Source organism: Reinekea sp., from assembly GCF_982785585.1.
Map to the genome: position 1 here is coordinate 123,154 of NZ_CEYAVF010000002.1, position 56,487 is coordinate 179,640.

The following is a 56,487-nucleotide window of genomic DNA, read 5'->3' on the forward strand; positions in this document are numbered from 1 at the left end:
ACCTCAACGGCGGCGTCAACAATCTCATCCGTGCGCAGATGTTCTGGCAGCATTTCGACATCGATTTTAGCCTTGACGTACTCTTCGATGGCTGGAATCAGAAACGAATCGTCTTCACAGGCAAAGCTGATCGATACGCCCTTCTTACCGGCACGACCGGTGCGGCCAATGCGGTGTACATAGTCTTCGGCGTCTTCCGGCAGAGTGTAGTTAATCACGTGTGACACGCCGTCGATATGAATGCCACGACCAGCAACATCGGTTGCGACCAGGACTTCGAACTTACCTTCTTTAAAGCCGTCCAGGGTGCGTATCCGCTTATTCTGCGGGACATCACCGGACAATACTTCACACTCGATACCGTCTTTCTTAAGATTTTCAGACAGATCGCGCACTATATCTTTGCGATTGGCGAAGACCAACACTCGGTCGGCTTCCGGGCGGCGTAAAATGCGCCGTAACACCTGGTATTTCTCATCGGCGGAAATGATATAGACATGCTGCTCTACATCATCAGAGGTCTTGGTTAAGGGTTCAACTTCAACCTGCACTGGCTCATTAGTCCAACGCTCAGCCAGGTTCAAAATATCCTGGGAGAAGGTCGCCGAAAACATCAGCGTCTGACGATTCTCAGTGCGCGGTGTGGCCCGTACAATGGTCTTAATATCGGGGATAAAGCCCATATCCAGCATGCGATCGGCTTCATCGATCACCAGCAACTCGATCTGATCTAAGAACACCAGCTTTCGGTTCATGAAATCGATCAACCGACCGGGCGTGGCTACCATGATATCGACACGCTGTTCAGCCAACTGCTTCTGCTGCTTCTCGAAATCCATTCCACCGACCACAGCAACAACTTTCAGTCGGCTGTATTTGGTCAGCTGCTGGGCGTCTTCTGCTATTTGCAGGGCCAGCTCGCGGGTTGGCGCTAAAATCAAGGCACGGGGCTCACCCAGATATTGCTCTTCCAGACGGTGCTCCAATAAGTCAGTAATGGCCGTGATCAGGAAGGCGGCGGTCTTGCCCGTTCCCGTCTGGGCTTTACCGATGCAATCAAAACCGGCCAAAGCGTAAGGCAGGGTCATGGCTTGGATTGGACTACAGTATTGGTAACCCACTTCTTGGATTGCCCGCATCAGGGCGATGGGTAAAAAGAGGTCATGAAATCTTACTTTTCCGGCAGCTTCTTCAACTTTAAATTGAGCAATGTGCCATCTTGGACGACGGTAACGTTTATTTTGGTTTGTCACAGAATCACATATTCTCTATTACGGGTTAAGGCACGCGGCCTCCAAACCCTGGTTTCATTATGTAACCAGACACGTCTGGTACTTTTCTGGGGCTCTGGCTTAAAGAACTTCAGAGCAATGGTCGGCTGCCGGATGTCGGTTTGATTCGGACACCTCGGCTGCCGAGCCATGATCAGGGGATTGTAGCTCATTTTTTAACGTATCACGACAGCAGATTTTGGCCGACCACAAACACTCCTAATGAGTGTCCGCTTGAGCACCGGGGCGGCACGCCAACTATAATCCCGAGCCGGTGCATGACTATCGCCACACATCATCCCAACGAGCGATCGCATACCGTCCAATGGCGCTTATTGCTTAGCTTTCGGACGGTTTAACCAGTCGACTCAACAGGGCTGAGGTATCACAGCGATTCTGGCCATCAGCCTGCAGCTCTTGGTAAAAGCCCTGAACCTGAGCGGCCACGGGTAAGGCCAAACCTTTACTACCAGCCTCATCGAGACAGTACCCTAAGTCCTTGACCATCCAATCAATGGCAAAGCCAAAATCATACTCGCCGCGCGCCATCGTTAGGGCCCGATTTTCCAGCTGCCAACTTTGCGCGGCACCACCGGCCAAGACCTTTTGCACCGTGCCGATATCGAGGCCGGATGCTAGGGCCAAGGCCAGACCTTCGGACAGACCTTGCAGAATCCCGGCGATGCAGAGCTGATTGACCATCTTGCACAGCTGTCCGCTCCCGGCCGGACCGAGTAACTGCCAACCCTTACCGTAGGTGCCAAAGATCGGAAGCGCAGCCGCAAAAGCACTCTCTGTGCCACCGGCCATAATCGACAGCTGGCCATTGACGGCACCGGCTTGCCCCCCGGACACGGGCGCATCTAGGAACTGGCCACCCAGTTCGGCCACCGCCTGACTCAATTCGCGCGCCAAATCCGCCGAGGTGGTGGTGTGGTCGATAACCAGGGTCCCCGGCTGGATAACCGCTAAGATTCCCTCTTCACCATAGAAAACAGACCGGACATCCTCATCATTGCCAACGCATACCAGCACAATGTCGGCGCCTGCGGCGGCCAAACCGGGTGTGCTCTGGCGCTCGCCACGATAGGTCTGCTGCCAGAGTTCGGCTTTGGCAGGGCTGCGGTTATAAACCGTTACCGAAAATTCAGCCTTAGACAGGTGACCGGCCATGGGAAAGCCCATAACGCCCAGGCCAATAAAGGCGATTTTTGTGTGCTTTGGCATATTGTTTATTCCTCGATTCGACCCATACAAGATACATCAGCCTAGGGTCGTTGTAAGCCGTCGGATAGTTTTAAGACCCGCATTATTTTGCCAATCGATCTAATTGGCTAAGTGTTTTGGTTTTATTGCTCAATCAACCCGAACCACCGCATGTCCTCGGCGGTTTGGGGCCAGGCACGGATAATGCTTAGACTGATAAGTGGCAGTCAACTGCTAGGCATAACCAAAATGGAGATCAAAATGAAAGACAGGTTAAACGAGGAAAATATCAAAGCCCAATTCGATAAAGTCAAACACAAGGCGGAGGCCATGATGGACAATCCGGAGCAACTCAAAAAAGTCGCCGAAAGCGCATGGGAAAAAACCTTAGGCCTCAAAGGGCCCTTAGAGGAGGTTTGGGAACAGTTAAAGCTGATGATTAGCCTGGTAAAAGAATGGCTCGCCGGCAACTACAAAGAGGTACCGACCGCCAGCATCGTCGCAATTATTGCAGGCTTAATTTACTTGCTGTCGCCAATCGACCTTATTCCAGACTTCATCCCAGTGCTGGGCTATCTGGACGATATCTTTGTGCTTGGTGTGGTCTTTACCCAGGTCGCCAAAGATCTCCAGGCCTTTGCTCGCTGGCAGGCCACCGAGTCGGAATCGGCACAAAACACGCCGACCGACAGCCCGATCGAGCCCCCCGCTGACGCCCAACCGGATGCCAGCGAAGCGTCCGACATTAAGCCGGACCCCATGCCAGACGAAGCCAAGGACCGTTAAGGGCATGCCCAGGAGGTCGGAGTCGTTCGGGCTTTGGCTTCCAAAGGCCAATTAAAAACAGTCTTTGTACCCGATTTCGCAAAGTCATGACTCATTAATGAAAGCCCCGACGCGTTTATTTGCTAAGATGCCTCTCCCTCTATGGTTGGCGCCAAGCCAATAGGCCTATGAACCTGGATATTATCGATGAAAACCATCAGCCCATAGGCAAGGCGAATGAACCGCTCGGGGTTCGGATAAAACGCGAATGGCTCACCCTGACGATACTGGGCGCGCCGATCCTAATTGGCCAGTTAGCGCAGATCAGCAACGGCGTGGTCGATACCATCATGGCGGGACATGCCAGTGCCGATGACCTGACCGGCGTGGCCATTGGCAACAGCCTGTGGCTGCCGATCATGCTCTTCATGATCGGTTTACTAAATGCCACTCAGCCGATTATTTCAGGCTATCGGGGCGCCAACCAACCCCATAAAATCATGCCGGTGACCTGGAACGCGGCCTATATTTCGCTCGGCGCGGCCCTGATTGCCATACTACTACTGACCAATGTCGAGCCGGTGCTGGCGCTGATCCAGATGGGCGATAACTCAGCCCGGATCACCACCGGCTATTTAAAGGCCTTCGCCCTTGGCATTCCGGCCATCTTGCTGTTGCTGTCGCTGCGCGGCTTGACCGATGGCCTTGGACACACCAAAATATTCATGGCGTTTTCGATCCTAACCGTGTTGATAAACGCGCCACTGAATTATGTGCTTATTTACGGCAAACTGGGCATGCCGGCCCTGGGCGGCATCGGGTGCGGGTGGGCGACGGCCATCGCCCAGTGGGCCAGCCTGTTGCTGCTGCTAGCGTATCTTAACGTCGCGCCGGCCTTTGAGAATTTTCACCTCTGGCAAGCCCGAATGGCACCAAGCCTGGCCATTATCCGACAAATACTCGGCCTAGGCATACCGATCGGCTTCACGATATTTGTCGAAGCCACCATGTTTTCGTTGGTTGCACTATTGCTGGCCCCCCTGGGCACGGATGTCGTAGCAGGCCATCAAATTGCGCTCAATGTCGTGAGCATCTTTTTTATGGTGCCGATGAGTATCGGACTGGCAATCACCCTACGCATTTCTTTTTTGATCGGTGCCGAACAGCCCAAGACCGCTCGTTTGGTCGCGCGCAGTACAATCATCATGGTTACGGCAATTTCTTTTTGCTTTGCGGCCCTGATGTACAGCTTCGCCAGGCCGATCGCGAGCCTTTACAGCACGGAGGTCGACGTGCTGTTGATGGCCGAACTGTTGCTAGGCTATGGCGCAATGTTCCAGATCGCCGATGTCTTACAGGTGGTATGCATCAGTGGCTTGCGCGGCTATAAGGACACCCGTATCCCGATGTACATTATGCTGTCATCGTTTTGGGGTATCGGTATCCCCTTGGGCTATATTTTGGCATTTCGCGATTGGCTGGTACCCGCTATGGGCGCGCCTGGCTTTTGGATAGGGCTAATAGCGGGGCTATCTCATGCGGCGTTTTGGTTATTGATCCGACTTTTCTTGATCAGCCGTCACCCGCCAACCCCTATTACCGACCGGCTCAAGGCCTAGACTGGAGACTTGTCTGCTCGGCTGACTGGCGGCGCCTAAGGGCGTTCGCCCTTCTCAATCCAAAACCGATAGTCATCGTCCTGATTGAGCGAGGCAATTAGGCGATGTGGCAGGAATTCACAAAATTGCGGTACATCCCGCAAGGTGGCTGGGTCGGTGGCCAATAAAGCCACCACCTCCCCTACCTGCATCTTGCGCAGCTGCCGATGCAGCATCATCACCGGCTCGGGGCAACGTAAACCGCGGGTGTCGAGTTCACAATCGGCATGCTGTTCGGTCATCCGTTTTGATTCCTTAGATCCAACATAACGGTAATTTCCTCTCGGTCATGATACAGCTGGCGCGCTTTAAAAACCGCTTTAGGGTGATTTTCGGCGATCAGGCTGTCGAGCTGAGCCTTAATTTCCTGCCACTCATGAAAGCGTTTTTTCATCGGTAATTTAAGATTAAAGATGGCATATTTGGCATGCCGTCCATCCAACCAATCGTACATCAGCCGAGCCACTCGGGCCGGCTTTTCGACCATATCACAGACCAACCAGTCGACCATCTTAAACGGCTTCCACGTAAAGCCGTCGGCCAGCACATGCTCAACCAGGCCTGAGGCCATTAGGGTTTTGTCCATCGAGCCGTTATCGACGGCGTAGACATAGAGCTCCTGCTTAACCAATTGCCAGGTCCAGCCGCCCGGCGCAGCGCCCAGATCGACCCCGGTACGGCAATCAGCCAAGAGCGCTCGCCATTCCGGGCCGAGAAAGGCCGCAAAGGCCTCCTCAAGCTTGAGGGTGCTGCGACTCGGAGCGGCACTGGGGAATCTGAGTCGGGCGATGCCCATGGGCCAGGGTGCGCGCAAACGCGGCTCATCGAGACCAACCAGGACCTGGGCAGAATCTTTAAAGAATAGCCGTAGTGTCGGCAAGCTCGGGTCTTCTTTTTTGCTCAACAGCCCCTGGTTGCGCAAGGCCTGGCGAACCGGGTGGACAAACTTGCCGGCAAAGCGGGAGGTCGAGTGAAAATCGTCACCCTCAGCGTATTCACACGATACATTGCCAAACAGGCGCACACCCGTCTCGCTGACCAGACTGGTGACCGCTTGCTGAATCGGCCCCAAGCGATCGCTCGGATCCAGATCCTCTAAACGATGATGGATGGGCCAGGCTTCACGACAAAAGACCGACTTCTGCCAGAGCGGGTAAACCTCTGCGGCGTTTTCAGTTTCGAAGATTACAAAGCCGGAATTAATCAGCAGATTAGACCAGCCGAAATAACCCTTTTCGCCGGCCATGTAGGTGATTTCCGCCAGACATTCTTTTTCGAAACCCGGTCGGCAATAAAGCAGTAATGCAGTCATGATCAAGTTCGCTCCAAAAGATAGTTGGCAAATACCAGGGCCCGTTTTTCAGACCACAGCTCGCTATTAAGTTTCCACCGTACAAAACCGACGTGGCCACCACTGGTCGGAATTTCCATAAACAACTGACTCGACCGGACACCTAAATGACAGTCAAAACAGTTGCGGCCTAAAAAGGGATCATCGGCCGCATTGATGATCAGGGTCGGCCGCCGTAGGTCGGGCAAGGCGTTGCGACTGGAGCACTGCGCCCAATAATCCTGCGCGCCGGTGAAACCATGCAAGGGGCCGGTATAACGGTCGTCAAAATCACGGAAGTTTTTAATGTCGGCAAAATTGGCACTGGATATTTGTTCGGGGAAGCGTTCCGCCTTGGCACTGATTTTGACCTTGAGATCGCGCAGGAATCGTTGCATGTAGAGGCGTTGCGCCGGTTGCGCCAGTCGCCCGGCGCAGCTGGCCAAATCAAGCGGCACGCTGAAACCGACACCCCCGATCACCTCATCCGGCAGATCCGGCTCAGCAAGAGCCAGTACCGTCTGGTTACCACCCATACTAAAGCCGGTTAAAAATATTTTCTCAGCCTGTTGATGATTCAGCAGTTCCATCATAACAGCCTTTAGATCATCGATGGCGCCGCTGTGATAGAAGCGCGGTAACCGGTTCGGCTCGCCGCCACAACCGCGGAAATTCCAGGCCAGCACCTGCCAGCCCGCGGCGTGAAAGGCGCGTGCCATGCCCTGCATATAGGGCCGACGACTGGACCCTTCCAAACCGTGACTGAGAATGACCCAAGGGGCCGACGAGGCCGGTTGCCGGAGCATATCTAACAAGAGAAAATCGCCATCGGCCAATTCCAAGCGACTGCGCTCAAAAGGCACCGTTACCTGACGCAAGAGGGTTGGCAGGATAGATTGAACATGTCCATTGGACAACCCAAAGCTGGGTGAATAGGAGGGGAAGTCGTATAACGCCTGTGTCATTGCTGCGAGCCCAAACCTGATAAAACGGCGGGCATAATAACGGTTTGGGTCGGAAAATACAGGTCAAAGCTGATATTTAACTGCACCGGCAGCCATTCTTAGGCCGAGGATTTAAGCAGACCATAGCCAATTAAGACAAAAACCATCAACACTAGGGTGCCCATACGCACCTGCTGGCACCTTCTACAGGGTTTTCGGGCCATTAGTGGGAAGCCTTCTTAGGCATATAGCGCACACTCAGTGCGTCAAAGAAACTTTCTTTCAATTGCGATATTTCTTTTTTTACGTCATCAAGCAGATGGATTTCTTCACCACTAAGCTGTTGCTTTTCGGCGTAGATTTGACGCCGAAGCATGACTATTTTCGCCCCATAGATGCGTAATGACCGTTCGAGCCGTTTCTCACCGAGCAATAACAGCGTGCTTTCGGCTTCGGTTAAGGCATGAAACACCGACGCCAATTCGTCACCAACGCGGGCCAGCTCATCACGGCGCGGCTTCGGCCAATGTTGACCGTAGCGCGTAAATTCGGTCGCTAGGGCCAAATACTGTTGATAGACGTAGTGCACCCGACCAACATTGCCGGCCACTAATTCGAACAGTTCTCGACGCCGACGGATTTCGGCTTCAGCACGACTGTCCAAAGACTGATGACGGCGCAAATAATAAAGAAAGGCCAGGCCACTGAGCAACATGCCCGCCGCAATCTTCACACCCGCATCGATTATTTCTAGGGTGACCATACTGTACTCCTTCGGATTTTTGACGCTTTAGGTCGATTCAGAGACTATCAGCAATAATGATGCCTGATTCGGCAATAATGATGCCTAATTAGGCGAAAGCCAAATTAAAGCTTTACGGCGCGCCTGCTAAAGCCGGCCTTAAAGCCAGCCGAAGAAAAATGCATCAGACCCACCTGGTGACAGAATAACCAGCACGGAGTGCTTTGTGTGCAAATGGCGCCAAAACCGGATCTAATTTATCTAAATCGGGAAAAACCTAAAAAAAACAATCCCTTAGCTATTGACTCCTACTGCGCTGACATTAGAATACGTCCCCGTTGTTCCTCGATAGCTCAGTTGGTAGAGCAGTAGACTGTTAATCTATTGGTCGCTGGTTCGAGTCCAGCTCGAGGAGCCAACCTAATTTTGTCATCGCGTCCAACAACGTGATTATACCGACTTTTCCTCGATAGCTCAGTTGGTAGAGCAGTAGACTGTTAATCTATTGGTCGCTGGTTCGAGTCCAGCTCGAGGAGCCATATAGTAAGGCGTACCCTAGGGTACGCCTTTTTTTTTGCCGTCAGAACGCCGAGCTCACCCGTGTCGGGCCAGCCCGTCGATCCTCAGAGGGGCCGATATGTTTGGATTAGGGCGCAACAGCTGGTTATTGGTATTGGTTCAACCGTTCGCGCTGGCCATCTCATCGGCCATTGTTCTCAGCAGTGGTTTTGTCGGCAAGGCTCTCGCGCCATCGCCGCAATGGGCGACTCTGCCGATCAGCCTAATGGTTGTCGGTCTCACCATCGGCGCTATACCGGCGGCATTGTTGATGCAGCGCTTTGGCCGTAAGCCGGTTTTTCTCGCGGCGATGTTACTCTCCAGCCTGTGCTCTGTACTGGCAGCTTGGGCCATCAGCCACAGTCAGTTTGCGGTGTTCTTGCTGGCCATCACCGGCATTGGCTCGACACTCGCGGTGGTCCAGCAGTTCCGTTTCGCCGCCATCGAAGGCGCCAGCCACCCCAGCCTGGCTGGCCGCGCGGTATCGATTCTGATGCTCGGTAGCGTGTTTGCCGCGCTGATCGGCACTGAGACCGTCACCCTGGGCCAGACACTATTGCCCGCCGACTATGCCGGCTCCTATGCCCTGTTGTCCGTCTCGACCCTGATTGCCTTTGCCCTCTTACTCTTTTTTAAGGCGGATCCAAAAATTGCCCCAGCGCAATCCAGCGCAACCGAAGGGCCAATCCGTAACATCCTCAACCGGCCAACCCTGATGATCGCAATTTCGGCCGCGTGCGTTGGCTACAGCGTCATGGCCTTTGTCATGACCGCGACCCCATTGGCCATGCACGAGGTGCACCTGCACAGCTTAGCAAGCACCAAGTGGGTGATCCAGAGCCATATAATGGCCATGTATCTGCCATCGCTGATCACCGGTGAACTGATTCGCCGCTTTGGCAGCCTTAAGATTATCTATGCCGGGCTGTTAGCCTTTCTCTTGACCACCGTGGTCGCCTTTGCCGGCGCCGATGTCCTGCACTATTGGTGGGCTCTCGTGCTCCTGGGTTTGGGCTGGAACTTCCTGTTTATCGGCGGCACCACCCTGCTAGCGCAAAGTTATCTGGCGCATGAGAAATTCAAGATCCAGGCGATCAATGATTTTTCAATCTTTGTGTTGCAAGCAACCGCTTCGCTTGCTGCCGGAGCCATCCTGTTCGCTCAGGGCTGGAGCGCGATCATCATCATCGCTCTGGTCCCGACGGTTCTGATGATGCTGGCTCTCGGCGTTTATCTAGTGCGCAGAAAATATCACCCAGCGCTTGACTAAGCGCCTTGTCAGAGCAATGCAGAGACCGCTATAGATACCGTCAGACTGGCGCTTATATGGGCCGTTCAGACGAACGCGGGGCAAAAAAAAACCCCGCAAGCGGGGTTTCTTTCAGTTGGGTGCAGCCGAACAGACCTACACCCGGCGCAACTTAAGCAAACGCCTTAGGCTGTGACACTAGATGATCTCAAGCAGTTCAACTTCGAAGATCAGGGTAGAACCCGGTGGAATCTGCGGGCTCGCCTGTGAATCGCCGTAGGCCAAGGCCGCTGGGATGAAGAGTCGATACTTTTCGCCCTTCGCCATCAATTGAACGCCTTCGGTCCAACCGGTAATTACTTGATTGAGTGGGAACTCGACCGGCTCGCCGCGCTCAACCGAGCTATCAAAGACGGTGCCATTAATCAGCGTGCCGTGATAATGAACGCGTACGGTGTTTTCCGCCGTCGGCCGCTCTTCGCTATCATTGGCTTCGATTATTTCGTATTGCAGACCAGACTCGGTGGTCATAACCCCATCACGCTGACCGTTTTCAGCTAAAAAGGCTTCGCCTTCAGCGCGGGCAGCACTTGACAAGGCTTCCGATTCAGCGGCCTTGCTGGCCATCTGCTTTTGTTGCAAGGCGCTGATTGCGGCCTGAACCGCTTCTTCAGTCACGGCCATGTCGGCTGCCGTCATAGCGTCAGAGACACCGCGCATCAGCGCTTCAGCACTCAGTTCAATGCCTGCGGTTTGCTGCTTCAGGTTGGCCGCAAAACCAAAGCCGATGCCGTAAGAGGCTATCTGTTCATCGCTATCCAAGCTAACGACTTCAGCGTCGACTGCCTGCGCACAACCGGCAATAGCAAGAGACAAGCCAGCGACATAGGCCAGACTTTTTAGTTTATTCAATTTCATGCGATATCCTTTAATCAATCACTCATCTATAACGACTGGACCAGGCCCAAAATATCCGGAACCTAAAATTCGCGAGTAGTCTACCGTCAGTCCGATCTCGGCTCCAGAGCTTTTACCGGACCCTGACGCTCAGTCGAGCGCCAAGGCGTCGATCCGATCCAGATCATTGACCACCTGCCATTGCCCGCCGCCCTGCTCTACCTTAGCTTGCCAATCGGTGAGTCGGCTGAGGTATTCAGAGGGGTCTATATTATCTTCGCGCAGCTTGGTGACATTGAGAGCGAAAACCTGAAAGCCGTCAAGCTCATAACTGAAATTTCGGTTATAGCCTTCGGGCAACTCTTCACGCAAATCGGAATAGATCAGGATGGACTTCTGCCCAGCATTGGTTTCATTTAAAAACTCCACCGCCTGCAGCAAACCCCCGGAGATATCGGTGTATTGAGCGCTTTCCACCGAACCGATAAAGAGATTGATCACCTTGGCGAACTCCCGCTTCTGGGCATTCATCTGACTCGGTCGGCCGTCAAAGGTGACCTTGGCAATAATATCCTTTTCGCTGAAGCTGCCGCTGTCGATACGGGCCACGGCGAAGGAATCGCCGGCGCCGAGCGAACCGAGGTAGTAGTTGATGACCCGCTGAGCCTTTTCTAACTCCTCGGTATAGGTGCCAGAGGTGTCCAGTAAGAGATAGACGCCTCGGTAAGGGTTCTGCGTTTGCCGCATGCAACCGGCCAACATCACCAGTACCAAGAGGGTGACCAGAGTCATTCTCATAGCAGCTCCTCGACCAGCGCCGTTTTTGCCGTCGCCGCAGGGCGATGGCTGATCTTGTGTTCTAACCAGAGCGGGATGCTGACGGCTATGTCGTACAGGGCGAGCAGGATGTCGCACAGGTAGCGAATCATGGTGGCAGTCAGACGCATCAAGATAATCAACAGATGCAAGACTTGAATCACCAAGTTGGCGAGTAAAATACGGCCACTTTCGACGAAGGATTCGAAGGGAATGGCGACAAAAATAAGCACCCAAGGCAGCAAAAAGCCTAGCAACATCTGCGCAGCTTGCGGAATCAGAGTGCTGATGGTGCCGGTCCCGACCAGATCAACAGCCTCGCCGCCGACCAACAGACCGCGCAACGCGGCGGTGTCATTGGCAATCTGATCACGCATAAAAGCCAGACCCGACTCGATCGAGGCAAACACCAGAATAAAACCCAAGAAGGTCCAGAGCAGGATCCGCCGCTTGCGTTCATCTAGGGTGCCAAAGGCCGGGAACATGCGAGTAATGTGCAGCACTTCCATCAGGAGCATGCCGATGGCCACCTCGACTAGTACGATCATCAGGGCGGAGACCTCCGCAACGGTAAAGGTTCCGATGCGCGAACTGGCGCCGACCATTTCGGACATGGGCAGCGAAATAAGGTGAAAATTGAGAAAGGCGCCACCGACAAAAATGGCCATCCAGAACAACGCAACGGCAAATTCTCGTAACGAGGACACCCTGAGCATGCGCTCTGCTTTATCAGATCCAGCGTAGATCTCCCGATATTGGTTCATATTCTTATCAATTTCTTCCGCCTGGAGGATCAGATTGCGCATTGATCCGCCGACCCGTTCGATAACATTATTCAACCTGCGCCACTGCGGCATCATGCCATGCAACAGCCGGTGTCGGGCTGAAACGCTGCCACGATAGGTATCAAGGGTTTTCTTCTGTTGCTCGGCTATGCTGGTATAGAGGTCATCTAGGACCTTAACAATGACCGGGTTACCTTTTTGGGCTTCCTTTAAGTTTACGATGGCGGTAATGGCCTCGACCCAGTCCGGTGACGGTGGCGCGGTTTCGGCCGACTGGTGATAATCCTCTTCCAGCCGGGTAACCAAACTGGACATATTCTTCTGCAATTCCGGATATTGGCCCAAATCGTTGGCCACGATCTCATTGACACGATGGAAATCACGGTTTAGCTTGCGTTCAAGCTGACCTTTTCCCATTTCGAGCAACACCTCGCGATTGCGCATCTGCAGCAGCTGGATCAATCGCGCCAAGGCTTTGGCTTGCAGGCGCAGTAAACCCGCTGCCAACCGAGATATCCGAGTCAAGGCCCGATGCACCGGGGTCCGCGCGAAATAGAGCAGGCTAATCGCTAGGACCAACAGAACAAATCCTGATAAGAGCGGCTGATCTGGGAAGATGATCGTCCAATTCATGGTATTTCTCCAAAAGGTGTTCACTTCAGGCACTATACAACCTATAAATTGACTAGGTCTTGGCCGGGATAGGCAAACCGGTCTCGCCTCACAGGGCAACACTATTACAGTCTCATCGTACCAATACTGTTATGGAGTTCAAATAATAGCCATAAAGACGCGCAAATAAACAACCATCAGGGTGTAAACTGCCGAAACGACTCCGTTAACGAGGTCGAAAAGCATGACCAGCAGCGTCATCCGGTGCCACGGAATGGACCCAACAGCGCGCCTTGGTATTTTTGCAGCCAAAGTTAGAATAGGCAGGACCAGTGCACAATAAGCGTATGAGTAGAAGATATCTGACAACCCTAACGGTCCTAATGGCCTCCATTGGGGTCCTGCTCGGTTGCGCGCAACCGGCGGGCAGCGACACCAGCGGGACAACCGATGGTACCGCCGATGCGACCATTTACCGTCAAATTGCCGGGACCAGCGCGCTTGGCCGGGCCGGCAGTTGGTCGAGCAATTGTCTCGGCTCTGATTTGGCATCTGAGTGCGCCCGAGCGGACTCCGAGGGCAACTATCTGCTCTCGACGCCCGCAGAGCAGAGTCAGCTGATGTGGAGTGATATTCCCGAGTCTGACGGCACCACCGTGCGCCTGTACAGTCGTTATCGCCATCAGGATGGCCTGACCTCGGCGCTGATAAATATCAATCCCAGCACCCATGCGGTCTTGGATATCTGGTCCAACAGTCAGCAGGGCCAATCGCTGGAATTATGCGCCGAAGAGGCCACCTGCATTGACGCACTCCTGGCCGGCTTCAGCGCGGCGGTTGAACAGACCATCGTCGCTCAGCTCGATGAGCTGCTCGGCGAGGCATGGCCAGACGGCCGCGACCCCTTCGACGACGTTTATCTCGCCGATCCAGACCTGGATGAACTCGATCTAATGCACGACACCCTGGGCTTTGTGGTCAGCAGCAGCGACCTGAGCGTCATCGATAACGCAGGCGAGATTCTGACCCAGGTCAGTCTGGGGCGATTACTCCAGGCAGTCGAACTAGCCGACCTGACGCTAACCTCGGCGCAAATTAGCGCCGCGCAGGCCCTACCGATCCCAGACCCAGAAATAATTGTCATTAGCCTACGAATGTCGGTTTCACCGACCCTGGCCACCGAGGCTCCGGTGGACGTTCTGGTTAGCGATCGCGGCAGCAGTAGTGTGGCCGGCGGTGAACTGACCTTCAGCCATGATCTGACCTTGGCCAATGGCGCCAGCCTATCGTTCAGCGGTGCCGATGTCGTAACAACAATCACCGCCGGCGGTGACCATAATTGGGTGGTGACGGCGACCGATATCAACGACTTCAGCATAACCCAAGGCTATGTCATCTCGGTGCTCAACGGCAGCGATGGCGTGGCCACTTTCGGCGGCGCAGGCAGCTGCCTAACGCCATTGACGGGCCTTAACGCCAATGCCTTAAACCAGTGTCATGAAGTACAGAATGGCACTGCGTTGGGCAGTTGCGATCAACTCGACTCCGGGTCCGTTAGCCTGAGCGACTCGCCGGCACCCTGTGCGCGGGAGGTACAAAACGAGGGCGCCCTGTTCGGCGTGTGCACTTGGGTCGATAGCGAGTTGCGCGTCTTTCACTATGAAAACCCGCTGCGTCTGAACCTTGTTGAGCTGTTCAGCGAACGCCAGAGTCGCATCGCGACTGAATGTATCAGCGATGTGGGCAACCTCTGGTCGATAAGCCCCTAAAGCTAGGGACAAAGGCTTGCAGTGGCCTAACGAGGGCATGTTAAAACCAAAAAAAACCCGCAAATGCGGGTTTTTTGCACTGCTGGACTCGCCCTAGAAGTGCACTGCGGCGCCGACAAAGAAACCGGCGATGGTCACGTTCGACTGGAAATCGGAGGTGTCGAGCCAACCAACCGTTTCGCCAATGGTCATATTGAAGCTCCGATAACCGGCTTCGACACCGACCTTGGCCAACATATTGGTTGGCAGGGGCGCAAACCAGGTGCCCTTGATGTTCCAGTCGGATATATCGGCATCGCCTAGTGGCAAGGTACTCAACTCACCACCGATCTTAACGCCCAGGCCCGGAATGGTCGCGGCCGCACTGATATAGCCCAGCGGAATAATGGTCGCAGACGGGAATAGAACTTCTTTGGTATCTTGCGTGCCAGCGATCACACCCGACGCGGAGAAGCCGCCCGTCAAAGCCCGAAAATTAACACCGAAATCGATGTCGAGCAGCGGGATCGGCAGGCCGATGGTGAGGCCTAAGTCAACATGAGACAGATCCAGAGACGATTCAACCGTGCCTGAGATATCAAAGCTTTCGCCTAATATAGCTTGGCTAAACGCTACGGTGTTGCTGCCTTCCAGCACCATACTCTCGTACTTAAGCTTAACATCGGGCAACAATGGCAGGGAAATTTTTGCCCAACCGTAGAAACCATTACTCGCGGCCATGCCCAAGCCATAGGGCGCCGCTGCGCTGCTTTGGGTACCGGTCAAATCAAAGGTGTCGCCAATAAAGGTGCTATCCTCGGACAGGGTAGGCATGGTGTAGCCGCCGCCAGCATCGATTGACATCAGCAGTTTCGCTGAGGCACCGGGTACGGCAAGAGCCATCGCGGCGGTAACGATCCATTTATTCATCTGTCTGTTCCTCATAGTTATAAGCAGTTAATGCTCTAGTATGGACTAATGTAGATAATTTATCTGCGCCGCGCCAATTGGGCCGGCCAGACTTTAGATACTTTTTTAAAAAATTGCTTGAATGTTAAAACTGGACACCAATACGCCGGCCAACTTCCATGTAACTTTCGACCACATCGCCCAAGCCTTGGCGGAATCGATCCTTATCCATCTTTTCCATGGTTTTGGCATCCCAGAGCCGGCAACCGTCAGGCGAGAACTCATCGCCCAGTACCACCCGCCCGTCAAACACGCCGAATTCAAGCTTGTAGTCGACCAAGATCAGGTCGCCATCGGCGAACAGCTTCTTGAGCACCTCATTGACTCTCAAGGTCAATACCTTCATTTCGGCAATCTGCTCAAGCGTGGCCCAGCCAAAGGTCAAAATATGCGCATCGTTAATCATCGGATCGTGCAGTTCGTCGTTTTTAAGGAAAAACTCAAAAATCGGTGGATTCAGTTCCATTCCTTCGACTACCCCGAGCCGGCGCACCAGGCTGCCAGCGGCGCGGTTGCGCACCACACACTCGACCGTGAGCATCTTAAGATTGCGCACTAACGATTCGTGATCGGACAGCAGACGCACAAAATGTGTCTCAATCCCAGCTTCCTGTAACTTCTCCATGACAAAACCATTGAACAGATTGTTGACCCGGCCCTTGTTATCGAGCAGCTCGATACGCTCGCCATCAAAGGCACTGGTGTCATTTCTGAACTCAAGAACCATTAGGTCTTTATCGGCCGTGGTATGGACTGTTTTCGCCTTGCCGGCATAAAGTACGCCTGTTTTTTCCATGGTGGATCCTCATATTTAATTCAATCGTGCAACGCGTTAGGCGGTCGGCTGGAGTGTGATCCAATCACAGCCGTCTTGCTGCGTTAACATCTCAATTTTTGTGTCGTGACCGTCTAACTCAGGCAATAGAGTCGCGATGGCTAGGGCCGGATCGTTATTATGTTCGCTGATATGGGACACCAGCACTCGTTGGAGAGCTGAATGATTGAGGCCCTTGAGCAATTGCGCGGCCTGGGCGTTGCTCAGGTGGCCAAAATCGCCGCCGACGCGCCGCTTCAGGCTTGGCGGATAAGGCCCGTTGTGCAACATATCTGGGTCATGGTTGCATTCCAACATCAGCACTTGGCAGTCTTGATAGGCCTGATGGATATGTTTGGTCAACGACCCCAGATCGGTTAATAGGCCAAAGCGCAGACCCTGATGATGAAAAACGAACTGAGATGGTTCCGCACTGTCGTGAGGAACGGTTACCGGTTCAATATCGAGAGATCCAATCGCAATTCGCTTGGATGGATGGAAGGGCCGTGCCGTGGCCACCGGGCGTTTGAAATACCGTGCCGTGCCGTGGGTCGACCAGAGTGGGATGCCATAACGATTCGCCAACATCGGTGCGCCCTTGAGGTGATCGGCATGCTCATGGGTCACCAATATGCCCGCCAAGCTGTCAGGCTCAACGCCCCGACTCCTCAATCGCCCTTCTATCTCTTTTAAACCAAAGCCGCAGTCAACCAGAATCGTGGTATCTGCGACCTGAATTAGGGTTGCATTGCCCTTGCTGCCACTGCCGAGTGACGAAACCCGCATAATCAGCCCGGGTTCTGAAAGTGGGCGTAAAGCTTACTGAGAATCGCCTCGGATTGGCTGAGATCGGGTATTTCATCGCCCACTCCCTCAACCACGACAAGGGTTTCAGTACCCTGGGGAATCAACAACAGGAACAACTCGTCCTTCTTGTTGGCGAATATCTTGGCGATGGGACCCTTTTTTTGGTCGCTTGCCGGCATCACGAAACGATATTTAGATCGATCTTTGTCTAGATTGGCAAAACCCAGTTCGCTTAGGGCAGTATCGACCAGTTCCCAGGTGGTACTGGTTTCTCGGTTAAAGCGCAGACTGGAATTGCCCAAGCTGTCGGTCATCTTAGAAACCAACAGACTGCCGGCCAGGGCCGCGGGCTCATTGACTGCCGTCGGCGCGACCAAGCGGGGAATCACCGGGGCTGCCAAAACGGCAAAGTCGGGTGCATCGGCGGGGATTGGATACCAATCGCCAGCGGACTCTGCCGGTGCCTGGTATTGGATTATCTGGGTATTACCGCCGCAACCGACGAGTGACAACCAGACCAAGAGCAAAAGGGTCGATCGGACAAAACACATCAATTAAATAATTCCCGATTCCATCATCGCCTGAGTCACGGCTTCATGATACTGGCCGTCTAATGGCACCAAGGGTAAGCGTATACCGTCTGGGATGAGACCCATAAGATGCAGAGCCCATTTAACAGGCACCGGATTGGCCTCCAAAAACAACTGTTGGTGGAGCGGCTGGAGGGACATATTCAGGCGTTCGGCCAGTTCCCGATCACCGGCCAAGGCCGCAGCGCACATGCTGGCCATGGCCTTGGGGGACACATTCGCGGTGACCGAAATATCACCGTGACCGCCGGCCAGCATCAGCTCTGTTGCCGTGGCATCATCGCCGCTGTATACGGCGAACCCCTCGGGAACATGGGCAATTAGGTATTTGGCGCGATCTATATCACCGGTCGCTTCCTTAATGCCAATGATGTTTGGCACCTCGGCAAGGCGCAGCACGGTTGCGGGCAACATATCACAAGCGGTCCGGCCCGGCACATTATAAAGGATCTGAGGCAGGTCGACCGATTCGGCAATCTTTTTAAAATGCTGATACAGGCCTTCCTGCGACGGCTTATTGTAATAGGGCGTCACGATCAGCGCCGCATCGGCACCGACCCGCTTGGCTGCGGCTGTTAAATGAATAGCTTCTGAGGTCGAATTGCCACCGGTGCCAGCAATAACCGGGACTCGTCCCTGACATTTACCGACGGTATATTTAATTACCTGCTCATGTTCTGCCATATCGAGGGTCGACGACTCTCCGGTAGTGCCCACTATCACAATAGCGGCGGTACCGTTTTCAATATGAAATTCGAGAAGATTGTCGAGACTGTCCCAGTCGATGGAACCGTCTGAAAACATCGGGGTAACTAAAGCAACCAGACTGCCGGTGATCATATGATAATTTCTCTTCAATATGTTAGTTAATGATACTTTTGCGTGTACGTTAGAACAACCGGAAACTGGAAAATATCGGGGCTTGCGCCATACTGATACTAAATCGGCGCAAAGCTGTACTAAATCACTCGCTTACACCCGAAGGATTCTAGATGGAGATTCTACCATGCTAAAAGTAGGGGATTACGTACCAGATTTCACAGTCCCGGCAACCAGCGGTCAAAACGTGCACTTAAAAGCCTTCACTGGCCAGCAAATTGTGATTTATTTCTATCCGAAAAACAATACACCCGCCTGCATTATAGAAAACCAAGATTTTGCCGCCAACTATACCCGCCTGCGTAACCAGAACACCCAGTTATTTGGCGTTAGTCGTGACTCATTGGCCAGTCACGAGCGTTTCAAGGCATCTCAGGCGTTACCGTTTGAGCTTATTTCAGATCCAGATAATCAGCTCTGTACCCTGTTTGGTGTTTTAAAGGCAAAAAAACTGTTCGACAAACCGATCATGGGCTTGGTCCGCAGTACCTTCTTGATCAATCAAAACGGACGCCTGATCCGTGCCTGGCGCGACGTCAACATCAAAACCCACGTGCACGACGTTATCGACTATGTCGAATTTTACCATAGCAAGCTAACCGGTTCGCTCACTACCACGCCAACCACCGCCAATGACTAACGGCATGGCCGATATCAACGCGATGCCGTGCCTTACTCGACCGACTCTCGACTCGAATTGCTGGGCCAGGCATTGATAATGGCCTTGACCAGGGTCGCCAGCGGTATCGCGAAGAACACCCCCCAAAACCCCCAAATGCCGCCAAAAATCAGCACCGACACGATAATGGCAACGGGGTGCAGGTTGACCGCTTCCGAAAACAACAGTGGCACCAGGACATTACCATCGAGTATTTGAATAAGTAGATAGGCCATAAGTACCCAATAGAGCTGAGGACCGAAACCCCATTGAAATAGCCCAATGGCAAATACTGGGATGGTGACGACAGTCGCGCCGATGTAGGGGATTAGCACCGAGAAGCCGATAAGCACCGACAACAAGGCCGCGTAGTCTAGGCCCAGCAACTCGAAGGTGACAAAAGAAGCGCTGCCAACAATCAAAATTTCGATCACCTTGCCCCGAATGTAGTTGGCAATCTGCTGATTCATCTCGAGTGCGATCTGATTCATCAGACGGCGTTGCTCTGGTAAAATCGATTTAAACTTAAGCCAAAGCTGTTCTCGGTCTTTAAGAATAAAGAACACCATTAGTGGTACAACGATCACATAAACCAACACGCCAATGACGCTCGACAGCGTATTGAGTGAAAAAGTCACCACGCTGGGCAACCAGCCTGACAGCTGCTGACCCACTTGGCTCAACTCCAGACTGCCTATCCACTGATCGACCAACTCGCTGGAGAGCAGTTCGGGGTAGCGCAGGGGTAAGGCGGCCAATTGATCCTGAAAGATCCCCATCATGCGCGGAATGTCGCCAACTAGCCTACTCACCTGTTTAACCAAGGCGGGAATCATCACCAGCAGTGAGACGATGGCGACGCCAAAAAACGAGGCAAAGACGCCGATCACCGCTAAGGTGTGAGGAACCCTAAAGGACTGTAACTTGTCGACCAGAGGCGACAACAGATAAGACAGGATAACGGCGGTAAAGAGCGGCGCCAAGGTACTGCCAAAGGTGTAAATTATGACAAAAAACAATATAAACAGGATAAACAGAATCACGGCTTCTTCATCGGAGAAATAGCGATGAAAGAAGTCACTTACGACTCGGTAGATTTTCAAATTCATTCTCCTTTTTCCACGACGAACCAAAACTCGTCAGTGGTCTGGCTTTTTTCAATTAACCGGTGTTGAGTAAGGGCAACAAAGGCCGGTATGTCGCGCCATGCCCCCGCGTCTGTTGCACCGAGTTGGACCTGATCACCCAAGGTCACATTGGCCAGGGCCTGCTTCAGTTTGAGCAGTGGCATGGGGCAACGCAGTGCGCGCGCATCAATCTCAATTCGTGTCATTGTTTTACGTGTCAATTACAAGTTAATGGAAACTAGACCGTTCTAACCCTATATGATGACCACTCATATCCATTTAAGCCAGCAGTGTCTGTTTATGTTAAAGATATTTAGACAATCTATGTTCATCTTATGCCTCACGGCATCGGGCTCGGGCTCCGCCGAACTGGGCGATCGGTCGATAGATTGGACCAACCCTATGAGCCAAGATTTCAGCGACCTGGCCATTCGGAGCCTAAACAAGCAACGGGCACTGACCAACGACTATTGGGCCACCTACTGGCTGAGTCAGAAGATCTTACAACTGAATTTAGTCAATCCCAGGCCCACTAGCCAGATAACGCCGCTCATTATGCGCGCAGACTCGATCAATGCCTTTGCCATCCCGGGCAACATCATTGGTCTAAACCGAGGCCTTTGGCAATTTGCTAGCACCGAAAGTGAGTTTCTGTCGGTCTTGGCGCACGAGATGTCACATATAACGCTAGACCATTTTAGCCGACTGAGCAGTAACCAAAGTCAGCAGGGTTGGGTCATTGCCAGCGGCATTCTACTCACCATCTTACTCGCCCAAGAAAACCCTGAGGCGGCCAATGCCGCACTCTTCAGCACCTTCGCTGTAACCAGTCAGAATCAATTAAATTTCAGCCAGACAATGGAACTGGAGGCCGACCAACTGGCCCAGGGCCTATTGGCTGGAGCCGGTTACGACAGTAATGGCGGGCGGGCGTTTTTTCAAAAACTGGAGCAGACGTCCTTTACCACCGACGCCTACGAGTTCCTGAGCAGCCACCCGCTCGGTTCGACGCGCGCGTCACGCCTCGCCAACCAGACCACGAGCCCCGTTGAGCCCAGCAGCATCAGCGCCTACGATGTCGTTCGATTCAACCTGTTGCAGCGGGCTGACCCGTCCCTCACCAACCCATTGGCAGACTGGACCGAGCTAGCCGACGAAATCACCGACCCCAACCTGATCTTGGCCTGGTACAAAACTCAGCAGCAGCAACGGCCCAATGACCGACGCTACCTGACTGACATCACGCGGCTTACGGCGCAATATAGAGGATTTTTGCCGGCTCATTTTGAACAGCTCAAAGTCATGCGGCGGCTCAAGGACACCGCGCTCTGCAGCACCGTTACCGCGTTCGCAACGGCTATTGAAAACAGCTACGCCACGCTCGATGTATTGGAACTCTTACAGCAGGTATCTACTCAATGCAGCCTAGGCTCGGCCGTGGAGTGGCAGGCGCGTTGGTTATGGCAGTCGGGCCAGGAAACCCAGGCCCTGACCCTCTTAAGCAATCGACTCGCTGGCAATAACGACACCAATCAAATCGCTCGCTTAAAAACCCTCTTAAAAGACTACAGCGAGCGCTATAGGCGCTTCCGTTGATCGGCGAAATCGAGCATCCGCTGCAATGGCAGCACCGCCTTGCTGATAAGATGATCAGGCACTAGAACTTCATTGGCCGGTTGGATCAGTTCTTTTTTAATCCGCTCCAAATCATTCATCGCCATCCAAGGACAATGGGCGCAACTCTTACATTGGGCCCCCTGACCGCCGGTTGGCGCCTCGATAAAGGACTTGGTCGGTGAGCGCTGCTGCATGCGATAAAAAATACCGCGATCGGTAGCCACAATAAACTGTTGGTTTGGCAAGGTCGCAGAGGCTTCTATCAACGCCGTCGTTGAGCCCACGGCATCGGCCAGAGCGATCACTGCCGCGGGCGATTCCGGGTGCACCAACACCGCTGCATCGGGGTACAGGGCTTTCATATCCAATAACCCTTGCGCTCTAAATTCTTCATGAACGATACAGCTGCCGTTCCACAGCAGCATATCGGCTCCCGTTTGCTTTTGGACGTAGGCGCCCAAATGCTGATCGGGTGCCCAAAGGATTTTCTCACCCCGCCGGTCAAGATACTCCACCACCGCCAAGGCAATGCTCGAGGTCACCACCCAATCGGCACGCGCTTTCACCGCGGCAGAGGTATTGGCGTAGACGACCACGGTACGCTCTGGATGCTGATCACAAAAACGCGTGAATTCGTCAGCCGGGCAGCCCAGATCGAGTGAGCAGGTCGCCTCGAGGGTCGGCATAAGGACCCTCTTGTCTGGACTCAAGATCTTTGCCGTTTCACCCATGAACTTCACGCCGGCCACCAAGATTGTACTGGAATTCACATCCCGGCCGTAGCGGGCCATCTCAAGCGAGTCACCGATGTAGCCGCCCGACTTCTCGGCCAGGGCCTGCACCAACGGGTCGCAATAGTAGTGTGCGACCATAGAGGCGTCGTTGTCGTGCAATAGGGCAATGATCTCATCTTGGTGACGCACCACGTCAGCCTGACTCAACGGACTCACGCGCTGCGCGACGGGGAGTTCAAAATCTATTTTCAGGTCTGCTAGGCTGACTTTTCCGGTCATGATGGTTTAACCCGTTGTATTCAGATGAATTGAAGATAGGTAGATTATTGCGCTGAGGGGATGCTATATCAAGTCGGCAAACCCAAATGACATAGAAATAAAAAAAGGAGAGCGTTTGCTCTCCTTTTTTGGAATTGGTGGGTCGTGTGCGACTCGAACGCACGACCAATTGGTTAAAAGCCAACTGCTCTACCAACTGAGCTAACGACCCAAACTTGCTTGGTAACCCTGTTACCCTTACTGCCTTTCTTCCCGTCCCACCTTCGAAAAAATGGTGGGTCGTGTGCGACTCGAACGCACGACCAATTGGTTAAAAGCCAACTGCTCTACCAACTGAGCTAACGACCCTAAGGAGGCGCATATAATATGGATATTTTGTGTTGGCGCAACCCCTAATTCAATAAATATGCCCCAAGTTATTGTTTTTTCTAGGGAAAGCGCCAAAATATTGTGCAATATAGAATTAACAGGCTGCTCTAACCCACATAGCGCGTTGAATCCGCCACGCCGGCTTCGGCAAAACCTTTTATTCGCAATCGACAAGAATCGCATAGCCCACAGGCTTCGCCCAAACTGTTGGCCTGGTAACAGGAAACCGTCGCCGCGTAATCGACCCCAAGGCGCACACCCAGACGAACGGTGTCTGCTTTAGTCAGATCGATCAAGGGGGTCAGAATCCGCACCGGCCGACCCTCGACCCCGCGCTTGGTGGCCAAATTGGCCATTTTCTCGAAGGCCGCTATATATTCCGGTCGGCAATCTGGGTAACCCGAATAGTCGACCGCACTGACACCGATAAAGATCGCGTCTGCATCGATCACCTCGGCCCACCCCAGGGCGATGGACAGAAACACGGTATTTCGCGCGGGTACATAGGTAACGGGAATACCTTCGGACGCCACTTCGGGCACGTCCATCGCCATATCGGTTAGGGCCGAACCACCAATACTGCGCAGACTCATCGGCACCACCTTATGTTCGACTACACCGGCGCGCTGAGCGACGATCCGGGCGGCATCGAGCTCCGAATCGTGACGTTGGCCATAATCGAAGCTTAGGGCGTAGACCTCATAGCCATCTATCTGTGCCTGGGCTAATACCGTCGTTGAATCGAGGCCGCCACTGAGCAATACCACTGCCTTTTGGGCCATTGGGCTTTCCTTTAGGGGCATTGGCCTGACTGGCAGGCAATGCTAAATTAATTACTTTCCAGACGCGCCTTGGCTAACTTGGCACTTTGGGTGTTCGGGAATTCAGTCAACACGCGCTCAAAATAGGTTTGAGCGGCAGCTGGATCTGCGCCCTGCTGAGCAATCACACCCAACTTATAGAGCGAATCCGGCACCTTATCGTGGCCAGTATAGTCGGCGATAATGCGTTTAAAGGCCGATTCGGCTTCGATGGCATTGCGTTGGACCAAATAAATTTCACCAATCCAGTACCACGCGTTCGGCGTCAAGGGATGATCGGGATGTTGCTTGGCAAAGACCGCCAACTGGGCAATGGATTGATCGAACTTGCGCTCTTGCATCAGGGCCGTAGCGGCGTTGTACTCGGCCAGAATGGCCTCATCGGTCAAAGCAGGTGCCTTACTCGCGGGCAGCGCCTTTACCGGGGCTGCAACGACAGTCTTGGCCTGGGTCTGCAGGAGCTGAATGCGCTTATCCAGGTCGATATAACGTTCTTTTTGTTCCTGCTGCATAACCTGAACTTGATAGCTTAACTCTTCGATAATGCCGCGTTGCTCAGACACCAAGGTTTCGATGTTCTGCAGTTGAAACACGAGCGATTCAATCAGAGCCGGGTCCGCTGCCGGCGCACTGGCCTCACGAGAGAGGGGCACGACGTTGGCGGAAGACGCCACATGATCGGCCTGGGAGCGCACTACCGGCACTTCAGCAAACAATTGTGGCGCAGTAAACGCAAAAATGCCGCCCAGGAGGGCAGCACCTATAAAAGACTTCTGAATCATAGAATTAGGTCTTTATGTGGTTATTTAAATTTCACTCGACGATTCTGTGCATAGTCAGATTCTGACTTACCCAGCGCCAACGGCATTTCTTCACCGTAGCTAACAACGTCGATCTGACCGGCAGAGACGCCCTTGACTTGTAAGTAGGTCGCAACTTGCTTAGCACGACGCTCGCCCAAGGCCAGGTTGTACTCGCGGGTACCGCGCTCGTCGGCATGACCTTCAAGAACAACTTCTATGTTCGGATTGGCAACCAAATAGGCTGCACGAGTATTTAACATCTCGCGGAATTCAGCTCGAATGTCGGCCTTGTCGTAGTCGAAAAAGACTAGATCGCCAACCAAATCCATATTCATCTCGTCACTTTCTTCGATCAGAGTATCGGGTTCAACCTGCTCTATCTCTAGATTTAACGCGACATCATCGTCAGTTTCTAAAACCAACGTTTCAACTGTGGTTGTTGATTCCGGCGATGTGGCCGTTGATGTTGCGGAGGTATCATCGCTGACAGTTTTGCCCGCACAAGACGCAAGTACAATTGCAGATGATAATGCAGCAGCTGTGAGCAGTTTGGATCTAGCCATATTCCTATCCCTTCTATAAGGTTAAAAGTTATTTCTCTTACTCTATTCTATGTCCGGCCATGGTGTCTAGCGTGAACTGCATTTATCTTCAGTTCAAGTAGGGCGACCAAGCCGGTTCGAGCACATCGCCAAAATCTGATTTCATTTGGTTGGTGACCTGTCCGTCGAGTGAGACCCAAGCCAATACGCCTTGACCTCCTCTTTGGGTTGCATAAACAAGCATAGTCCCATTCGGCGCAATGGAGGGTGATTCGTCAAGATCTGTTTCCGTTAGGACCCGAATATCCCGACTAGCCATATCCATCGAGGCTATGTGAAAGCGCCCCTCATTAAGGTGCACAAACACCAAATACTTGCCATCGGTACTATAGCGCGCCCGGAAATTCTGGTCGCCCTCGAACGTTAATCGCTCTGATCGTTTCGCCGCAAGATCATAGCGATATATTTGCGGTTTACCACCTTTCTCAGAGGTAAAGACCAAATATTTTGAATCCGGTGAAAAACTGGGCTCGGTGTCTATATAGGTATTCCGCGTCAGGCGCTCGGATTTACCGGTTTGGAAATCATATATATAGATTTCTGGACTGTTCTTATTGCTCGAAACATAGGCCAGATAGCGGCCGTCGGTAGAAAATGCCGGCGAACTGGTATAGCCGCGCGCATCCGATATCGAGTTCACCTTGCCGCTTTTCAGGTCCTGAATAATAATCTTCCAGCGATCACCAATCTTATTCGCGAAGGCGATTTTTTGGCCATCGTGCGACCAGGCCACCGAAATAATCGGTTCTCCGGATTTATATACTGTTCGAGCCCGCTGACCGTCGGCATCGGCGACCTGTAAGCGGAAGTCATAGCGGTCATCGGCCAAGGCCTTGCGGGTAACAAAGGCCACTCGGGTTGAAAAGATCCCACGCACTCCGGTAATGCGCTCATAAAACAAATCAGACAGGGAATGCGCAAACTCACGCAGCTGATACTGACCCACGATCTGGGTCACCTGCACGACACGACGATTCTTAACCACATCATAGAGGGCGACTTTGGCTTCAATCTTATTATCGGCGAAAGGCTTTAAATGGCCGATAACCAGGTATTCCTGACCCAACAACTGCCAATCACGAAAGAACACACCCTCCTCGGTGGACGGTTGGCTTAACATCGACTCGGATGGCAGGACGTCGAACCGACCCGTTCGGACCATATTATTGGTCATGATGGCATCAATCTTCTCGGGCAAAACAGTCGCCTCACCCCAGAAGAAAGGTACGATGGCCATTTTGGTTTTCGAGTCGTAACCCTTAGTCACGACAATATCAAGATCCGCCAGAACCACAGTTGGCAGCAAGAAAAAAGCCACCAAGAAGAGTCGTTGCGTTAGTCTGGCCATATTCATGGTTTCATTAAATCCTCTGGTCTAAAGATGATGTTCAGGCGGCGAAAACCGCCCTTTTCGAATACCTCTGGATCTGCCGGAACCTGAAAGCGGCGCACCTTCTCAATGGCCCGAAGTACCGATTGATCATAGTTGGCGTTGCCGCTTGCTTGCAGGATCGAGGCACTTTGCAGCTCACCAGTCGGCAAGATTTCCACCGCGACCACCGCCTGGATATCGGCTAGGTCCATTAGCCGCAGCTCTGCTGGACGCGACCACTTTTCTTCTATCTGCTGAGTAATGACCAGAACATAGTCGCCCACCTGCGCTTCGATGGCAATTCTTCGGGCTAATTCCTGTTCAAGCTGATCCTTTTGCTGGTTAATTTGCTCTTCTTCGGCCGCCAAGGAAGCCAGCATTTCATCAAACAGATCCTCGGTGGAATCGAGCTTCTCTATTGGTTTCGGGGCAACCGGCACGACCTTTTCTTCAACCGCTGGGGGCTCAGGGGTCGGCGTAATAGGCGCGGCGACAACAGCCGGCTTAGCAATATTTACCGCCTTCTCAACCGGCACCTCCACCTTCGGCTCACTTACCACCGGCGCAGGCTTTGGCGTAACGACTTTCGGCTTAGGTTTGGGTTTAGGTTTGGGTTTGGGTTTAGGCGTGACGACCTTTGGCTTAGGTTTCGGCTTAACCGCGACTTGCGGTTTTACGGTCGGTTTAACCTGCTCAAGCGTGACCACCTTGGCGACGATGTTTCGGGGCATTTCAAATTCGGATGACTTGTGATGAGAAACACTCCACGAACCGATCAGCAGAGCCAGGGCTATGATATGGACCACTATGGCGCCCACCAATGGCAAGCTAAAGTCCTTACCCACTAGGCGATAATTCGCTCTAGAGCTCATCGGGCGCCTCAGTAATTAGACCGACTGAATCCATACCGGCAGCCTGAAGACTGGACATGACCTCCATAATCCGCCCGTAGGGCACTGTTCTGTCGGCACGCAATAAAACTTGCAGGCCAGGATCGGCCGACAAAATACCGCCAACGTAGGTCGCAATACCTTGGTCATCGACCTGAGCCGGCTCTTCGTCGCCGCGCTCAATTAACGCCTGGCCTTCTTTGGTCAGGGCTATGATCAGATGCTGCTTACGTTCGTCCACGGTAATCGGCGCTGAATCCACCTTGGGGATATCGACACTGACGCCCTGCACCAGCATAGGCGCGGTCACCATAAAGATAATCAACAGTACTAGCATGACATCGATATAGGGCACCACATTCATGTCGGCGACCGGCTTGCGTTTGGACCGCAGCTTCATGGCGTTTCCTGTTTACGTTGCTGGTGCGCCAGCATATGGGCTTGACGATGAAGGATAGCCGAAAATTCTTCTGCGAAGGTGTCGAGATTGGTCAACATCTTCTCGGCGCGAGCCGAGTAACGATTATAGGCGATCACCGCCGGTATCGCGGCAAACAGACCCATAGCCGTTGCGATCAGCGCTTCGGCAATGCCGGGTGCCACGGTGGCAAGCGATACCTGGGTGACGGTCGCCAAGCCGAGAAACGAATTCATAATACCCCACACGGTACCGAACAAGCCGATATAAGGACTGGTAGAACCGACGGTCGCTAAGAAGGACAGGTGTGAGTCCAGATGTTCGGCTTCCTTGCTCACAGCAACCCGCATCGAGCGCTGGCACCCAGCCATAATACCGTCTGCATCGGTTACCTGTTGCTGGCGCGAACGGGAGAATTCCTTGAAACCGGCGCGAAATATTGCTTCACCGCCGTTATTGGCTTCCGGATTGGCATTCACCTGGCGATATAGGTGGGCCAAATCAATGCCCGACCAAAACCGCTCTTCGAAGGCGGCAAATTTTTTGAAGGAATCATTGATTACACTGCGGCGCTCAAAGATAAACACCCAGGTCAGAGTCGACAGGCCCAACAAAACGAGCATCACCAGTTTGACAATAATTGATGCATCGACGATCAGTTGCCAGTATGAAAGCTGTTCACCCACAGAATATTCCTTGTTGTTTCATTAGTTTGACAGGCTAAATTAATATTGATCCGACAGGCTAGAGAATAACGCCTTTGAATTCCAGCTACTTAAGCGCCGTGACGGGTATTTTTCAAACATTTTTCGCATTTATCACCCTTCTCCCGGTCAAATTGGCCTAAACCAACATCCAACGAGCTTGGCTAGGTCGATCGGCCTAGCGTCGGTACCGGTAATTCAAAATGCAAATAGGCTAGGTCCGTGACCATCCGTCCCCGCGGGGTCCGAACCAGATACCCCTGCTGAATCAGATACGGCTCTACCACATCTTCCAGCGTATCGCGCTCTTCACTCAAGGCCGCGGCAATATTCTCAATGCCGGCGGGACCGCCGCCAAAGCGCTCGATCAAGATCAGCAGCACTTTGCGGTCGAGCGGATCAAAGCCAGCCTTATCGACATGTAACAGGTTCAGGGCGCCATCGGCAACCTCCAAACTGACCTTGCCATCGTATTTCATCTCGGCAAAGTCGCGCACCCGACGCAGTAAGCGATTGGCTATGCGCGGGGTACCGCGCGATCGACGAGCAATTTCGGTGGCACCGAGATCGTCAACCTCGATACCCAGTTTGGTGGCCGAGCGGGCAACGATGGTGGCCAGTTCGCCGATAGTGTAGAACTCCAAGCGTTCAACTATGCCAAAGCGATCGCGCAAGGGCGAGGTCAGCAAGCCGGCCCGAGTGGTCGCACCGACTAGCGTGAAGGGCGGCAGGTCAAGCTTAATACTGCGCGCCGACGGGCCTTCGCCAATCATGATATCCAACTGGTAGTCTTCCATCGCTGGATAGAGGATCTCTTCGATATTGGCGGCGAGGCGATGTATTTCATCGATAAACAACACATCGCCCTCTTCCAGATTGGTCAGCATGGCGGCCAAGTCACCGGCGCGCTCTAGTACCGGTCCGGAGGTGGTTTTGATATTCACGCCCATCTCGTTAGCGATAATATTCGCGAGGGTGGTCTTGCCCAAACCCGGAGGCCCGAAGATGAGTGTGTGATCGAGGGGTTCATTACGGTTACGCGCAGCACCGATGAAAATCTCCATTTTTTCACGTACCGCAACCTGCCCGACGTAGTCTTTCAGCGTGGCCGGCCGAATGGCACGATCATAATGAACTTCGCGCGTGGACTCCGTCACCGGGCTAACAAACCGATCTGTTTCGATCATAACTACCTCTATAGGGCCTTCAGGGCGGCACGAATAATAGCTTCCGATGTCATGCCGTCGGTGGATACCGTCGTGACGGCCTTAGCTGCCTGGGCGGGCTTATAACCGAGCGCAATAAGGGCGCTTTCAGCATCTTGCTGGGCATTGAGCAGCGCGAAACTGTTGGCGTGGGCCTCCAGCGGCGTGATCAATAGGCTGCCCGCGCTGCCCAAGGCATTTAACTTATCTTTCATTTCAACAATCAGGCGTTCGGCGGTTTTTTTACCAACCCCGGGTATTTTTACCAAGGCACCGGGATCCTGATCGTGGATGAGTTGTACAAAACGCGAGGTTTCCATGCCACTAAGGATGGCCAACGCCAACTTGGGACCAACGCCATTAATCTTTATCAGGGTGCGAAACAGGGTGCGTTCGCCCCGGGTGGCAAAACCGTATAAGAGTTGAGCGTCTTCGCGCACTACCATGTGGGTGTGCAAGGTGACCGAGTCACCCAAGCCCGGCAGCGCGAATGCCGTCGATAAGGGCGCCTGCAGTTCATAACCGACACCCTGAACATCAATCAGCAGATCTGGCGCCTTATTCTCTATCAACAAACCCTGTATTCGGCCAATCATAAGTCACCTTGGTGGTTTTCTTTACGATAAGAAGTGGTATTCATAAATGCCGGCAACGATAGGTGCCAGCGGATCGCTGCGAAGCGTATCACACAGATCAGACCAAAGCCGATTAGGATCGACAGCTCCACATGAAAGTTAAACAGCTGACTGCAATATACCCAAACAGCCCCAACCAAGGCGGCTGTGGCGTAGACATCCCGGCGAAAAATCAAAGGGATTTCGTTGGCTAGGATATCGCGCACTATACCGCCGACGATCCCGGAGGCCATGCCCATCATAACAGCGATAAGGCCGGGCATGGCCAACTCAATAGCCGCTTGGGTGCCACTGACGGTAAAGGCAGCCAGGCCGATCGCGTCGGCGTAGAGCAGGGCTCGAAAGGGTACCCGGACAAATTTGATTAGCACAAAGGTTGCCACACCTGCCACCAGGGCAACATAGGCCAGAGTTAAATCACCGATCCAGGCGAGCGGTGAAACATCCAGCAACAGGTCGCGCAGGGTGCCGCCGCCCAGCGCGGAGACAAAGGCGAGAACCAGCACCCCAAACAGATCAAAGCGACAGCGAGAGGCCTCGATTGCCCCGGCCATGGCAAACACCACGATGCCAAAGAGTTCAATCCCATAGAGCAGTTCCATTAGACAATCCGTCCTCGCCGAGTGCGCGTAGCGCCGGCTATGTTAATCAATCCGGTATGGACATAGTTGTGGCACAAGGCCACCGCCAGCGCATCCGCCGCGTCCTCCTGAGGCAAGCCGGGCAACTTCAAGATCGATTGCACCATGTAGGCCACCTGATCCTTGTCGGCATTGCCATTACCAACCACGGCTTGCTTTACCTTGCGAGCGGCATATTCAAATATTTCCAGCTTGGACTGGGTGCCCGCCACCATGGCAACGCCTCGCGCCTGACCCAACTTTAACGCTGAATCCGGCCCTCGACCCATAAAGATTTCCTCAATCGCCATACAGTGCGGGCCATATTCGGTGATAATCCCCACCAAACTGGAAAAAATAAGATCCAAGCGTGCCGGCATATTAGGTTCTTTATGGACTCGAATCACGCCACTGGTGACATATTCGGTTTTGCCACCGACCTGATTAATAATGCCAAAGCCGGTCTTGCGGGAGCCCGGATCTATTCCCAATATAAGCGTCAAGGATCTATCCTGTTGGTAAGGGGTCTATTGCCATTGCGCCGCTGGAGGTCAGCGGTCGGTTATGTTGCCTGAAATACTAAGCAAAAAGGAGCGCTAAGGCTCCTTTTATCATCTATTTCAGCAGCCCTTCGGCTCCACCTAGGTGTCCGAAGCGGCTTTACGAACGCGTATATGCAATTCCTTGAGCTGCTCCGGCTCGACCTGACTCGGCGCACGAGTCATAACACAGGCCGCAGTTTGGGTTTTCGGGAAGGCAATAACCTCTCGAATAGAGTCCGATCCAGTCATCAACATGACCAGGCGGTCCAAACCGAACGCCAAACCGCCATGCGGTGGCGCACCGAAGCGCAAAGCTGCCAGAAGAAATCCGAACTTGTCTTCTTGCTCTTCCTTGTCCATTTTCAAAACATCAAAAACAGCATTCTGCATTTCTTCATTGTGGATACGAATAGATCCACCGCCGAGCTCCATGCCATTAAGGACCATGTCGTAAGCGCGCGACAACGCGGCCTCCGGATTGGCCTTGAGTTCCTCAATGGTACAGGACGGCATGGTAAAGGGATGGTGCAAGGCATTCAGGCGCACGTCGCCATTTAGCTCAAACATTGGGAAGTCGACCACCCAAAGCGGTGCCCAAGCCTTGGTGTAGAGATCCAGATCGGCGCCGATCTTGCAGCGCAAAGCACCCAAGGCATCGTTGACGATCTTGGCTTTATCGGCACCAAAAAAGATCAGATCACCGTTCTGGGCGTCGAGCCGTTCTAATAAGGCTTTGCGCACTTCTATTGGTAAGAATTTCACAATCGGTGATTGCAGGCCCTCTTCCAGATCCGTGAGATCATTAACCTTGATATAGGCCAAGCCCTTGGCACCATAGATACCGACAAACTTGGTGTAATCATCGATTTGTTTGCGCGTCAGGCTATTACCACCGGGAACTTTCAAGGCGGCAACACGGCCTTGGGGGTCGATCGCCGGGCCGGAAAATACCTTAAACTCAACACCTGCCATCAGATCACTGACCGTAACCAGCTCCAGGGGGATACGCAGATCGGGCTTATCACTGCCGTAACGCTCCATGGCTTCGGCGAAAGCCATTCTCGGAAAGTCGTCAAATTCAACATCGAGAACTTTCTTAAACAGTTCGCGGATCATGGTTTCGGTAATGCCCATGATGCCTTCTTCGTCCATAAAGGACGTTTCAAGATCTATCTGGGTAAATTCCGGTTGTCGATCGGCGCGCAAATCTTCATCGCGAAAACATTTCGCAATTTGATAATAACGGTCAAAACCGGCTACCATCAACAACTGCTTAAAGAGTTGCGGCGATTGCGGTAAGGAGAAAAACGAGCCGGCATGGGTCCGCGAGGGCACCAAATAATCGCGCGCGCCTTCGGGCGTTGCTCGGTTCAGGATGGGGGTCTCGATGTCAATAAAGCCCTGATCTTCCAAGGACCGACGAATGGCCGAGGTGATGCGCGCGCGCAGTATCAGCTTTTGCTGCATTTCCGGACGGCGTAAGTCCATATACCGGAACTTGAGGCGGACGTCTTCGCCCACATCCGAATAACCATCGAGCGGAAACGGCGGCGTCTGGGCCTTGTTTAATACGCTAATGCTACGGCCAAGCATTTCAATTTCGCCGGTACCCATGTTTTTATTGCTGGTACCCTCTGGCCGGGCGCGCACCAGGCCAGTTATTTCAACCACATATTCGCTGCGCACTTTATCGGCGGTGGCAAAACTGGCCTCAGCATCCGGGTCAAAAACCACCTGTAATATGCCCTCACGATCGCGCATATCAAGGAAAATTACGCCGCCATGATCACGACGACGATGAACCCAACCAGAAACGGTCACGGTTTGATCAATATGAGAGCTATTCAGCTCTCCACAATACAGGCTTCGCATGGTTTTTCCCGATCCAAGTAGTCAATTCGCAAAAAGGGGAGCAGTGTACAAGTAAACGTCGCAAGAAATAACCTGTCCGTGCCCAAACCCTCACATCTGTTACTATATAATTGATTGATTTGATTAAAAATGCGTCTAATGGCTATATTTTCTAAATTTATCGCACTGCTAGGCAGCCTTGCGCTCGCCTTAACCGCAAACCTCGCCCGGGCGGATGCCGTCGACAACGAGTTGGCTGCCGCCCTGCGCAGCGCACTGAACCAGCCAAACTCATTTGCAGACCCCTATATTGGCCAAGTCTGGCTCGCCAGCATGTCCGAGCCGCTGAGCAGGTGGCTGCCGGATGCCCAACAACGGTTAATTTTATTGACTCAAATTCACCAGGAAGCGGTGCGGGTGGGACTCGAGCCCGGTCTGGTTTTGGCGCTGATTCAGGTTGAGAGCGCCTTTGATCCCTATGCTATTTCCTACGCGGGTGCACGCGGGATGATGCAAATCATGCCGTTCTGGAAACAAGAAATTGGCCGCGAAAATGACAATCTAATGGATACCGCCACCAACCTGCGCTACGGCACGACTATCTTGGCGCATTACTTGCGCATCGAAGACGGCAGTCTAGTTCGCGCCCTGGCACGCTATAACGGCAGTCGCGGGCAAACCTGGTATCCGAAACGGGTACTCACCTATTGGCGTAACTATTGGCGTTTGAGTGACTAGATCGGCGACCCAATCAGCCACCGGTCATAAAGCCGGTCAAGCGTTGCGGCTCAGACGATTCGACGTCCACACCCAAGACCTGGGCAAAGGTCGGCCCAATATACAGGGCGGCAATCATCTCCTGCAATTGCACCTCCTCGCCACAAATCAATACCTCGACGCGGCCATCGGGTAGGTTCAGGGCATAGCCTTGCAAACCCAACTCCTTCGCCTTGCGTTTGCAAAAAAGCCGATAACCAACACCCTGGACCTTGCCAAACACCCAGGCTTTCAGACACTGTTGCATAGTTACCCTTGTTTGCATCTCATTTCGTGTCGATAAGCATACCAAAATTCGCTGCAATTTCTATGCTTTGCCCGGTCCAGCGTCTGGAGTCGACCTGGTAAGGCTTTGCACCAGCGCCGGATCGTCAGTTAAGACGTAAAAAAGAACCGTCCAAATACCTTACCAGGCCTAAGATCAAGGGGTACAGCGTTCGAACTGTGACTCAGTTTGCATCTAATACTTTAACTCCAGCAGCATTTTAAAAAAACGCTAAAGTATTAGCCAGCAAGTCGACTCTGGAGGAGTGACCCATGAGTATCGCCGCATTGCACCTTACCCTACCCAAGCAGAACCTCTACATTAATAAGGATGCGATTGCCCTATGCCGCGATGTATTGGTCAATCAGATACTCAACCCGACTGACTTTGCCGATCAATTCGATAAAATCCTAGCAACGCTACACAAGCTAAACCGCGCAGCTCTCAATGGTGATGTCCGCCTAAGCCTTACCGAAGGCTTAATTAACCACTTTTTAGTGTTTATCCGCCAGGTGCGATGCACCGAAGTCGCCTTGGATCTCAGGCAGCGGCGCGACTTGCCCGATCTCAATCGCGAGTTTGCCTTTGCGGCAAAACTGCTGTTGCGTGACGCGGCGCCCCATTCAAAAGAGGAGCTGGCCAATATTGTCTATTGGACCGTCTCGTCATTGGCGGAGCAGCTGCAAGACTTTAGTGCTCAATATCGCAGCCATCCGGGTTGTTTATGGGCTGAGTTAAACCGTCTCTACCAATTTGCTGAGTCCCATCTATTAACCGATTTTCAAAGCAACAAACCCGATCACCGCGATATTGCGAGTCGCTACAAGCAGGCCTTACTATTTCAAGCGGCCCAGCCGGAGCATCTAAACGATGAAGAACAACGCTTACTGGAGGGTTATTTGCGCAAGTGGTCATACCGCGGCCAGCTCGATCGACAGGAAAACCGAGCCTTTTACAGTCATAATTTTTACATCGATTTGGCGTCGCCGCTCGGAGCTCAATCGTCGAAAGAGATTCAGGCCCTGGCCAATAGCCGGAGTGTTCGAGTATTGGACCCCTCAGGACTGATGGACCAAGCTCGACAGAATATGACGCAGCTGCGCACTGGGTCTAGCGCCCAGCAGATCGGATTTCCGCTGCAGTGCGATAACATCGATGCCTTTATGGCGTTAAAAAAGGCGCTTATTGCCTGGCAGCAGGCCTCTAGTCGACGCTACGATCGCGCGCCCTGTTTGATGGCAGCGCGCACGGCCCTGGGCCTGAACACTATCTACCGCTATCTTCGATCGCCTCAAGCATCGCCCTCTAGGCTAATCAACAGCCATACCATTAACAGAAGTAAAATCGGCGCGTGCGTTAAGATTACGGCTTTGCAGGACGAGATGGGGTTGGTGTCGGTCGGTGATGTGGTTATGCATTACCCAGAATTTGACGCCAGCGGAGCGTTGGGCCTGGTGCGCTGGTTAAAACGGACCGAGGTGTCGATCATTTTCGGCTTCGAATTCATTCTCGGCAATCTGCAACCGGTCACAGTTAGGGCACGGGACGGCATTACCCAAGCTCTGCTTATTTCGACTGCAGATAACGATTCGTTGATCACCTATAAGGGCTATTGTGCCAACAATATGGCCGTACACCTATATTATAAGCGCGACGGCATTTCGCTCGATGCACGCGCACAGTCCTTAATCCAGCGAGGTCAACACGTCGATCAAATTCGTCTGCAAAGAACCCGCCCGTGATGAAAAAATCCAGCTTATACTCCGTAATCATCCTACTTTTTGATGAGGACAATAGTGCCAAAATTCTAGTTTCGCAGCGGCCCTGAGCAGATCTATCTAAAACCCCTTCTCGTATCAAATGCACTTAGGTAAATATTGATTCAGGTCAATTGCATTAGGCAGATGCTGGCATCATACTTGCGCGCAAACCGCCTACCCCCTACCAATAACGATTGGAACCGCATAGATGAGTAATGCACTTCAAACCTCGCAATCTGCCGAAACTTACAATTACAAGGTCGTTAAACAATTCTCCATTATGACTATTGTCTGGGGCGTGGTTGGCATGCTGCTGGGTGTCATTATTGCGGCTCAAATGGCCTTTCCTGAACTGAACTTTGGGCCCTACTTCCATTTTGGTCGTTTACGCCCATTGCACACCAATGCGGTCATATTTGCCTTTGGTGGCTGCGCCCTGTTCGCAACTTCCTATTATGTAGTGCAACGAACCACCCAGGCACGTTTGGCCTTTGGTCAATTGGCGAGCTTTACCTTCTGGGGTTGGCAGGCGGTGATAGTTGCCGCAGTAATTACCTTACCTTTGGGCCTCACCGCCGGTAAGGAGTATGCCGAATTAATTTGGCCCATCGACATTCTGATCACCGTGGTTTGGTTGTCCTATTTGGCCGTTTTCGTCGGCACCATTATGAATCGTAAGATGCCGCATATTTATGTTGCCAACTGGTTCTTTCTTGCTTTTATTATTACCGTGGCGGTGCTCCATATCGTCAACAGTGCGGCCATGCCCACCAGTATGACCCATGCCTATTCGGCCTATGCCGGGACGACCGACGCCATGGTGCAGTGGTGGTATGGCCATAACGCCGTCGGGTTTTTCTTGACCGCCGGCTTCTTGGGCATGATGTACTACTATGTCCCGAAGCAGGCCGAGCGCCCGGTCTATTCCTATCGCTTGTCGATCGTGCACTTTTGGGCCCTGATTTCGGTCTATATGTGGGCCGGCGGCCACCACCTGCATTATTCAGCTTTACCGGATTGGGCTCAAAATTTGGGCATGGCGATGTCCTTGATTCTGTTGGCCCCGAGTTGGGGCGGCATGATCAATGGCATGATGACGCTCTCTGGTGCTTGGTATAAGTTACGCACCGATCCAATTCTGCGCTTTTTGGTGGTCTCCCTATCCTTCTATGGTATGTCGACCTTTGAAGGTCCGATGATGGCGATCAAAACCGTCAACGCCCTGTCTCACTATACCGACTGGACCATTGGCCATGTTCATTCCGGCGCCCTCGGCTGGGTTGCCATGATCACCATCGGCGCGATGTACCACACCATTCCCAAGTTGTGGAACAAAGAGCAGATGTACAGCGTGAATTGGATAAACGTTCACTTTTGGCTCGCCACGGTAGGCACCGTCCTCTACATCGCCTCGATGTGGGTAAATGGCATTATGCAAGGCCTAATGTGGCGCGCCATTAATGCCGATGGCACGCTGGCCTATAGCTTCGTGCAGGGTGTTGAACAAAGCTGGATGGGCTATGTGGTGCGACTCATTGGGGGTCTGATCTTCCTATCAGGCATGATCTTAATGGCTGTCAACGTATGGAAGACCATTCGTAGCGCTGATGCGTCACAAACCGCCGCATAAGGGAGAGATACCGATCATGAAACATGAAAAAGTAGAAAAAAATGTTGGTCTTATGGCTGTTTTCATCGCTATCGCGATCAGCTTCGGTGGCTTGGTTGAAATCGTGCCACTATTTTTTCTCAAGGACACAACCGAACCCGTTGCGGGTCTAGTACCCTTGACGCCGGTGCAGCTGGAAGGGCGTGATATTTATATCCGCGAGGGCTGTCATAACTGCCACTCGCAGATGATTCGACCCTTACGTGCCGAGGTTGAACGCTATGGCGAGTTCACTCAAGCCGGCGAGCTGATCTATAACCATACTTTCCAGTGGGGTTCCAAACGCACCGGACCCGATCTGGCTCGGGTTGGCGGACGCTATAGCGATGAGTGGCACAAGGCGCATCTGTTCGACCCGCGCTCGGTAGTGCCAGAGTCGAATATGCCGCGCTTCAACTGGTTATTTGAAGATCGTGTCAAGAGCGCCAAAACACCCAACAAGCTGCGCGCACTGCAACGTCTTGGCGTGCCCTATAGTACTGAAGACATCGCCACCGCCGCACAGCAGACCGAGGGAGTTAAGGAAATCGACGCCTTGGTTGCCTACCTGCAGCAGCTTGGCACCGTCATTACCGGACGATAACTATGGATATTAACGACTTACGTGCGCTTGCTACGGTGTTCACCACGGTGGCCTTCGGCGCAGTGTGTTTTTGGGCTTACAGCGGTAAAAACAAGCAGCGCTTCGATGAGGCGGCAAACTTGCCCTTTGCCGATGAACTGGATGCAGAGCAAGAGCGTATCAAGGGAGAACAGGAATGAGTACTTTTTGGAATGCCTACATCTTCGGTCTGACCGGCATTATGATTCTGGGCTTGATGGCATTGCTTTTCTTTACTCGCAGAATGCCCGGCGGTACCGATCCTGAAGAGACCACCGGCCACAGCTTTGATGGCATTGAAGAACTCAATAACCCAATGCCCAAGTGGTGGCTCAATTTGTTTTGGCTCACCATCGTATTTGGCCTCGGCTATATGGTGCTGTATCCAATCGGCAATTGGAACGGCTTGCTCAATTGGACCTCGGCCGGCCAACTCGAGGCAGAGACGAGCCAACACGATACCAAGTATGGCGAGTTTTTTGCGCGCTATGCGAGTGTGCCCGTTGAGGAGTTGCAGGCTAATGATCAGGCCCTGCGCATGGGTCAGCAACTCTTTATGATTAACTGCGCCATTTGCCATGGCCAAAACGCCCAAGGCTACTATGGTTTCCCGAACTTGGCCGACGCTGACTGGCTCTACGGCGGCAGCGGCGACAATATTGAAACAACGCTGATCCAGGGTCGACGCGGTCAAATGCCCGCCTGGAAAGATACCCTAGGTACCACGGGAATTGCGGCGGTTACCGAATACGTGTTAGAACTATCTGGCAATGAGCACAACGACGCGCAAGCGGCGCAAGGCCAGGTTATTTTTGCGCAGATGTGCAGTGCTTGCCACGGTCAGGAAGGGACCGGCTCGACGCTGATCGGAGCGCCTAACCTGACCGACAATATTTGGCTCTACGATCTACCTGATCAGGATCTGCGACGCGATGTCGTGACCACCCTGACCAACGGTCGAGCCGGTAACATGCCAGCCTGGATAGATATATTGGGTGAGCAAAAGGTCCACTTATTAGCGGGTTATGTTTACAGCCTGAGTAATTAAAGTGTATGGGAGGCCTGGCCTCCCTTCTCGTTGTCCACAAGCGCCTTTAGACTGGCGCTTGTGTATGATTTTCGCGGTCCAGTGGTCTCTTCATGTCTGAACACAAAACGTCTCAAGAACCATCCGAAATCATCATGACCGACCTATATCAATCCGCGGCCAAGATTTACATCAGGCGCATCCGGGGTTATTTTCGCAATCTAAGATTCTTTGGCGGCATGTTTTTATTTGCCGCCTACTTTGGCACCCTCTGGTTGAGCTGGGGAGATCGTCAGGCGGTGCTATTTGACTTACCGCAACGTCAATTCCATATTTTCGGCGTCACCTTCTGGCCACAAGACTTTATCCTTTTGTCTTGGGCGCTCATCATCTCCGCTTTCGCGCTATTTTTTATTACCGTTTTTGCCGGTCGCGTATTCTGCGGCTACACCTGCCCGCAGAGCGTTTTTACCTGGGTATTTTTGTTTATCGAGGAGAAAACCGAAGGTAAGCGTAACGCGCGCATCAAGTTAGACCGACAGGGTCTGAGCGGTCTCAAAATTCTACGTAAGGCCGCCAAACACCTACTCTGGGTCCTGGTAGCGCTGGCGACGGCGATCACCTTCGTGGGCTATTTTGTCCCGATCAAAGAACTCTTGGCGGATCTGGCTCAGCTGTCTGCCGGTGGCTGGGTCATATTTTGGATCGCCTTTTTCACGCTGGCTACCTATGGCAATGCCGGTTGGTTGCGCGAACAGGTGTGCATCTATATGTGCCCTTATGCCCGGTTTCAATCGGTGATGTTCGACCGCGACACTTTGATTGTCAGCTATGACGCGGCGCGCGGCGAGTCACGCGGCGCACGGCGGCGTAATGACGACCCGGCCAAACTGGGCTTGGGCGATTGCATCGACTGCGACTTATGCGTCCAGGTATGTCCGACTGGGATCGATATACGGGATGGGCTGCAGTACGAGTGCATTGGCTGTGCCGCCTGTGTGGACGCGTGCGACAGTGTGATGGAGAAAATGGGCTACGACACTGGCCTGGTGCGCTATACCACGGAAAACAAACTCGAGGGCATTCAGTCGAGCCTCATGCGGCCCCGCCTACTGGCCTATGCTGCGGCCCTGGTGTTGATGACCATTGCTTTTGCCTTGGTCCTAATCGCCCGGGTGCCGATTGAGCTGGATATCATCCGAGATCGTGGGGCGCTGCACAAGATGACCTCGAACGGTCTGATTCAAAACAGTTATTTGTTGAAGATCGCCAATATGACGGAACAGCCCCAAACCTTTTTGATCAGTGTTGACGGCTTACCGGGTTTAGCTTTTCGTTCATCGCAGCGGGTCCAAGTGCCCGGCGGGGATGCCGTGACGGTGCCCACCCTACTGGTGTTGCCAGCAGACCTAAATAGGCTGCCTACCAGCAAGATATACTTCTCCATCACCGGTGAAGAAGATCCCAAACTGGCAACGACCGAAGAAAGTCGATTCTTTGGCCCTGCCAATTTCTAACTCGGAGTAAGCTGTGTCAGAACTAGAAGGTCCTTGGTATAAACAATTTTGGTTATGGTTTATTGTCTCGCCGCTGCTGGTTGTCTTTGTGCTTGGCTTCACCATGCTCTATCTGGCGATCAAAACCAATGATGGCGTAGTGGTGGATAACTACTACAAGGACGGCAAGGGCATCTTTGTCCGTAAAGACGAAGATGCGCTGGCCCGAGCGCAGAATTTGCGCGCGGATCTACTCTGGATCGATGATAAACTGCTGGTGACGCTCAGTGGCGATTTGACCCCCTTACCGGAGGCCCTCAGGCTATTATTTATCTTTCCAACGGCCAAGGCTGGCGATGTTTCAGTGCTGTTACAGCATCAAGGTTTGGGCCAGTACCAAGGGCGCCTGACCAAACCGGTTATCGGCAAGCGCCAACTGCAAATTCAACCGATCGGTGAAAGCGTCAATTGGCGACTGCACGGCTCGGGCATAGTCCCCCCCGCGTCCGCCTCGATGATTTTACTGCCCAAGCAACAATGAGCTCTACAAACTGCTTCCATTGTGGCTTGGTCAATCCGGACGAAGCCTTTGAACTCAATGTGCTAGGCGACGCTCGCTTTTTCTGTTGTCTGGGATGCCGCGCCGCGGCTCAAATGATAGTCGCGAGCGGCTTAGGCGAATATTATCGCTTTCACCAACCCGACCAACAGCCCGTCGACACCGCCCTGAGCGACAAACAACAACAGGCCTTATTAGTCTATGATCGTGATGATGTTCAGAATGAATTCACTACTCGGGCGAGCGATGGGCGCAAGACGGCGATCTTTTTAATTGAAGGCATCAGCTGTTCAGCCTGCACTTGGTTGATCGAAAAGCGCCTGCAACAATTGGCGGGGGTTAGCTACGTCGCGATGAATGCCGCGACCCATCGCTTATCGATTGAGTGGCAGCCTGGCGACGTCAAACTCTCCGATATTTTCAAAAGTCTGTTATTGATCGGCTATCGCGCAGCACCCTATCTGCCCGATGCGGCCGAACTGGCCCGAGCGCGCACCCAGCGGCAATTTATTCTGCGTCTTGGAGTTGCCGGAATCGGTATGATGCAAGCGATGATGAATGCCGTCGCGCTTTATTCGGGCGATATCAGTGACAGTCATGAACGCTGGCTGTGGTGGACCAGCTTGCTGCTGACCTTGCCGGTGATCCTTATTTCCGCCTGGCCCTTTTTTACCGCGGCCGGCCATGCCCTTAAGAACCGTCAATTGTCCATGGACGTCAGCGTCAGTATCGCGATCTTAAGTGCATTTCTGGCCAGTGTTTGGGCCACTGTTACCGGCCAGGGTGAGGTGTTCTATGAATCGGTCAATATGTTTACCTTTTTCCTCGTTCTGAGTCGATTTTTGGAATTTCGCGCTCGCACCCTCTCCAATGCGCAGGGCAATACCCTGGTCCGAGTTCTGCCAGCAACCTGCAGCCTAGTAGAGGGCGGCACGGTGCGTGAAACATCGATTCGCGACCTAATTGATGGCCAGATCATTCGGCTCTTAGCCGGCGAAACCAGCCCCTGTGATGGCACGGTGGTGCGCGGCCAAAGTGAATTTGACGAATCCAGTTTCAGCGGTGAATTCAGAGGTCGTGCGAAACAACTCGGCGATCCGGTACTGGCGGGAACCATCAACCAACTGCAGTCGGTTGATATCCAGGTGCAGCATATGACCACCGGCAGCGCCGTTAATTTCCTGCAACAATTGGTCGATCGCGCCAGCGCTGAAAAGCCACGCATCGCCGAGCTGGCCGACCGGGGTTCACGCCAGTTTATCCTGTCGACTCTTTTGGTTTCGCTGCTGATTGGCCTGGTATGGCTGTGGCTCGATCCAGATCGGGCCTTCTGGGTGGTAATCAGTGTGCTAGTGGTCACCTGTCCCTGTGCGCTCAGCTTAGCAACCCCAACGGCACTGGCGCAATCCATGGCACAGCTCAAGCGCCAAGGCTTTGTGATAACCCGAGGTTATGTGTTGGAACGCCTGGCGCAATTGACTGAGGTGGCATTCGATAAAACCGGGACCTTAACTGAAGGCCGATTTGAGCTCAGCGACTTTAATCGCGATCCCAATGCCGATCGTTGGGCATTTTCCGAGGCGCGATTAAAATACATCTGTGGCGCGTTAGAACAGTACAGCGAACATGCTATGGCCAACGCCTTAAAACCCTTAACTGCAGAGTTCAGTGCATCGGCTCTGGTCATTGAGGCGGTCGAAACGGTTCCGGGCGCGGGCATCCAGGGGCAATCTGAACTGGGTTTATGGCGCTTGGGTTCGGCAGCCTTCACCCACCAAGACGAAGCGATACAGACCGAGGGGACTCGTCTCTACCTGACTTGTAATGACCAGCTAATGGCCACCCTAACCCTGACAGACCGACTGCGCAGCACGGTAGCGCCGCTATTTGATACGCTGACGGGATTACAGATCCGCAGCCATGTCTTGACCGGAGATGCCAACCCCCTAGCCGAGGCCAGATTGCGCACGGCCGGACTCAACGGCCAGTTTCTTGCTGGTTGTACACCCGGCGAGAAGTTAGCCTGGGTCGAACAGCGTGCCGCCAACTCTCTGGCAGTAGTCGGTGACGGCTTAAACGATGCACCCTTCCTAGCCGGTGCCTCGTTGTCTATTGCTATGTTGGAGGCAACCGATTTAACCAAGACCCAAGCCGATGTGCTGCTGTTCACCAACGACCTGCAAGTGATCGCCCACGCGATCGGTGTCGCGCGGCGCACCCAGAAAATTATTCGTCAAAACCTGGCCTGGGCGCTGCTTTACAATCTTATCGCCCTGCCGATCGCGGCCCTGGGATTGGTCGCTCCGTGGCAGGCCGCTATTGGGATGTCGGTGAGTTCACTGTTGGTGGTTGGTAACGCCAGTCGTTTGAGGAAATAGCTGTGGATATACTGTTACTCTTGATACCGGCAAGCCTATTTTTGTTGGCGGTTGCCGGACTGCTGTTTTGGTGGTCGGTGCGCAGTGGCCAATACGACGATCTGGACAGTCCAGGCCAGCGCATTCTGTTTGAGGATGACGACCATATGGTACCGAAGCCAGACAAGGAGCAGGATAGTGACGACTGATTTACTCGCCGCGTTCTTGATCGGCCTAGTGTCCGCGGGCCATTGCATGGGGATGTGTGGCGGCCTTATGGTAGCGGCCGGACTCAACTCAACTCGCCCGATTCTGACGGCCTATTATAGTATCGGCCGGGTCACCACCTATGTTTTCCTGGGGACGCTATTTAGCTACTTTGCCCACCTACTGCCCAGTCATACCCTGCCGTGGCTTAAGGTCTTGTCTGGTTTGCTATTAGCGTTAAGCGCGCTCTATTTTTTGGGGTGGAACCGATGGCTAAAGAATTTTGAACAGCTTGGCTTCCCACTGTGGCGACGTTTGCAGCCCCTAAGCAAGAAACTGCTGCCGATCGATTCGGCGCGAGCGGCCTATGGCATCGGTCTATTATGGGGCTTTATTCCCTGCGGACTGATTTACACCGCCGTCGCATTTAGCCTGGGTATGCCCAATGTCCTGCAGTCGGCTCTGGCCATGCTATTCTTTGGCTTAGGCACGCTGCCGGCAATGGTTGGCTCGGCGTTGATGGCCAACCGCATCCGACCCTGGTTGTATCATCCGAAAGTAAAGTTTGTGCTCGCCGGCATTATGCTCTTGTTTGCCGGCACCCTTTGGCTTGATGCCTACCAAAACCTGAGGTAACTGATGAATTATATATTCGGCTATGGCAGCCTAATTTGCTCCGATAGTCGCAGCCGAACCGGCGTGTCGGGACCGGCTCATCCGGTCGAAGTACAGGGCATTGCGCGCAAGTGGTCGGTCCATGTGCCGGATTATGCCGCGACGGCCGTGGGCGCGCACAGTGATGCGCATGCGCACTGCAATGGCGTGTTCTTTGCCGTCGATGAGGATAACCTGAGTCGTTTTGATGTCCGAGAACAGGGTTACCGGCGGATTCAGGTGCCATGGGCCTCGGTCGAGGCCATGAGCACCTCAGCATTGCCAGTATTGGGCACCTTATGGGCTTATGTCGGCACCAGTCAGGCCGCGCCGCATGCCGAGCGACCGATCATGCAAAGTTATCTGGATGTCATCCTCAACGGCTGCCTAAACTATGGTCCCGACTTCGCCCGGAGGTTCACCGAACTGACCGGTCAATGGCAACATTTGGTCGATGATCGGACCCAGCCAACCTATCCGCGCGCGCTGAAGTCGCATGATCGCCTGCCCGAAATCGATCAGGTGATACTCGAGCATCTGCCTGATTTATGGGCACAAAAACAACAATTGGCTCAGAAACCCTAAATAAATATACCGCGGCGTCGGGTCAATCTGGCTCTAAATGAGGTCTTTTTTGGTCAATTAGCTGGAAAACAGCTGAAAAAGATCTGTTATAGGTGAAAACCATTTACTGGCCTGACCTGGCGTGTTATCAATCTCGGCAAATTATCCCCTATTAGTTGTCAATCACATGTCCCAATCTACCAAACAGATACCGCTCGGCACTGCCACAAGTGACAAGCTTGAACTCTCTAAATTGCAAAAACGCTTGCGCCGCGATACCGGCCGAGCGCTGGCCGATTTCAATATGATTGAAGCCGGCGATAAGGTCATGGTCTGCCTATCCGGTGGCAAAGACTCCTATACCATGCTCGATCTGTTGCTCAGCATGCAAAAGAGCGCACCCATCGACTTCGAACTGGTGGTGGTGAATCTGGATCAGAAGCAACCCGATTTCCCTGAAGAAATTTTACCCAACTATCTACAAGCCCTCGGCGTGCCGTATCATATTCTTGAGCGGGATACCTACTCGATTGTGATGGATACGGTCCCAGACGGGAAAACAACCTGCGGGATCTGCTCACGTTTGCGGCGCAGCACCCTCTATGCATTTGCCGATCAAATTGGCGCCAACAAGGTCGCCTTAGGTCATCATCGAGACGACATTATTGAAACGCTTTTCCTCAATATGTTTTACGGCGGCAAACTCAAGGCCATGCCCCCGAAGCTGCTCAGTGACAGCCAAACCAATGTTTTAATCCGGCCCTTGGCCTATTGTCGGGAAGCCGACATTGCCCGATTCTCAAGCCTGATGAACTATCCTATTATTCCCTGCAATCTCTGTGGCTCTCAAGATAGCCTGCAACGTCAGGCCATAAAAACCATGTGCCAAGATTGGGAAGCGCAGTTCCCCGGTCGGATCGAGAGCATTCAACGCTCGATGGCTAATGTTTCATTATCACAACTGTCGGATCGCGAGCGTTTCAACTTTACCGATCTGCGCGCCAGTGGTATCCCGCTCGTCGCCACCGATGTTGATCAACCCTATGCGCCTTTGGCCAGCACCTTGGTTAAGACGTGGAGGCCTGAATAAAACGATAATGCAATAGATCAGTGTTAGGAAACACAAGCGAAGCAAAACTGTAGTATGCTTAAATTTCATTAAGCTTTACCGCTCGGAGCCTTGTCATGGGTTTAACCACCGCCTGTAAAAACTGCAGTCTTCATCCACTCTGTTTACCGTTGGCCTTATCGGTTGACCAAATGGACTCTCTGGATGCGATCATAAAGCGAGGCCGCCCGTTGCAAAAAGGAGAGCATCTTTTTTATCAGGGCGACGAATTTAAATCTGTCTACGCCGTGCGCACCGGGACGATAAAAACCTATACTTTAACCAACGATGGTGAAGAACAAATTACCGGCTTTCATTTGGCCAGTGAGTTGGTTGGCTTAGAAAGTTACGATTCCATTAACCACCCCTCCTCGGCCAAGGCGCTGGAAACCACCAACGTTTGTGAGATTCCGGTCGATCGCCTGGATGAATTGGCGGGTAAGATGCCCGAGTTAAGACGTCAACTGATGCGCCTAATGAGTAAAGAACTGCGGGGCGAACAACAGATGATGTTGCTGCTCAGCAAAAAAAGTGCAGAAGAGCGTATTGCGTCTTTTTTAATTAATTTGGCCGCACGTTTTAAACGCCGAGGTTTCTCCGGCACGTCCTATCGCCTCACTATGTCGCGTGCCGACATTGCCAACTATCTCGGTTTGGCCGTGGAAACCGTAAGCCGAGTCTTTACCCGTTTTCAAAAGCAAAATTTATTAGAAGCAACGGGCAGCGCTAAAGATATAGTAATCGGAAACTTTGTCGAGCTGACCTCGATGGCCTCCTTGGCCGAGTGCGAACGGATTGAGCTCGGCCTCGACTAAGGCAAGGTTTGCATTCAAGATTCGCATTGTGACCATTAACTGATATGGGTCACCTTCTCCCCCACCGATCTAATTACACTGATCTTTCTTAATCTGTAACTGAGATCAGTATGTACCTTGACGTTGTTGTACTGGCAGGCATCGCTGTGGTGGCTTTGATGATTGCTTTCTTTGCCGGCTTTGGCTATTTCATCTACCGCGATGCGCAAAAAAAACCACCGGCCGATTAGGCCCGATAGTTATCGATATATTGTCGAATCAGCCATCCGGCGATCGAAACACTGGGCGGGTGTTTCGGCAAGTCGTGTATATTAAACCATTGGGCATCGGCAATTTCCCCGGGCGCGGGGACGATCTCGCCAGCCTCAAATTCGGCGTGAAAACCTAACATCAATTGGTTTGGAAAAGGCCAAGCCTGACTGTTTAGATATTGGATATTTTTGATCGTCACGCCGACCTCTTCCTTAACCTCGCGCATAACAGCCTGCTCAGCCGATTCGCCCGACTCGATAAACCCGGCCAATGTACTGTACCAACCCCGCTCCTTGTGATTTTCGCCTTGGGCCAACAACACCTGGTCACCCCGCGTGATCAAGACGATAATGCAGGGCGATATGCGCGGGTAGAACCTGAGGCGACAGGGGCTGCAGCTGAGGGCATTCTCCCCGGCTATCTGGTGTGTCACCTGACCACATTGGCCACAGTATTGATGTTGTGTGCGCCACTCCAATAGGCCACGGGAGCGGGCGCAGAGCATAAAGGCCGTCTCATCGAGATAGGCGATATCGCGCAGTGACGACAGTGACTGATCGGCGGATACCTGACTGACGGATGCGGTGAAATACGCCTTACCGTCCAATAACCCGACAAATTCGCGCGCCGTATAGGGATAAGGTACATCCGCTTCGGCCCAGGCAATCTGCCGATCTTGGGTCAATATTTGCCCCTGATACCAGAGAATAATCTTGCTTTGAGCATCCGATACCGGCGCGATGCCTGGCAATTCAATTTGATGCCTACCCAATTCGTACAGCATAGTGTCTCTTCCCAGTGCAATGGTATCAGTCGAGTGACTTGGTCACTTTCATGATCTCATCTTCAGAGCCAACACTGAAGCCGAAATGTTTCGCCAGACCAAGCATGGCGCCATTTTCGGGGAGTACATCGGCGACCAGTCGACTGACTTTAAGACTCTTTCCGTAACGCACGGTCTTGTCCATCAACAGCCCTGCCAGGCCCGTTCCTTGTGCCTCAGGGGCCACCATGATGGCGAACTCCAGTTCATTATGGTTTATGTCGAGCCACAGACGCATCTCGCCCAGGATGCCCCGTTGGTCCTCTGCGACAAACACCATTTCGCGCCGATAATCGATTTGACTCATGGTCGCTAATTCCAAATGTTCAAATTTCAAGCGACTGTAAAAAAAGCGCAAACGCAAAGCCTCGGCGTCGAAACGGCCAAAGAAGGCCTTCAACTCCGGCTCATCTTCACCGCGAATCGGTCGAATGAGCATGGCTAGACCGTTCTTCAGCACGCAGTGTTCCTCCAGTTCCGCCGGATAGGGGTTCAAGGCCGGACTAACCTTATCCCCAATCGACGCGGCAACCCCCAGAACCACCGGCAGGCTGTTATTTTGCAACAGCAGATTCACTTCCACGCCCATCAGACGCGGGTTATCGATCACCATCTGCGACAAGCCGATAAGATGCTGAATCAAGCGCTCCATATCGTCGACTAGCTGCTCACTGCGCTCTAACAGCACCTGATAGCCATGGGTTTTTTGAATGAGCTGCTTCGCCAGCGCTGAGTTCAGTGGCACTAGGGCCACCTGTCGATCGACTAACATATCGGCGTGAGAGCCTCCCTCACCGATGAAGATTAATGGGCCATAAGTGGGATCTCGGGTAATACCCAGGCTGAACTGAATGGCATCAACCTTACGCCGCATCGGCTGTACCGCCCAACCGAGTATTTCGGAATCGGGCAGGCGGCGATTTTTTTCCCGCGTTAATTCCACACTGGCAGCGCGCAAGGCCGCTGCATCGGCCAATTCTATCTTGGCGCCCCGCCAACGCGCCGCAGGCACATTCTGGTAGGCAAAAGGATAGCTATAGGTCTGGTGTACCAGACGTAAGGCGGCAGGGAAAAAGCGCGGAGTCAGGCGCGTCAGCAGTCGTTCAAAATCGGTATCGAAGGTGCTACCGACCAGCTTAAAGCCGTAACCGCGTAAAAGCTGACGCGCTTCTGGCCAGGTCAGATAGGTACGCCGATCTTGACGCGCCTGAGCGATCACCCGCTCAGCCTGATCCCGGTCGGGCGCGAACTCTAAGGCATCACTGCTGGGAGTTTCGCGCAGCCGCTCCTGCGCATGCGCATGTCGGGACAATGTCAGATAAGCGTTAACGCCCTCTGTGGGCGAATCAAAATTCAGCAACCCGGCACTATCGAAGGCTTGACGGGCACTTTGGGTGGTCAGGCCGCCGAGAAAACAGGTTAATACCAGGCGTCGACTGCGCTTAATATACTTTAGTAAGGCCGGCGCTAAATCGGCGCTTACCGAGCGGCGATTCGGGCTGTGAATCACCAGAATGGCGCCCAGGCCCGGTTCGGTTTCCAGTGCTTTTAGGCACGCGACATAATCTTCACCGCTGGACTGGGGCGGCAGCACCGCAGGGTTGCCACCCGTTTCGCTGTGAAACCAGGTCTGGCTTTGGATCAGTTTGGCACTCGGCGGCGGAGCCAATTCACCCTGATTTTTCAATAGATACTGGCGCGCCAACATTGCCGTACCCAAGCCATTACTGACGATGGCTAAGTTCCGATGATAGAGCGGGCGCGATCGCGCCAACACCTCTAAACCCTGAAACAGCCCATCAATAGTGTCGACTTGGAGCACACCGGCACGGGAAAAGAATTCGGCATCAACCTTATAGACGTCCGAAATGCCATTGGCCACCGCGCCCCGATTATGGGTTCGAATGGCCAGTACTTTCTTTGACCGCGATGCCGCACGCAGTGCTGTTAACAGGCGATTCGCATCGCGGATCTGTTCCAAATGAATCAGGATGGCCTTAACCCGCCGGTCAGTGGCTAAATGATCCACGACATCGGAAATACGAATATCGGCGCTGGCGCCGAGGGTTAAAAAATGCGAGAAACCAATGCCGCGCGCGCCGGCCCAGTCGAGCAAGGCCGCGCCCAGAGCGGCAGAATGGCCGACATAGGCGGCACTGCCCGGTAGCGCATCGAGGTGGCTGTAACTGGCATTGAGCTTATGATCGGGTACCAGTATCCCCAGGCAATTGGGGCCCATCAGACGGATATTCAGTTCTTTTGCGATGCGGGCGATCTTTTCATTGTTTTGCGAACTGAAATTCAGCTGCCGTGCCAAACCGCCCGTCAAGATCAAGGCGGCGCGAATATTTAGCCGACCCATCTGGCGCAGCACCCGCGGAATGGCCGCCGGCGGCACACAGACAATGGCCAGGTCGATCGAATCGTTGATGGCGCGCAGATAGCGCACACAGGGCACGCCAAACACCTGCCCATAGCCTTTTAAATTCACAGCATAAATAGGGCCGGCAAAACTTGAGCCCTGCAAATTTTGCAACACCAAACCGCCCATACTGCTGTCACGCTCTGATGCGCCGATGACGGCGATGGATTTGGGGGCAAAAAAAGGGCTAAGATCGGGCATTATTAAACCAAAGTCGGAATGCTAAGCCTTTACTCTAGCCTTATACTGCAAGGACATTCAATGGCTTAAATCAACCATGACAAAAACAGCCCTGATTTTCCATGAACATTGCGAGCTGCATGATATGGGCGAGGATCATCCGGAATCGCCGCGCCGCACCCAAGCTATTCGTGAACAGTTGATAAAGACGGGCCTGATGCCGGACTTAGTGCAGCTGCGGGCCGAGCAGGCCAGCACAAAACAGGTGCTCCGGGTTCATCATCAGACCTATGTTGAGCAGCTCGACCGGATCAGCCCGAAACAGGGCCTGGTGCAGGCTGATCCGGACACGCTGATTGGGCCCTATACCTGGGAGGCCAGCTATCGCGCGGCGGGCGCGGGCGTGCAGGCGGTCGATGGCATTCTGAATGGTGAATTCGATCGCGCCTTTTGCGCGGTGCGTCCGCCGGGACACCATGCCGAACCGAATGTGACTATGGGCTTTTGTTTTTTTAACAACGTGGCCATCGCCGTCGAACACGCTATTAAACATCATGGCTTAAAAAAAGTGGCGATCATCGACTTCGATGTTCATCAGTGTAATGGCACCATTGAAATGTTTCAAAACCGTCCCGACGTGGCGATCTTTACCAGCTTCCAACACCCCTTTTATCCCAATAGCCATTGGGCCGCCGAGCATCCCCATATTCATCTCACGCCAATGGTGGCCTACTCAGACTTTCGCGATGTCAAACTGGCCTGGCAGGAACAATGGCGTCCGGCCTTGGTGGCCCACCAACCGGAGATGATATTTATTTCCGCCGGTTTTGATGCGCACACTAAAGACCCGATGAGTCAGACTAATTGGCAGAGCGAGGATTTTTACTGGCTCACCGACGCGATTGTGACGCTGGCCAATGAACTGTGCGCCGGCCGCATTGTGTCGGTACTTGAGGGGGGCTACCACTTGGCCGCCTTGGCCGAAAGCGCGGAACTGCATATCCGCCGTTTAACGGAGGAATAAGCAGTTCCGGCAAGTGGGTCTATTCGTCGAGCAAGTCTCTATAGATAAACTCTTGGTCTGGTTCTTCCAGACTGATTTGACCTAGAGCGCCAGAACGTAAATCCTTAAGCACGACTTCGCTAACCTTGTGCCAATCGACCTCGCGGCCTCGAACGCAGGCGCGACTGCGCGCGATCGCTTCCATGCAGGCCGTCGCGGTATCGGGCACCGAGGCCAGTTTATAACGACCAATCAGGGCTTCCGGATAACGCTGAATCAAATAATCCACGGCGAACAGCGCTATGTCCTCATATTCCACCGCAGTATCTCGAATGGCGCCGCTGGCGGCCAATCGATAACCACCCAGTTCGCTTTCAGGGGAAGGCCACATAATTCCCGGCGTATCCATCAGGGTAAAATCATTAGAAATCTGAATGCGTTGTTGATTGCGCGTGACGGCCGGTTCGTCGCCGACTCGAGCAACCTTTTTGCCCGCCAAACCGTTGATCAGGGTCGACTTACCGACATTCGGAATGCCCACCACCATGCTCCGCACCGGCTTGGCGATACCACCACGATGTGGCGCCATTTGCCGACAAAAATCAGGAATTTTCGCCAATTGCTTGCGATCGCTCATGACCATGGCGACCACCATGATATCTTTTTCCTGGGCTAGGAATGATTGCCATTTGGCAGTCACCAAAGGGTCGGCCAAATCGGCCTTACTGAGCAAGCGAAGTACCGGCTTGTCGCGCCTGATCTTGGTCAAGATTGGATTCATGCTCGAATGGGGGATACGAGCGTCCAGGATCTCGATAACGACATCGATTTTAGGGATTATTTCACTGATCTGTCGACGGGCCTTAGCCATATGGCCAGGAAACCAATTAATTTTTGCCATTCAGCGAAACACTCAATCAAATTAGAGCGGCATTATACCACATCATTGTCGGCAACCCTGAAGTCCTCCGGTATGCAATATGGCTATTTTTCGATTGTGCAGGTGTGGGTCGACGGTTAATTGGGACTCGAGAGCGTAAAAAACCTTAGCGGTATAGACCGGATCCAGGGCGATACCGGACGCCAGGCTAAATTGCTGACTGAATGTTCGCTGCGCTGGACTGAGCTTGCCGAACCCCGGACCGGCAAAATCGGTCCACAGGCTGTATTGTTCAGAGCCAAGCGATAGGGCCGCCATCTTGGTCTGCAGGTCCTGATAGTTATCGGCATCCCTAAAGACAGGAACACCGACAACAGACACTTTCGCGGGTGCGTGCGTGGCCAACCCGGCGAGCGTACTGCCAGAGCCCACCGCACAAACCACCAGATCGGTGTCCGGGTCAATGCCTTGCCACCAGAGTCCGCTACCCTTGATGCCCTCTGCAGACCAGCCGCCTTCATTGACCCGCATCGAATTCGGATAGAGCGACAACCATGGCTGCCAGAAACCATCAGTATAGCGCTCTTGATAGGTCTGCCGATCGACAAAATGCAGCTCCATGCCCCAACGTTGACAGTCGAGCAAGGTCGGCGTTAAGACCTGGGCCGCATAACCAAGCACTAAACCAACTGATTGCAGGCCGGCTTCCCGGCTGGCCCAGGCGAGCGCATGCAGATGGTTAGAGTAACGCCCGCCGACACTGATAAGGGTTTGCAGACCGCTATCTTGGGCAGCCTCCAGCAGAGGCTGGAGCTTATAAAGTTTATTGCCGGAAACCACTGGATGCAGCAGATCACCGCGAATTATTGAGACATTGGGGCGCTGGGGCCAGGCGGATTGGGTCAAGCTGGGTAGACTGGCAAAGATACTCTGGACTGACCGCACTCAGCTGCTGCGCCGGAATTGGGTGACATTGCCGCTGTCGAGTCGGTGTTTAGTGCATCGGTTGTTAACGCCGATTTGATAGTCAGAGGGGGTGTCAATACGCTTCACCGGCACACCACATTGTTCGCATTCAGAGCCATCATAGTGCACTAACCAGCTTTTATAATGTTCCAGTGTAACACTGCATTTCTGTGCGGCGAAACTCAAGGGCTTATCGAGATAGTCTTCGAGTTGTCGGGCCGGCAAGCTGATATGGCCGGCACCGGGATGATAGGCAACAAAGACCAACTCCAGCTTTTCCATTTTCTCATAGACTTCGACATTGGCCACCGCATTGTCTTCTGCCTCGATTCGATCGCGTTTGAGTTGTTCATTTTCACGCTGAGACTCTCCTAATCGTTGTTCAAGATCTTGGGCTTGGAACTCGAGGGTTTTCCGTAATTCTTGGGTTTTAAAACTGGCACTGGTCAGGCTTTTCAGTGACTGTGTGGACTCGGCCAACGCATGACTTGCTTGATCATACTGTTTGCTTAAGCGCTCGTAATCGACCGACTGACTCACCCACCTGGCCTTGAGGTCGCTCGCTTCTGCTTGCTTCTGGTCGATTAGGGCGCGTAGTTCGGCCAACTCACTGGACGTTGAATCGCTGTGGACAACAACCTGTCGTTGATAACCCTCTATTTGGTCCGTCAGTGCGCTATTAGCCCGTCTATATTTCGCCAGTTCATCGTTCTGCTCCTCCATTTCCAGGGCCTGAAGGGTTAGCCGTTCTTTTAATTCGATGCTTAGCCGAGTTTTATCATCGTCGGCCACACGTTGATTGTGTAACAGCTCTAGATGCTCTTCCTTGAGGCTATTAAACTGGTCCTTGTGGCTCTCAGCCTGCTCTTGGGCTTGGATCAGGTCCCGTTCGAGTCGAGTATTTCGGGCCTGCATTTTCTCCAACAAAACCTTGTTGTGGTTGGCCTGTTGCTCTAAGTCCTGACCATGATGTCGATAGCTCTGCGCCTCATTACGCATGGCGCGCTTTACCTGCTCAATCTCCACGCGATACTTTTCCTCCATAGCTTGAATCGTCTGCTTCTGACGCTGAATCAACAGATCGACCTTGGCCTGAAATTCTCCGGCCTGCGCGCGCAATTTTTCCGTGCCGCTTTGTGCTGTCAGTTGTTGCGAGGATTGCCAGTCAGAGGTGTCAACCGGATCGCACATCAGCGGGACCTCAATCTCCGGTTCGTTGAGCTGAGCGGGCGCGGGTGTCGGCGCTGACAAAATGGGGATGGTATTTAATTCGTCGTCGGTGATAAGACCGAGTTTATTACGCGTTACGGCCTCTTGTAGCAGGCAAAAATGATCAATGTCACGTTGATTAGGCTCCCATAATTCTCGCTGGTACCAGGACACCGAACATTGGCTCCGGCAGGCAAGCCGAATCGGGCCAGCACCTAGATCAGGGCCGGGGCCCGCATTCTCAGCTAAATGGCGCAGCGGTATGTTCCAATCCTCATCGGCGAAACCGCGTTCATTGAATTCGATTTGAAAAGTCACAAGACTGTGGACTTTTAAGGACGGAGTTATCTTGACGTAAGCGGCGTAAATCTCCCTATTCGCCAACTCGGTAATCCCCACCACGCCGTCGAGTACCGCTTCGAATTCAGAATAGCGCATCTCTTTTGCGACCACTTTGTTGCCAAAGAAAATTATTGCCTCGAATAGCTCCTTGCTGTTTCTTGCTGCCATATGCTGCCTCAAATGCACTTTTTTGCCCTGTTGTAAATCAGAGCAGACCTTCGATCAGTGTGATCATTCTATGCACACCGCCCCTGAGAGACTGTGACTTGATTAGCAGTTAGTAAAGATGGCCCCACTATTTTGTCAAAATGTGACTTATTTTGCGTTTGAATACACTGTGACTCTCCGTGCTGGGTCTCTGTTGTCCTACTGAGTGTAGTGAATAGGATGGAGTTACGCCTGCTTTCAGGCGCGTTAACACCGTTAAGGGTCGCGCGGAGGCACCAGCTTTACGGGGAACTGTCGACGTTATAACCGGCAAGTTGATCTGTTTTGATGGAGGCTGTGCAGTAGATGTTTTGGGCCTTGAGGCCATGGAGCAGACAACAAAATGTTATTAAACAGTTGGATCCGGACAAAAAAGCTTTAGCAGGGGGGATGAATCAGAACAGACTTGAGAAAAGTATTGGCGGAACGGACGAGACCGATGGTCCGGCATTCCGGC

At 53.1% G+C, this 56,487-nt stretch carries 57 protein-coding genes and 4 tRNA genes (1 of these 61 only partly in view); 24 read left to right on the forward strand and 37 right to left on the reverse strand.

Annotation, left to right across the window (positions count from 1 at the left end):
- Together rhlB and AC4FIC_RS01655 are read right to left on the reverse strand one after the other, a co-directional pair.
- Positions 1–1,253, reverse strand: the 5' portion of a protein-coding gene (gene rhlB, locus AC4FIC_RS01650; RefSeq protein ID WP_287418578.1) for an ATP-dependent RNA helicase RhlB. Its footprint begins 262 nt before the window's first position; only the first 1,253 of its 1,515 coding nucleotides appear in the window; it begins with the start codon at positions 1,251–1,253; the stop codon falls past the left edge of the window.
- A gap of 357 nt (positions 1,254–1,610) precedes the next feature.
- The gene (locus AC4FIC_RS01655; protein ID WP_273286366.1) at positions 1,611–2,498 is read right to left on the reverse strand and encodes an NAD(P)-dependent oxidoreductase; all 888 of its coding nucleotides are present in this window, start codon (positions 2,496–2,498) and stop codon (positions 1,611–1,613) included.
- Between the two features lie 240 nt (positions 2,499–2,738).
- Between AC4FIC_RS01655 and AC4FIC_RS01660 the strand changes: the two genes are divergently transcribed.
- Together AC4FIC_RS01660 and AC4FIC_RS01665 are read left to right on the forward strand one after the other, a co-directional pair.
- Positions 2,739–3,263 carry a YkvA family protein gene (locus AC4FIC_RS01660; protein ID WP_420541417.1) on the forward strand — a complete coding sequence of 175 codons (525 nt, stop codon included), beginning with the start codon at positions 2,739–2,741 and terminating at the stop codon, positions 3,261–3,263.
- A 167-nt stretch (positions 3,264–3,430) separates the two neighbouring features.
- Positions 3,431–4,861, forward strand: a complete 1,431-nt coding sequence (locus tag AC4FIC_RS01665) for an MATE family efflux transporter (protein ID WP_227003768.1) — start codon at positions 3,431–3,433, stop codon at positions 4,859–4,861.
- Positions 4,862–4,896: 35 nt separating this feature from the next.
- On the opposite strand, the gene tusA is transcribed toward AC4FIC_RS01665, so the two are convergent.
- From tusA to AC4FIC_RS01685, 4 genes are all read right to left on the reverse strand, one after another.
- Complete coding sequence (tusA, locus tag AC4FIC_RS01670; protein WP_100256564.1) at positions 4,897–5,142, reverse strand: sulfurtransferase TusA; 246 nt, start codon at positions 5,140–5,142, stop codon at positions 4,897–4,899.
- Positions 5,139–6,212: a 23S rRNA (cytidine(2498)-2'-O)-methyltransferase RlmM gene (gene rlmM / locus AC4FIC_RS01675; protein ID WP_100256563.1), complete on the reverse strand. Its 1,074-nt coding sequence runs from the start codon at positions 6,210–6,212 to the stop codon at positions 5,139–5,141. The genes tusA and rlmM overlap by 4 nt, the downstream gene beginning before the upstream one ends.
- 2 nt (positions 6,213–6,214) lie before the next feature.
- On the reverse strand, positions 6,215–7,195 hold the full coding sequence (locus AC4FIC_RS01680) for a YheT family hydrolase (RefSeq protein ID WP_100256562.1): 981 nt from the start codon (positions 7,193–7,195) through the stop codon (positions 6,215–6,217).
- 202 nt (positions 7,196–7,397) lie between these two features.
- Entirely contained in the window at positions 7,398–7,937 is a 540-nt protein-coding gene (locus AC4FIC_RS01685; protein WP_100256561.1) for an energy transducer TonB, read from the reverse strand.
- Positions 7,938–8,258: 321 nt separating this feature from the next.
- Here AC4FIC_RS01685 and AC4FIC_RS01690 point away from each other — a divergent pair.
- The 3 genes from AC4FIC_RS01690 to AC4FIC_RS01700 all read left to right on the forward strand — a co-directional run bounded on the left by AC4FIC_RS01690 (position 8,259) and on the right by AC4FIC_RS01700 (position 9,744).
- Positions 8,259–8,334 (forward strand) — tRNA-Asn (locus AC4FIC_RS01690).
- A 45-nt stretch (positions 8,335–8,379) separates the two neighbouring features.
- Positions 8,380–8,455 (forward strand) — tRNA-Asn (locus AC4FIC_RS01695).
- Between the two features lie 98 nt (positions 8,456–8,553).
- The gene (locus AC4FIC_RS01700) at positions 8,554–9,744 is read left to right on the forward strand and encodes an MFS transporter (protein ID WP_100256560.1); all 1,191 of its coding nucleotides are present in this window, start codon (positions 8,554–8,556) and stop codon (positions 9,742–9,744) included.
- 177 nt (positions 9,745–9,921) lie between these two features.
- Here the strand turns inward: AC4FIC_RS01700 and bamJ are convergent, their stop codons facing one another.
- The 3 genes from bamJ to AC4FIC_RS01715 form a co-directional block, all read right to left on the reverse strand.
- The gene (gene bamJ / locus AC4FIC_RS01705; protein WP_100256559.1) at positions 9,922–10,641 is read right to left on the reverse strand and encodes a BamJ family beta-barrel-assembly machinery protein; all 720 of its coding nucleotides are present in this window, start codon (positions 10,639–10,641) and stop codon (positions 9,922–9,924) included.
- A gap of 129 nt (positions 10,642–10,770) precedes the next feature.
- Positions 10,771–11,418: a VWA domain-containing protein gene (locus tag AC4FIC_RS01710; protein WP_273286117.1), complete on the reverse strand. Its 648-nt coding sequence runs from the start codon at positions 11,416–11,418 to the stop codon at positions 10,771–10,773.
- Complete coding sequence (locus AC4FIC_RS01715) at positions 11,415–12,854, reverse strand: hypothetical protein (protein WP_100256558.1); 1,440 nt, start codon at positions 12,852–12,854, stop codon at positions 11,415–11,417. Before AC4FIC_RS01715 ends, AC4FIC_RS01710 begins: the two co-directional genes overlap by 4 nt.
- A gap of 326 nt (positions 12,855–13,180) precedes the next feature.
- On the opposite strand from AC4FIC_RS01715, the gene AC4FIC_RS01720 reads away from it, so the two are divergent.
- Positions 13,181–14,602 carry a hypothetical protein gene (locus tag AC4FIC_RS01720; RefSeq protein WP_145980238.1) on the forward strand — a complete coding sequence of 474 codons (1,422 nt, stop codon included), beginning with the start codon at positions 13,181–13,183 and terminating at the stop codon, positions 14,600–14,602.
- Positions 14,603–14,695: 93 nt separating this feature from the next.
- On the opposite strand, the gene AC4FIC_RS01725 is transcribed toward AC4FIC_RS01720, so the two are convergent.
- From AC4FIC_RS01725 to dapA, 5 genes are all read right to left on the reverse strand, one after another.
- Positions 14,696–15,511 carry a porin family protein gene (locus AC4FIC_RS01725; RefSeq protein ID WP_100256555.1) on the reverse strand — a complete coding sequence of 272 codons (816 nt, stop codon included), beginning with the start codon at positions 15,509–15,511 and terminating at the stop codon, positions 14,696–14,698.
- Positions 15,512–15,635: 124 nt separating this feature from the next.
- Positions 15,636–16,346 carry a phosphoribosylaminoimidazolesuccinocarboxamide synthase gene (gene purC / locus AC4FIC_RS01730; RefSeq protein ID WP_100256554.1) on the reverse strand — a complete coding sequence of 237 codons (711 nt, stop codon included), beginning with the start codon at positions 16,344–16,346 and terminating at the stop codon, positions 15,636–15,638.
- Positions 16,347–16,382: 36 nt separating this feature from the next.
- The gene (locus AC4FIC_RS01735) at positions 16,383–17,150 is read right to left on the reverse strand and encodes an MBL fold metallo-hydrolase (protein ID WP_100256553.1); all 768 of its coding nucleotides are present in this window, start codon (positions 17,148–17,150) and stop codon (positions 16,383–16,385) included.
- Between the two features lie 2 nt (positions 17,151–17,152).
- Positions 17,153–17,725: a hypothetical protein gene (locus AC4FIC_RS01740; RefSeq protein ID WP_145980237.1), complete on the reverse strand. Its 573-nt coding sequence runs from the start codon at positions 17,723–17,725 to the stop codon at positions 17,153–17,155.
- Positions 17,726–18,601 carry a 4-hydroxy-tetrahydrodipicolinate synthase gene (gene dapA, locus AC4FIC_RS01745; protein ID WP_100256551.1) on the reverse strand — a complete coding sequence of 292 codons (876 nt, stop codon included), beginning with the start codon at positions 18,599–18,601 and terminating at the stop codon, positions 17,726–17,728. It abuts the gene before it with no gap.
- A 166-nt stretch (positions 18,602–18,767) separates the two neighbouring features.
- On the opposite strand from dapA, the gene AC4FIC_RS01750 reads away from it, so the two are divergent.
- The gene (locus AC4FIC_RS01750) at positions 18,768–19,280 is read left to right on the forward strand and encodes a peroxiredoxin (protein ID WP_100256550.1); all 513 of its coding nucleotides are present in this window, start codon (positions 18,768–18,770) and stop codon (positions 19,278–19,280) included.
- Between the two features lie 32 nt (positions 19,281–19,312).
- Here the strand turns inward: AC4FIC_RS01750 and AC4FIC_RS01755 are convergent, their stop codons facing one another.
- Complete coding sequence (locus AC4FIC_RS01755) at positions 19,313–20,407, reverse strand: AI-2E family transporter (protein WP_227003766.1); 1,095 nt, start codon at positions 20,405–20,407, stop codon at positions 19,313–19,315.
- Complete coding sequence (locus tag AC4FIC_RS01760) at positions 20,404–20,631, reverse strand: sulfurtransferase TusA family protein (protein ID WP_100256549.1); 228 nt, start codon at positions 20,629–20,631, stop codon at positions 20,404–20,406. The genes AC4FIC_RS01755 and AC4FIC_RS01760 overlap by 4 nt, the downstream gene beginning before the upstream one ends.
- A gap of 118 nt (positions 20,632–20,749) precedes the next feature.
- Between AC4FIC_RS01760 and AC4FIC_RS01765 the strand changes: the two genes are divergently transcribed.
- Positions 20,750–22,021, forward strand: coding sequence for a M48 family metallopeptidase (locus AC4FIC_RS01765; RefSeq protein WP_287439603.1), 1,272 nt, complete (start codon positions 20,750–20,752; stop codon positions 22,019–22,021).
- On the opposite strand, the gene nadA is transcribed toward AC4FIC_RS01765, so the two are convergent.
- From nadA to aspS, 15 genes are all read right to left on the reverse strand, one after another.
- Complete coding sequence (gene nadA, locus AC4FIC_RS01770; RefSeq protein ID WP_100256547.1) at positions 22,003–23,055, reverse strand: quinolinate synthase NadA; 1,053 nt, start codon at positions 23,053–23,055, stop codon at positions 22,003–22,005. The two genes, AC4FIC_RS01765 and nadA, sit on opposite strands and share 19 nt — an antisense overlap.
- 135 nt (positions 23,056–23,190) lie before the next feature.
- Positions 23,191–23,266: transfer RNA gene (locus AC4FIC_RS01775), tRNA-Lys, on the reverse strand.
- Between the two features lie 61 nt (positions 23,267–23,327).
- Positions 23,328–23,403: transfer RNA gene (locus tag AC4FIC_RS01780), tRNA-Lys, on the reverse strand.
- Between the two features lie 128 nt (positions 23,404–23,531).
- Positions 23,532–24,206 carry a 7-cyano-7-deazaguanine synthase QueC gene (gene queC, locus AC4FIC_RS01785; protein ID WP_287439052.1) on the reverse strand — a complete coding sequence of 225 codons (675 nt, stop codon included), beginning with the start codon at positions 24,204–24,206 and terminating at the stop codon, positions 23,532–23,534.
- A 47-nt stretch (positions 24,207–24,253) separates the two neighbouring features.
- Positions 24,254–25,027: a tol-pal system protein YbgF gene (ybgF, locus tag AC4FIC_RS01790; RefSeq protein ID WP_100256545.1), complete on the reverse strand. Its 774-nt coding sequence runs from the start codon at positions 25,025–25,027 to the stop codon at positions 24,254–24,256.
- A 20-nt stretch (positions 25,028–25,047) separates the two neighbouring features.
- A complete protein-coding gene (gene pal, locus AC4FIC_RS01795; RefSeq protein WP_100256544.1) occupies positions 25,048–25,611 on the reverse strand; it encodes a peptidoglycan-associated lipoprotein Pal in 564 nt (187 codons plus the stop codon).
- A gap of 88 nt (positions 25,612–25,699) precedes the next feature.
- Positions 25,700–26,998 (reverse strand): Tol-Pal system beta propeller repeat protein TolB, encoded by a 1,299-nt coding sequence (gene tolB / locus AC4FIC_RS01800; protein ID WP_475844722.1) that lies wholly within the window; start codon positions 26,996–26,998, stop codon positions 25,700–25,702.
- 2 nt (positions 26,999–27,000) lie between these two features.
- Complete coding sequence (locus tag AC4FIC_RS01805) at positions 27,001–27,894, reverse strand: TonB family protein (protein WP_100256542.1); 894 nt, start codon at positions 27,892–27,894, stop codon at positions 27,001–27,003.
- Positions 27,884–28,312, reverse strand: coding sequence for a protein TolR (gene tolR / locus AC4FIC_RS01810; RefSeq protein WP_100256541.1), 429 nt, complete (start codon positions 28,310–28,312; stop codon positions 27,884–27,886). Before tolR ends, AC4FIC_RS01805 begins: the two co-directional genes overlap by 11 nt.
- On the reverse strand, positions 28,309–29,016 hold the full coding sequence (gene tolQ, locus AC4FIC_RS01815) for a protein TolQ (protein WP_100256540.1): 708 nt from the start codon (positions 29,014–29,016) through the stop codon (positions 28,309–28,311). Before tolQ ends, tolR begins: the two co-directional genes overlap by 4 nt.
- Before the next feature lie 182 nt (positions 29,017–29,198).
- Complete coding sequence (gene ruvB, locus AC4FIC_RS01820; protein ID WP_100256539.1) at positions 29,199–30,221, reverse strand: Holliday junction branch migration DNA helicase RuvB; 1,023 nt, start codon at positions 30,219–30,221, stop codon at positions 29,199–29,201.
- A gap of 8 nt (positions 30,222–30,229) precedes the next feature.
- A complete protein-coding gene (gene ruvA / locus AC4FIC_RS01825; RefSeq protein ID WP_100256538.1) occupies positions 30,230–30,835 on the reverse strand; it encodes a Holliday junction branch migration protein RuvA in 606 nt (201 codons plus the stop codon).
- Positions 30,832–31,476 (reverse strand): trimeric intracellular cation channel family protein, encoded by a 645-nt coding sequence (locus tag AC4FIC_RS01830; RefSeq protein ID WP_100256537.1) that lies wholly within the window; start codon positions 31,474–31,476, stop codon positions 30,832–30,834. The genes ruvA and AC4FIC_RS01830 overlap by 4 nt, the downstream gene beginning before the upstream one ends.
- Positions 31,476–31,997 (reverse strand): crossover junction endodeoxyribonuclease RuvC, encoded by a 522-nt coding sequence (ruvC, locus tag AC4FIC_RS01835; protein ID WP_100256536.1) that lies wholly within the window; start codon positions 31,995–31,997, stop codon positions 31,476–31,478. Before ruvC ends, AC4FIC_RS01830 begins: the two co-directional genes overlap by 1 nt.
- Before the next feature lie 138 nt (positions 31,998–32,135).
- A complete protein-coding gene (gene aspS / locus AC4FIC_RS01840; RefSeq protein ID WP_100256535.1) occupies positions 32,136–33,908 on the reverse strand; it encodes an aspartate--tRNA ligase in 1,773 nt (590 codons plus the stop codon).
- Between the two features lie 138 nt (positions 33,909–34,046).
- Here aspS and AC4FIC_RS01845 point away from each other — a divergent pair, with 138 nt between their 5' ends.
- On the forward strand, positions 34,047–34,625 hold the full coding sequence (locus AC4FIC_RS01845; protein WP_100258702.1) for a lytic transglycosylase domain-containing protein: 579 nt from the start codon (positions 34,047–34,049) through the stop codon (positions 34,623–34,625).
- A gap of 13 nt (positions 34,626–34,638) precedes the next feature.
- Here the strand turns inward: AC4FIC_RS01845 and AC4FIC_RS01850 are convergent, their stop codons facing one another.
- Entirely contained in the window at positions 34,639–34,911 is a 273-nt protein-coding gene (locus AC4FIC_RS01850; protein ID WP_100256534.1) for an acylphosphatase, read from the reverse strand.
- Positions 34,912–35,201: 290 nt separating this feature from the next.
- On the opposite strand from AC4FIC_RS01850, the gene AC4FIC_RS01855 reads away from it, so the two are divergent.
- From AC4FIC_RS01855 to ccoM, 14 genes are all read left to right on the forward strand, one after another.
- A complete protein-coding gene (locus AC4FIC_RS01855) occupies positions 35,202–36,671 on the forward strand; it encodes a cyclic-di-GMP receptor FimW-related protein (protein ID WP_100256533.1) in 1,470 nt (489 codons plus the stop codon).
- Positions 36,672–36,897: 226 nt separating this feature from the next.
- Complete coding sequence (gene ccoN, locus AC4FIC_RS01860) at positions 36,898–38,319, forward strand: cytochrome-c oxidase, cbb3-type subunit I (protein ID WP_100256532.1); 1,422 nt, start codon at positions 36,898–36,900, stop codon at positions 38,317–38,319.
- A gap of 16 nt (positions 38,320–38,335) precedes the next feature.
- Positions 38,336–38,941, forward strand: coding sequence for a cytochrome-c oxidase, cbb3-type subunit II (gene ccoO, locus AC4FIC_RS01865; protein WP_100256531.1), 606 nt, complete (start codon positions 38,336–38,338; stop codon positions 38,939–38,941).
- Between the two features lie 2 nt (positions 38,942–38,943).
- Entirely contained in the window at positions 38,944–39,120 is a 177-nt protein-coding gene (locus AC4FIC_RS01870; RefSeq protein ID WP_100256530.1) for a cbb3-type cytochrome oxidase subunit 3, read from the forward strand.
- Positions 39,117–40,007 (forward strand): cytochrome-c oxidase, cbb3-type subunit III, encoded by an 891-nt coding sequence (ccoP, locus tag AC4FIC_RS01875; RefSeq protein ID WP_273286148.1) that lies wholly within the window; start codon positions 39,117–39,119, stop codon positions 40,005–40,007. Before AC4FIC_RS01870 ends, ccoP begins: the two co-directional genes overlap by 4 nt.
- A gap of 92 nt (positions 40,008–40,099) precedes the next feature.
- Positions 40,100–41,503 carry a cytochrome c oxidase accessory protein CcoG gene (gene ccoG / locus AC4FIC_RS01880; protein WP_476194235.1) on the forward strand — a complete coding sequence of 468 codons (1,404 nt, stop codon included), beginning with the start codon at positions 40,100–40,102 and terminating at the stop codon, positions 41,501–41,503.
- Between the two features lie 13 nt (positions 41,504–41,516).
- Positions 41,517–42,023, forward strand: a complete 507-nt coding sequence (locus AC4FIC_RS01885; RefSeq protein WP_100256527.1) for a FixH family protein — start codon at positions 41,517–41,519, stop codon at positions 42,021–42,023.
- Positions 42,020–44,419, forward strand: a complete 2,400-nt coding sequence (locus AC4FIC_RS01890; protein WP_100256526.1) for a heavy metal translocating P-type ATPase — start codon at positions 42,020–42,022, stop codon at positions 44,417–44,419. Before AC4FIC_RS01885 ends, AC4FIC_RS01890 begins: the two co-directional genes overlap by 4 nt.
- Positions 44,420–44,421: 2 nt before the next feature.
- Positions 44,422–44,607: a cbb3-type cytochrome oxidase assembly protein CcoS gene (ccoS, locus tag AC4FIC_RS01895; protein ID WP_100256525.1), complete on the forward strand. Its 186-nt coding sequence runs from the start codon at positions 44,422–44,424 to the stop codon at positions 44,605–44,607.
- Positions 44,597–45,241, forward strand: coding sequence for a sulfite exporter TauE/SafE family protein (locus AC4FIC_RS01900; protein WP_158524293.1), 645 nt, complete (start codon positions 44,597–44,599; stop codon positions 45,239–45,241). The genes ccoS and AC4FIC_RS01900 overlap by 11 nt, the downstream gene beginning before the upstream one ends.
- Positions 45,242–45,244: 3 nt before the next feature.
- Positions 45,245–45,844: a gamma-glutamylcyclotransferase family protein gene (locus tag AC4FIC_RS01905; RefSeq protein WP_100256523.1), complete on the forward strand. Its 600-nt coding sequence runs from the start codon at positions 45,245–45,247 to the stop codon at positions 45,842–45,844.
- A gap of 166 nt (positions 45,845–46,010) precedes the next feature.
- A complete protein-coding gene (gene ttcA / locus AC4FIC_RS01910; protein WP_100258701.1) occupies positions 46,011–46,913 on the forward strand; it encodes a tRNA 2-thiocytidine(32) synthetase TtcA in 903 nt (300 codons plus the stop codon).
- A 95-nt stretch (positions 46,914–47,008) separates the two neighbouring features.
- Entirely contained in the window at positions 47,009–47,746 is a 738-nt protein-coding gene (gene fnr, locus AC4FIC_RS01915; RefSeq protein WP_100256522.1) for a fumarate/nitrate reduction transcriptional regulator Fnr, read from the forward strand.
- A 110-nt stretch (positions 47,747–47,856) separates the two neighbouring features.
- Positions 47,857–47,976, forward strand: a complete 120-nt coding sequence (gene ccoM / locus AC4FIC_RS01920) for a cytochrome c oxidase subunit CcoM (protein WP_287419582.1) — start codon at positions 47,857–47,859, stop codon at positions 47,974–47,976.
- Here the strand turns inward: ccoM and nudC are convergent.
- On the reverse strand, positions 47,973–48,782 hold the full coding sequence (nudC, locus tag AC4FIC_RS01925; protein ID WP_100256521.1) for an NAD(+) diphosphatase: 810 nt from the start codon (positions 48,780–48,782) through the stop codon (positions 47,973–47,975). The genes ccoM and nudC overlap by 4 nt on opposite strands.
- Before the next feature lie 25 nt (positions 48,783–48,807).
- Positions 48,808–51,444, reverse strand: coding sequence for a bifunctional acetate--CoA ligase family protein/GNAT family N-acetyltransferase (locus AC4FIC_RS01930; protein ID WP_100256520.1), 2,637 nt, complete (start codon positions 51,442–51,444; stop codon positions 48,808–48,810).
- 76 nt (positions 51,445–51,520) lie between these two features.
- Between AC4FIC_RS01930 and AC4FIC_RS01935 the strand changes: the two genes are divergently transcribed.
- Positions 51,521–52,447, forward strand: coding sequence for a histone deacetylase family protein (locus AC4FIC_RS01935; protein ID WP_476194711.1), 927 nt, complete (start codon positions 51,521–51,523; stop codon positions 52,445–52,447).
- Positions 52,448–52,466: 19 nt separating this feature from the next.
- Here AC4FIC_RS01935 and ylqF read toward each other — a convergent pair whose 3' ends face one another.
- Genes ylqF through AC4FIC_RS01950 form a run of 3 tightly spaced genes read right to left on the reverse strand, consistent with a single transcriptional unit; the run spans position 52,467 to position 55,991 of the window.
- Complete coding sequence (gene ylqF / locus AC4FIC_RS01940; RefSeq protein ID WP_100256518.1) at positions 52,467–53,327, reverse strand: ribosome biogenesis GTPase YlqF; 861 nt, start codon at positions 53,325–53,327, stop codon at positions 52,467–52,469.
- A 42-nt stretch (positions 53,328–53,369) separates the two neighbouring features.
- A complete protein-coding gene (locus AC4FIC_RS01945; protein ID WP_100256517.1) occupies positions 53,370–54,251 on the reverse strand; it encodes a 1-aminocyclopropane-1-carboxylate deaminase/D-cysteine desulfhydrase in 882 nt (293 codons plus the stop codon).
- Complete coding sequence (locus tag AC4FIC_RS01950; RefSeq protein ID WP_273286160.1) at positions 54,252–55,991, reverse strand: coiled-coil domain-containing protein; 1,740 nt, start codon at positions 55,989–55,991, stop codon at positions 54,252–54,254.
- Positions 55,992–56,487: the final 496 nt, after the last annotated feature.

Excerpts from the sequence above, each read along its gene's own strand:
- AC4FIC_RS01655 (WP_273286366.1), bottom strand. The coding sequence starts at position 2,498 with ATGCCAAAGCACACAAAAATCGCCTTTATTGGCCTGGGCGTTATGGGC.
- AC4FIC_RS01660 (WP_420541417.1), top strand. The coding sequence starts at position 2,739 with ATGAAAGACAGGTTAAACGAGGAAAATATCAAAGCCCAATTCGATAAA.
- AC4FIC_RS01665 (WP_227003768.1), top strand. The coding sequence starts at position 3,431 with ATGAACCTGGATATTATCGATGAAAACCATCAGCCCATAGGCAAGGCG.
- tusA (WP_100256564.1), bottom strand. The coding sequence starts at position 5,142 with ATGACCGAACAGCATGCCGATTGTGAACTCGACACCCGCGGTTTACGT.
- rlmM (WP_100256563.1), bottom strand. The coding sequence starts at position 6,212 with ATGACTGCATTACTGCTTTATTGCCGACCGGGTTTCGAAAAAGAATGT.
- AC4FIC_RS01680 (WP_100256562.1), bottom strand. The coding sequence starts at position 7,195 with ATGACACAGGCGTTATACGACTTCCCCTCCTATTCACCCAGCTTTGGG.
- AC4FIC_RS01685 (WP_100256561.1), bottom strand. The coding sequence starts at position 7,937 with ATGGTCACCCTAGAAATAATCGATGCGGGTGTGAAGATTGCGGCGGGC.
- AC4FIC_RS01700 (WP_100256560.1), top strand. The coding sequence starts at position 8,554 with ATGTTTGGATTAGGGCGCAACAGCTGGTTATTGGTATTGGTTCAACCG.
- bamJ (WP_100256559.1), bottom strand. The coding sequence starts at position 10,641 with ATGAAATTGAATAAACTAAAAAGTCTGGCCTATGTCGCTGGCTTGTCT.
- AC4FIC_RS01710 (WP_273286117.1), bottom strand. The coding sequence starts at position 11,418 with ATGAGAATGACTCTGGTCACCCTCTTGGTACTGGTGATGTTGGCCGGT.
- AC4FIC_RS01715 (WP_100256558.1), bottom strand. The coding sequence starts at position 12,854 with ATGAATTGGACGATCATCTTCCCAGATCAGCCGCTCTTATCAGGATTT.
- AC4FIC_RS01720 (WP_145980238.1), top strand. The coding sequence starts at position 13,181 with ATGAGTAGAAGATATCTGACAACCCTAACGGTCCTAATGGCCTCCATT.
- AC4FIC_RS01725 (WP_100256555.1), bottom strand. The coding sequence starts at position 15,511 with ATGAATAAATGGATCGTTACCGCCGCGATGGCTCTTGCCGTACCCGGT.
- purC (WP_100256554.1), bottom strand. The coding sequence starts at position 16,346 with ATGGAAAAAACAGGCGTACTTTATGCCGGCAAGGCGAAAACAGTCCAT.
- AC4FIC_RS01735 (WP_100256553.1), bottom strand. The coding sequence starts at position 17,150 with ATGCGGGTTTCGTCACTCGGCAGTGGCAGCAAGGGCAATGCAACCCTA.
- dapA (WP_100256551.1), bottom strand. The coding sequence starts at position 18,601 with ATGATCACCGGCAGTCTGGTTGCTTTAGTTACCCCGATGTTTTCAGAC.
- AC4FIC_RS01750 (WP_100256550.1), top strand. The coding sequence starts at position 18,768 with ATGCTAAAAGTAGGGGATTACGTACCAGATTTCACAGTCCCGGCAACC.
- AC4FIC_RS01755 (WP_227003766.1), bottom strand. The coding sequence starts at position 20,407 with ATGAATTTGAAAATCTACCGAGTCGTAAGTGACTTCTTTCATCGCTAT.
- AC4FIC_RS01760 (WP_100256549.1), bottom strand. The coding sequence starts at position 20,631 with ATGACACGAATTGAGATTGATGCGCGCGCACTGCGTTGCCCCATGCCA.
- AC4FIC_RS01765 (WP_287439603.1), top strand. The coding sequence starts at position 20,750 with ATGTTCATCTTATGCCTCACGGCATCGGGCTCGGGCTCCGCCGAACTG.
- nadA (WP_100256547.1), bottom strand. The coding sequence starts at position 23,055 with ATGACCGGAAAAGTCAGCCTAGCAGACCTGAAAATAGATTTTGAACTC.
- queC (WP_287439052.1), bottom strand. The coding sequence starts at position 24,206 with ATGGCCCAAAAGGCAGTGGTATTGCTCAGTGGCGGCCTCGATTCAACG.
- ybgF (WP_100256545.1), bottom strand. The coding sequence starts at position 25,027 with ATGATTCAGAAGTCTTTTATAGGTGCTGCCCTCCTGGGCGGCATTTTT.
- pal (WP_100256544.1), bottom strand. The coding sequence starts at position 25,611 with ATGGCTAGATCCAAACTGCTCACAGCTGCTGCATTATCATCTGCAATT.
- tolB (WP_475844722.1), bottom strand. The coding sequence starts at position 26,998 with ATGGCCAGACTAACGCAACGACTCTTCTTGGTGGCTTTTTTCTTGCTG.
- AC4FIC_RS01805 (WP_100256542.1), bottom strand. The coding sequence starts at position 27,894 with ATGAGCTCTAGAGCGAATTATCGCCTAGTGGGTAAGGACTTTAGCTTG.
- tolR (WP_100256541.1), bottom strand. The coding sequence starts at position 28,312 with ATGAAGCTGCGGTCCAAACGCAAGCCGGTCGCCGACATGAATGTGGTG.
- ruvB (WP_100256539.1), bottom strand. The coding sequence starts at position 30,221 with ATGATCGAAACAGATCGGTTTGTTAGCCCGGTGACGGAGTCCACGCGC.
- ruvA (WP_100256538.1), bottom strand. The coding sequence starts at position 30,835 with ATGATTGGCCGAATACAGGGTTTGTTGATAGAGAATAAGGCGCCAGAT.
- AC4FIC_RS01830 (WP_100256537.1), bottom strand. The coding sequence starts at position 31,476 with ATGGAACTGCTCTATGGGATTGAACTCTTTGGCATCGTGGTGTTTGCC.
- aspS (WP_100256535.1), bottom strand. The coding sequence starts at position 33,908 with ATGCGAAGCCTGTATTGTGGAGAGCTGAATAGCTCTCATATTGATCAA.
- AC4FIC_RS01845 (WP_100258702.1), top strand. The coding sequence starts at position 34,047 with ATGGCTATATTTTCTAAATTTATCGCACTGCTAGGCAGCCTTGCGCTC.
- AC4FIC_RS01850 (WP_100256534.1), bottom strand. The coding sequence starts at position 34,911 with ATGCAACAGTGTCTGAAAGCCTGGGTGTTTGGCAAGGTCCAGGGTGTT.
- AC4FIC_RS01855 (WP_100256533.1), top strand. The coding sequence starts at position 35,202 with ATGAGTATCGCCGCATTGCACCTTACCCTACCCAAGCAGAACCTCTAC.
- ccoN (WP_100256532.1), top strand. The coding sequence starts at position 36,898 with ATGAGTAATGCACTTCAAACCTCGCAATCTGCCGAAACTTACAATTAC.
- ccoO (WP_100256531.1), top strand. The coding sequence starts at position 38,336 with ATGAAACATGAAAAAGTAGAAAAAAATGTTGGTCTTATGGCTGTTTTC.
- AC4FIC_RS01870 (WP_100256530.1), top strand. The coding sequence starts at position 38,944 with ATGGATATTAACGACTTACGTGCGCTTGCTACGGTGTTCACCACGGTG.
- ccoP (WP_273286148.1), top strand. The coding sequence starts at position 39,117 with ATGAGTACTTTTTGGAATGCCTACATCTTCGGTCTGACCGGCATTATG.
- ccoG (WP_476194235.1), top strand. The coding sequence starts at position 40,100 with ATGTCTGAACACAAAACGTCTCAAGAACCATCCGAAATCATCATGACC.
- AC4FIC_RS01890 (WP_100256526.1), top strand. The coding sequence starts at position 42,020 with ATGAGCTCTACAAACTGCTTCCATTGTGGCTTGGTCAATCCGGACGAA.
- AC4FIC_RS01905 (WP_100256523.1), top strand. The coding sequence starts at position 45,245 with ATGAATTATATATTCGGCTATGGCAGCCTAATTTGCTCCGATAGTCGC.
- ttcA (WP_100258701.1), top strand. The coding sequence starts at position 46,011 with ATGTCCCAATCTACCAAACAGATACCGCTCGGCACTGCCACAAGTGAC.
- fnr (WP_100256522.1), top strand. The coding sequence starts at position 47,009 with ATGGGTTTAACCACCGCCTGTAAAAACTGCAGTCTTCATCCACTCTGT.
- ccoM (WP_287419582.1), top strand. The coding sequence starts at position 47,857 with ATGTACCTTGACGTTGTTGTACTGGCAGGCATCGCTGTGGTGGCTTTG.
- nudC (WP_100256521.1), bottom strand. The coding sequence starts at position 48,782 with ATGCTGTACGAATTGGGTAGGCATCAAATTGAATTGCCAGGCATCGCG.
- AC4FIC_RS01930 (WP_100256520.1), bottom strand. The coding sequence starts at position 51,444 with ATGCCCGATCTTAGCCCTTTTTTTGCCCCCAAATCCATCGCCGTCATC.
- AC4FIC_RS01935 (WP_476194711.1), top strand. The coding sequence starts at position 51,521 with ATGACAAAAACAGCCCTGATTTTCCATGAACATTGCGAGCTGCATGAT.
- ylqF (WP_100256518.1), bottom strand. The coding sequence starts at position 53,327 with ATGGCAAAAATTAATTGGTTTCCTGGCCATATGGCTAAGGCCCGTCGA.
- AC4FIC_RS01950 (WP_273286160.1), bottom strand. The coding sequence starts at position 55,991 with ATGGCAGCAAGAAACAGCAAGGAGCTATTCGAGGCAATAATTTTCTTT.